The organism is Streptomyces sp. WG7, from assembly GCF_049975785.1.
Lineage (GTDB): Bacteria > Actinomycetota > Actinomycetes > Streptomycetales > Streptomycetaceae > Streptomyces.
The window spans coordinates 54,518-109,885 of sequence record NZ_JBNGGE010000026.1; the positions used below are offsets into that span (position 1 = coordinate 54,518).

Sequence of the window (55,368 nt, forward strand, 5' to 3'; positions counted from 1 at the left end):
GGGGCGAGGACAACAGGCGGCGAGCGCCGGGCCGCGCGGTGTTGACGCGGAAGCGGGAGAGGAACATCAGGCGCTCTCATTCTCCAGAACGTCGAGGGCTGCGAACGGATCGTGCGTGTTTTGAAAACTGCCGCCCTCCGCGGGGATCGGAGCGGGTACGACGGCGGTGACGACCGTGCGCAGCGCGTGCCGCCGGTGGGCGGCGTCGAAGCTGAGCGGCTGGTCGCGCAGGACGTCGGCCGTCTTGGCGGACTCGTCGTCGGCGTTGGCCTCGCGCAGTACGGTCAGGCTCTGTGGGGTCCGATGGCGTCTGCGGTACCAGGCGGAGGCCTGCCACGGCACACTCGCCAGTACGTCCTCGAGGTGCGCGTCCGAGTGCAGTCCGAGGCCGACCGGTTCCGCGGGCGGACACGAACGCCGGCCGAGGTACGGCGGATAGACGGGGACGCGAAGGGCGTCGTACAGGCCGGTGATCAGGGCGTCATCGCCCTCGACAGCGGCAACGAAGACGGCGTCGGCGAGGTAGAACCGCTCGGAGAGCGGCATGGACGCCCCGGTGACGCCGTGGTGGGCGGTGTGGAAGTCCCGGATACGGGTGCCTGGTTGGTCGATGCGGACGCCGAACCGCAACGCCGCCAAGGGGGCGAGGCCGGCGTCGTCGCCGCGTTCGATGCCGGCCGCCGCGGCGAGCAGGCCGATGACACCGCTCTTCGTCGGGGCCGATTCCGTGGTGCGGCGGGTGAAGCGGGAGGAGGCCCCCCAGGACTGCAGGGGGCCTGCCAGGCGAAGGACGAGCACGCTCGGGCGGCTCATGCGGGCTTCTCCAGGCGTTCGGTGACGGCCTGTCCGACGGCGGCTGCGAGTTCGCGCAGCGTGCCGGTCTCGGTGCCGAGATCCGCGAGCTTCTGTGTGGCGGGGCCGACGCGCAGGACCCAGGTGAGGGTGGTCTCGGGGTCGCCGTAGGCGCGCTCGACGTCGAAGGCGTAGGCGGCGAGCCGGTCGGAGGCCTCGCGCATGTGCCCGCCGCCGTCGCTGCGGACCGGGTCCTCGAAGGCGGCGACGTAACTGATGGGCCGGGTGGTGCGGAGTTTGACGACGACGGCGTCGGGCTCGGTGTGGTGGCCGAAGGTGTTGATCTTTCCGGTGGGCAGGGAGTCGACGAAGGCCTGTACGAACGCCTCGACGGCTCGGCGTACCGGCTCGGCGCGCGGTTCGTCGTCGCGCAGGCCCTGACCGAGGTTGTCGGCGAGAAGGTGCACGCCGAGGGCGGCGTAACGGTAGAGAGTAGCCGAGTTGAAGTCGACGGTGCCGATCATTCCGGCGCCGGTCTCCTCGTCGGTGTTCTCGTCGTCGACGGCCGTGTAGTAGTCGGACTCGTTGTCGACCCGGTGGACGCTGAGGGCGTGCGCGACCTGCACGGCGGCGTCGACGTTGATGTCGGCGACGTCGGCGACCATCCGGCCGAACAGGGCGATGTCCACGGAGTGACGGGTGTCCGCGAGCTCCTTGGCCCGGGCCTTGTTCTCCTTGGTCTTCAGGAACGCCGTGATGTCGGCGGCGCCTTCCAGCGCGAGGCGGGCCAGGCCGTCGAGCTGCCGGGAGCTGAGAAAGACCAGGTACTTGCTCTCCGGGGCGGGAGCGGAGCCGCCGTCCTTCTTCGCCTGGTCCGCCTTCCGCTTGGGGACCTCGGTCTTGAAGCCCGCGGCCCTGACCGTCTCGTCGGCAAGCTTCAGTGCCGTCTCCCGCTCGACAGCCGCGTCGAGCCCGGTGATCCGGTCGGCCAGGAGCTCCACGACCTTCTTCGTCCGCACGCCCAGCTCGGCGGGGTCGAGCAGGTGCTCGTCCTTGAAACAGGTGCGGATGGCCCGCTTCCACGCCTGGCTGGAGACACGAGCACGCGGGACTCCGCCGTAGACGGCCGTCTTGGGCGCGCCCGTGTCGTCCCGGTTGAGGTTGCTGGGCGGGACGGTCTGCAGAGCGTGCACGTCCAGGAAGATGCGGTTCACGAGGCGTCCTTGTCGATGTCCGGGGTGGTGTTCTCGGCGGAGGCCGGGGCGGTGGTCTGGTCGGAGGTCGGCCGGGCCCGCCACTGCTCGTGGAAGGAGCGGCCCCACCGGCGGCGCACCGCGGCGGGCCCGTCGGGCCACTGCCAGAGGTAGAGCTGGCCGGCGAGGAGCGCGTAGTCAAGCGGGACGTCGTCGCGGCGCAGCAGGGCGACGATGTCGCGCAGCCGCTGGGTGAGCGTGACCATGTCGGGGGCTGTGCCCGCGCGGACCAAGCGCTTGCGGACGGGAGCGTCGGTGCCGTCGGCCGGCATCACGCGCCGCACCGCCGCGCCCAGGCCGCCCGGCCGCTCACGGGTGTGCCGGCGGTGCATGGGGGCGCCGCGGGACTGCTGGTGGAACGCCCACAGGGTGAGGGCCGCGTGCAGTGCGTTCTCGGCACGCAGCAGCTCTTGCTCGCTCAGCGGCCCTGTTCCCGCGGCCGGAGTGTGAAGCGGATCGGTGTCGATCAGGCTCCACAGGTCGGGGGTCTCGCCCGCCTCACGGCCGGCACCGCGGCGCAGTCGGGCGAGAGCGCCGACGGCGTGGGACCTGTCCTTGAGGTATCCCTCCTGCCAGGAGCCGATGTGCGCGGCGGCGAGATCCGCGACCTGCTGCTGAACCGGGACTGCAGCGGGCGGGGCTGATGCGGATGCGGTCGTGGTCGTGGTCATACGTGCACCTCCGGGTCGGTCGCGGCCTGTTCGGTTCCCGTCGGGCCGGTGGGAACCGGGCCGGGCGGGCCGCCGTGGGCAGAGGCGGTGGAACTCCCGTCGGAGCCCGGGGGGCCGGGAGCGTCTGGGTTTCCCAGCGCCCTGGCCAGCCGCCCCCGGAACCACACGTCGGCCAGGCCCGCGTTCAGCCAGTGGGTGCCGCCCTTGTTGTCGGTGTGGATCCGCCCTTCCCAGGCCGCGTCACCCGCGGCGGCGATGAGACGGTCACCCAGACGGCCCGCCGTCTGCCGTACCCGGCGCTGCCACGTGTGCCGGTGCTCGAAGGGATCGGGAGCCTCCGCCATGGCGGACAGCCAGCCGCGGTACGGATGGTCCAACGCGTCGAATCCCTCGGCACGAGCGGCGGCCTTCGGTCCCTCCTGCTCGGATCCGGTCGCCCGGGCCAGATCGGCCGCGAGATCTCCCAGGACCCGCACCGCCCGGTCGGCGTCCTCGGCGGCGGCGATGGCCTGCCGGGCGTAGGCGGGATCCTGGCCGTGCAGCAGGACGACGGGCATCTCCAGGCGGTCGTCGATCACCTCGTCGACCACGGACTGCTGGGTCCCGTACCGGACACCCACCACCCGGGTGCGGACGAGAAAACGAGGGGAGAGGTGGCGCTCGGTCACCAGCCGCGCGACCCACTCGAGGATTCGCGGCCGCAGCCGTGAGGGTCCCTCGGTACCGCCGGCCTCCTCCAGCCGGTCGGCGAGGAGCGCGGCGATGCCCCGCCAGGCCGAGCGGGCCGGGTCGTGTTCCAGCGGCAGAAACACGGGGGACTGCCCCAGCTTCCTCTCCTGCGCGGGGCTGCGCCGCCACGCAGTCATCGGCTCGCTGCCGTGCTTGTTCCGGGAGACGAGCGGATCTCCGTAGCCGAGGACGACACCGTGCACGCCGTCCGCGTCGTGGTGCAGACGCACCCGGCGCGACTGCCAGGTGTACAGGTCGCGCAGACCGGCTGCGGATCGCTCGTCGGAGCCCGGCCCGCAGGGCTCACGGCGCCAGGCCGGCCGGTCGTCGGGGGCGAAGCCGAGGCCTTCGGTGTCCGCCGCCACGAGGTTGAGCAGCAGGGTTTCGCGCAGGGTGCTGCCCTCCACGAAGACGCCGCCCAGGCCTCCCGCCCAGCCTGTGCCGAGCGGGTACACCTTGCCGCCCTTGACCCGGTCGTCGCCGACCATGCCGGTCTTGATGCCGGAGGTGTCGTAGGCGTGGACGTGGACGACCCAACGGGCGGCCTCGGCGAAGGTCAGCCGTTTCACGTCCGGCATTCGTGCGCTGAAGAACGGCTCCCCGGCAGGCACGTCGGCCACGATGCGGTTGAGCGAGAACACCTCGTCCTTCGCCGTGCGCAGCCCGGCGGCCTGCAGGAACGGCGCGGCCGGGTGCAGAAGGTCGAACCGCTCGCGCTGCTCCTCGAGATACGCCTGGACCGGACCGAAGCAGTCCGGGTCCTCCCACAACTCCGCCCACTCATCGATGTCGCCGGGGCCGTCCAGAGCGTCATGCGCGACGGCCAGGAGGAGACGGACCAGGGAGAACTCCTGGGTGGCCAGTTCACCCACTACACACCGCAGATCACCAGCCTGGGCGAAGACCTGCCGGAGCGACAGCTCGTCCTGGGAGCCGTCGCACCGCAGCACGCCGATCCATGGCCGACTGGTCAGATCGAAGGACAACACATTCAGGTTGCCGGAAGTGGTTTCAGGCACGATTCCCCTCAAGACCGCTGCTCGACTCCAACGAGGACAACAGCTTGCCAGGCAGGACTGACAGTGCCTGCAAAGTGGCTGACGTAGACGGCCTGATGAGGCGGTGCGCGAAGGCGGCCCGATCCATGGCGAGTGGCTTCATGCCCATGGCCGCCACGGTGCGCAACCAGGACCATTCCGATGCCCCACGGCTCCGCGCGAACAGGGATGACGGAGCTACTTGCGGTAAGCGATGCGACATGGCCCTCCGATCCTCTAGAGTAGGCGAGTCATTCCAACAGCCTCAGGGGTGCAGTGAGTTGAACGGGTTGGTCCGTTGGGTCCTCGCTATCGGCGCGGTCATAGTCATCTTCTGGTTAGGTCTCTTATTGGGCCGCTGGCTGCCGTTGGGGGGCCCTGAGGATGAAGCCGCCAGGTGGGGCATCGCCACGGCTTTGGCCAGTGCGATCTCGGCTGTGGCTGGCCTGCCGCTGGTCCGGTGGGCAGAGGGAAGACATCAGCTGCTGAAGGAGCACTGAGAACCCTCTGCAACCGCGGTGGCGTCATCCTGTGTACGTTGGACCAACGACCAAAAGTTGATGGCATACGAGTCACTCGTGTCATACGTCCGCTGCTCCTCACTCACCTGGGGATGGCCCCAGCCTTAGGGGCGCATTTCACTGCTCCCCGCACTTAGCGGGGATTCCATGCGGTTGCTCAGACCGCTAGCTCTCCCTCTGCAGCCCGAGTCACCTCAAGGCCGTCGCTCGGGCTGTAGCGGAGTGCAAACCCTGCCAGGTGGGTCTGACAGTCCTCGTCGAGAGCGAGAATCAGCTGGTCGGAGAGCCAAGGGCTGTCCTTGCCCTGCCAGTTGGGCAGATACAGCCGCTCCAGCTCCTCAATGGCCCGGTCCATGGTCTCGCCAGAGAACTGCAGGGGAAGCCGCAGTCCGCAGCTCGCGGCCGTACGCGCCGCGAACCGTGTCGGCGTCGCGTCCTGCGGCAGCTCGAGGCCCGCGCGATGTCGTCCCTTGCCGTCCGGCTCGAGCCACGGCAGGGTGGCGAGACTCCCGTCACGGCGCCGCTGTACGACGACGACCTCCAGGCTGTCCCGGCTGTCGCGGACCTGGGCACGCCCTGCGGGGGAGTCGTCGGTGTCCCCGACGCCGGCGGTGACCCAGCCAAAGAGCGGCCGTCCCGGTTTGCCGACGTCTCCCAGACGGAACACGGCGGCGCGCTGGGCCTGGTCGTCGCGGTGCTCCTCGAACCGCTCGCCCGCCGCCTTCATGGCGTCCTGCCAGTGGTCCGGTCCGACCGGGTCTTCTCCGTACGCGTGCTGCACGAGCGTGCTGATGTCCGCCGGGAGCCGCACCGGTCGCCGGGGCCCGCCGTCCAGGTGGGGGAGGAGTACCGCGGCCGACCGCAGCAGGGCGTGCCTCCCGTACACCGCGACCGACCCCCGCACCGGGGCGGGCACCTCCGCGGCCCAGTCGGCCCCCGTCACCAGACAGCGCGCGGCGCGCAGGCGCTCGGGCCGCTCCCGCTGGTCCTGCCCGCGCTGGTGGCGGTGCAGGCGGCCCATGCGTTGCAGAAGCAGGTCGACCGGGCACAGGTCGCTGACCAGCAGGTCGAAGTCGACGTCCAGAGACTGCTCGGCGACCTGGCTGGCCACCACGACGTGCCGGCCCTGAGGCCGGCCGTCCGCCTTTTCCGGGGGCCCGAATAGGCGGAGCAGCGCCCTGTCCTTGTCCGCCCGGTCGAGGTCGACGAATCGGGAATGGGCGACCGTAACGCTCGTGGCACCGAACCTGTCACGCAGCGCCTGAGCCGTTTCCAGCACCCGTTTGACGGTGTTCCGGATCACCAGGGCGCACCCGCCGTCGGCCAGCTCGCGCTCCAGCAGGTCGGCGAGCACGTCCAGGCCGTCGGCCAGGCACTCCACCCTCACCTCCGTCGACCGGGCCGACGCCTCCGGGCGGCGGACCAGCGGAAGACCGCCCGGAGCGACGGTGGTCAGCAACGGGTACGCGTCCGACGCGACCATTTCCCCGGAGACGACCGAATCAGCACGGCCGGAGTACGACTCGACGAGCTCCCGCCTTCGTGAGGCCGGCAGAGTCGCGGACAGCACCACCACCGGAACCCGGTACGCACCCAGCCAGGACAGCACCCGGTCCAGATACACGCTCATGTACGTGTCGTAGGCGTGCGCCTCGTCGATGACGACGACCTTCCCCGCCACGGCGAGGTGACGCAGCGCCAGGTGCCGGCTCTTCAAACCGGCGAACAGCAACTGGTCGATGGTGCCCGCGACGAACGACGCCAGCATGGCCTTCTTACGGCCACGCAGCCAGGCATGCGCCACGAGCTCGGCCCCCGCGCGGTGCTGTTCGCCCAGCTTCTGCCGGGACGGGGGAGCCGCTTCGTCCACTTCGACGGCCGCGACCCCTCCCGTACGGGCCATCAGACCGGCGAAATCCTCATTGAGAGCTGCTTTGGAGTGAGTCAGGTGCACCGAGCGGCGTGAGCCAACCACCCCCGGCAACCGGTCCAGCCAGTCGAGCAGGCGAGGGAACATCGCGTTGCCGGTGGCCATGGTGGGCAGGGCGAAGAACACCCCGCCCGCCCCCGAGCGCGCCGCGAAGATCTCCGTTACGGCGAGTGCCGCTTCCGTCTTCCCCTCGCCCATCGGTGCCTCGACGATCATCAGACCGGGCGCCTCCATCTCCCGGGCGAGCTCCACGGCCGCTTCCTGCACAGGGCGTACCTCCGCTCCCGCAGGCAGGTCGAAGCGGGAGGCGAACAGCTCTTGAGTACTGCTGTCGGGTTCTTCGGCACGCCAGGGTTCCGGCAGGTCCAGTCCCTGCCAGGCCGCGGAAAGACGCTCGTGGTCGTTGCGGGACGCGTCGTCGGGGAAGTACGGGAAGAGGTCCGGGTTGCTGGCGATCCAGTCGGAGACGATCACCAGCGCGGTGAGCAGCACCTGCACCGGCTGCGGCAGCCTGACCCTCCGCCATTCCGCCAGTCGTTCGGCCACACAGAACTGCTCGGCACAGGCATCGAGCAGCTCGGTCTGCACCTGCCGCCAGAGACGGCTGCTCGCGCCAGGGGAGCGCAGCAACTCCTCACGCTCATACAGGGCCTTGATCTGACCATGCTCCGGCGGCACCCCGTGATGCCCGCCCACAGCAACCGTGAACTGCCCGGTCCGAGCGGGCACCCACCCGTGCCGTTCCTCCAGCCATTCCGCCAGCAGCACCTGCCCGGCCAGACCGTGCGGTGCGACCCGACGATCCGGCCCCAACGCCCTCACCGAACGCATCTCCAACCCCTGATCGCGCATCGCGTCGGCGAGCTGGTCGACCTGACACGCGAACGCCGGGGTGGCCTTGCCGACGTCGTGCACACCAGCGAGCCACACGGCAAGGGCGCGTGCGTCCGGCTCCCCCCGCGGCAACGTCTCGGCGACCAACTTCCGTACCCCTACGGGCAGCCACCGGTCCCACAACAGGCCGGCCACCGCGGCACTGTCCTCCATGTGCCGCCACAGCGGCAGCCAACCGTCACTGTCACGGTCATGCTTGGCCCACACCGACCGAGCCGGCTCCCCAAGCCGACGCAACAGGCCGGAACGGGCGTTCCCCCCAGCACTCATGAGTGATTGATACAGGGAAAAACTGTCTCCCCACACCAAAACGAGCAAACAAAAGAGTCCACCGAAAACCGGTACTTCCAAGACGTAGGATGATCGGCTAACCCTGGAAGCGCCTACGGAGCCACACGCCACCGATGTCTAAGTTGTCACATTTGCCGGAATCTGTAGAAGTTGCTGAAAGTACGCCTCTGCAGTCATAAACGCGCAGGTCAAACAGTCTGCTCCCCGCACCCGCGGGGATGGTCCCTCAGCATCAAAGCCACCGTTGCGTGCACCTCCCTGCTCCCCGCACCCGCGGGGATGGTCCCTTGCGGGCACGTTGGCGCCCGGGAAATGATCGCTGCTCCCCGCACCCGCGGGGATGGTCCCTCGGACCGCGGCGCGGGCGCCGGCGCGGGCTGCTGCTCCCCGCACCCGCGGGGATGGTCCCTTGTCGCGCTCGGTGCCGGGCATCTCCCGCACCTGCTCCCCGCACCCGCGGGGATGGTCCCGACTCCTGGCAGTGGTGGCAAACCCGCATGCGCTGCTCCCCGCACCCGCGGGGATGGTCCCGGCCGAACGTTTTCCATCCCTCCCCAGGTTCCCTGCTCCCCGCACCCGCGGGGATGGTCCCCCGGAATTCAGCGACGGCGCCGCCCCCGCGGACTGCTCCCCGCACCCGCGGGGATGGTCCCCACCAGAGCAACCGTCGCCGCCCGCTCCACGGCTGCTCCCCGCACCCGCGGGGATGGTCCCTGGGCGGCCATCAGCTAGCTCCCCGCCAGCGGCTGCTCCCCGCACCCGCGGGGATGGTCCCTCCGTCCCCGGCATCACCGGCCGGCCGACCGGCTGCTCCCCGCACCCGCGGGGATGGTCCCACGCGCGCGGCCGCCCGCCCCAACGACCGGTACTGCTCCCCGCACCCGCGGGGATGGTCCCTCGCTGCGGCTCTCAACTGCTCTCAGATATGCCTGCTCCCCGCACCCGCGGGGATGGTCCCGACCAAGCCCCGGACGCGACCACGGCCGGGGTCTGCTCCCCGCACCCGCGGGGATGGTCCCTGGCGGTGGGAGGGCAGCGCCGCCGCCGGCGTCTGCTCCCCGCACCCGCGGGGATGGTCCCGGCCGGCGGTCGCCGGGAAGGGCCGGACCGTGCTGCTCCCCGCACCCGCGGGGATGGTCCCTCCGGCGTCCCAGTGATCTCCTTCAGGGCGCCCTGCTCCCCGCACCCGCGGGGATGGTCCCTAACCATCAACCACTCGGCGACAGTGGAGGAACTGCTCCCCGCACCCGCGGGGATGGTCCCGGCAACGTCCAGGCCTACCTCGGAAGGAACCGCTGCTCCCCGCACCCGCGGGGATGGTCCCGAGCACGGCAGTCTGACGGTGCCGGCGTCGTGCTGCTCCCCGCACCCGCGGGGATGGTCCCAGTGGTTCGATCGCCACCCGCCCCGTTTTCACCTGCTCCCCGCACCCGCGGGGATGGTCCCGACGCGACGGTCTTGTTGTGGTGGTCCGCGATCTGCTCCCCGCACCCGCGGGGATGGTCCCCACGGCATCTGCTGACGGACGATCCGGCCGTCCTGCTCCCCGCACCCGCGGGGATGGTCCCATCGGCATGGACAAGTGGGGCGAGACCACCCGCTGCTCCCCGCACCCGCGGGGATGGTCCCCCCCCCCGCCCGGAAAGGCAAGATCATGGAAGGTCTACTCCCCGCATCCGCGGGGATGGTCCCCCGGTCTGGCTCGACATGGCCTACAGCCACACCTGCTCCCCGCACCCGCGGGGATGGTCCCATCACCCCCGGCGGGTTCCTGCGCGGGGTCCGCTGCTCCCCGCACCCGCGGGGATGGTCCCCGTCCCCCCGCTGCCCTCGGTTGTGGGACGCCCTGCTCCCCGCACCCGCGGGGATGGTCCCGACAACTACCGGCCGACGAAGCCGGACCGGAACTGCTCCCCGCACCCGCGGGGATGGTCCCGACGACGTGGCGATGGACAACGTGGCGTTGCTCTGCTCCCCGCACTCGCGGGGATGGTCCCTGACGACCTGTGACGAGCGCCCCGGGTAGCTAGTCTCCCGGCATGACTGAATATGTGCAGGTGTCGACTGCCACACCGGAGCGCGAGCAAGCTGTCACTCTCGCCCAAGGGGCCGTGAAAGGCCGCCTGGCCGCTGGGGCGCAGATCATCGGCCCCGTGATCTCGGTGTTCTGGCACTTGGGCGAGTTCGGTGAGGGCGAGGAGTGGAAGCTCCTCCTCACTACGACCCGTGACCGGTACCAGGAGCTGGAGAAGTACCTCCTCGACAATCACCCGTGGGACAGGCCGGAGCTGATCGCCGCGCCGATCGAGGGATCGGAAGGGTGCCTCCAGTGGATCGCGGAGTCTGTGGGTCCGGCCTAGGACAGGCCTAGGATCCGGCTGTCAGCTGTAGGACGTCCTGGACAGCGCTCACGTTCCGGTGCTGAGCCAGCTGGTTCAGCACCGGAACGAGCCGCTTCCGGGGGCGTACCGAGGCGACCCCGGCGGCCAGGCTCCAAGCTCGGCCTGTCACCGCGGCGGCCTCCTCGACCTCGCCGGCCGCGACGTAGGAGTCGGCCAGCCACGACAGATACAGGGCCTTGTCCCGGGCGTGATGGTCGTCGTACCGGTCCAGTGCCCGGACGAGCACGGGAACGGCTCGGAGGGGCCGGCAAAGCTCAGTCCAGCAACGGCCCGTCATGATGTCCAGCTCCGTCTCGTCGACCCATGCAGCCCAGTCCGGCTGGGGCTCGTCGGCAACCTGATTGTCCAGAGCAGCGCGTGCCGTTTCGAGGGCCTTCTCCGTGCGAGAGGGGTGCCCGGCGACCGCGCAGGCCCAAGCCAGACGCTCATGCAGTAGAGCGCGGACACCTGCCGGGGTGCCAGAGGTGATGGTGGAGCAGCTACTCGCGGCGATCTCGACGGCTACCTGCGGGTCGGGGGCTTGGTAGGCGAGAAAGGCGAGCGCATTGCCGAGCAGGTCGCCGTCCCGGGCCTCTCGGGCCGCGGCCCTGCTCTCCTCGTACAGGCCCTCGGCATCAGCTTGTCTGCCGCCGTCGAAGGCGGCCCATCCTGCCTGCTGCGCCTGTTCGGCGAGGAGAGCGACGAGGCGGCGCCGTGAGTCGGGGGTGAAAGTGGCGTCTCGTAACAGGGCTTTCGTGGTCTGGTACTCGCCCAGGTAGACCCTGAAGGTGTCGCCGCCGCCGATGACCTCGTCCAGGCGTCGCAGGCGTGCGGTGCGCCGGCGAAGCTGGCCGACGTATCCGGTTGTCACGTGGGTGGGTGTCGCCGGGCGGTGCAGAGCGGGCAGGGCGGCAGCCAGACCCGCGGTTGAAGCGGCTTGGAGGACAGTACGGCGGCGCATGGGAGGTCCGATCGCTGGGCTGTTCAGATTCCCGGGAAGCCTGCTGTCCTCCCACGGGCGGGGAGCGAGGCCGACCATGTGCCCGGGCACGCGTAATGCGTCGGAGATGGCAACGATCTTCGCGAACGTCGTGACCCGCCCTTCTCCTCGAGCAAGCTCGCCAACTCGCGCGGGTTTCAGGTCGCACGCCTCGGCGATGCGCGAGTACGGGATTCCGGCGCGGCTGCGCGCTAGTCGGAACACCGTCCCGAAGTCGTGCTCGGCGAGGACACGCTGCATCTCCTCATCGTTGAGAAGTTCCTGGGGCAGGGCGGTCGGCGGCTGGTAGGGCATGCGGCACTTCCTGCTGGCCTGAGTGTGCGCGACAGCTCATCAAGTCGTGTACCCATCATGGGTATACCCGTGGTGGGGATGTGCAGACTTCGGCGGAATTCCACCCTGTACGAGTGAGAACCCCAGGGGCCGTGGTGTCGGCCGATCCAGAGCCGGACGACTGTCGAGGAGCCGCCACCGTGGTGGAGCGTACCCAACCAGCCGCAGTAGCAGAGCCGGCGAACAGGCGGGCTGGCGCCGGCACGCCCGACGCCGAGGCGGTGAAGCGGCTCGTCATGTTCGCCCGGTACCGCGTCACCCAGCGCGGTGCGTGACGTGCTGGCCGGCCGACGGCTGCTGGCCGAGGACGGCGTGTCCGTCGTGACGAAGTGTTTCCGGCGCGAGGCGCAATCAGTGCCCGCAGTGCGCCGCTTCGTTCGGGCCGTCCTGGAGGACTGGGAACTGTCGGGCCTCGCAGACACCGCCGAAATGGTCACCTCCGAACTCGCTTCCAATGCGGTCCTCCACGCTCGTCATGCCGCGTTCCGGGTGACCCTGCGCCGTCTCGGCGACGAGCAGGTGCAGGTCGCGGTTATCGACCGCAGCCGGACCCTTCCCCAGCAGGTGGACCCGGGCGACGACGAGGACCACGGCCGGGGCCTGGCCATCGTCGAGGCGCTGTCGCAGAAGTGGGGTGCCGAGCCCATGTGGTGGGGAACGGCGAAGGGCAAGAAGGTGTGGGCGGACCTGGCGGCGCCTCGCCCCGTCGAGCTGCCCGTGAGTGACCCGCTGTACCCGAGCCATCGAGTCCAAGCCGTCTACGTCCTGGTCGTCGTAGCGGTTGCCGCCCTCGTCGTCGTAGCGGTTGCCGCCCTCGTCGTCCTGGGCGTGGCCGCCGGCGCCGACGCACCGCCCCTCACCCCCTGATCCCCGCCCCGGTCGCAGATGTCAATGGCTCTCCCTCCGGCCGGGGCGGATCAACCTTGCTTGCCGGAGGCACTCCAGCACCAGTTCGTCGTCAGTCCGTTCTGGCGGCGCTGCGTGAGTGCCCCTCACTACTCCCGCTCCCGGCCGTCGGCGGGGGAGCGGGCATGGCCCCGACGCATGCTGCGGGGCGGCACCGGGGCCGGCCTGGAGAGCGACCTGCCCTCCAGGCCGTGCTCACCCATCACCGAAAGGACCGTGAGGTTCATGTCCAAAGCGCAGGAAGCCGCGAAGAACACGGAGATCGCCGCAGATGTGAACGACGTCGAGGACCTGATCGACACCGCAGCCGTGACGCGTTCCGAGGACGTCGAACAGGAGGGCGGTTACACCTTCTGACCTGTTCTGCCCGAAGGCGTCCGGCTACAGCCGTGGCCGGGCGCCCGCCTCTCGTCCTTTCTCTGGAGACCTCGTGATCCATGTCTTCACCGGGCCCACGCTGAGCCCGGACGACCCCGCCCTGCAGGATCAGGCTCTACGTGTGCTCCCTCCGATCCGGCACGGCGACCTGTTCGATCCCCGGATCGCGGCCGGTGACACGGTCGTCATCATCGACGGTGTCTACCACCACGCGCCGGCCGTTCGGCACAAGGAGATCATTTGGACGCTCGCCCGGAGCGTCCGCGTCATCGGTGCCGCGAGCATCGGCGCACTTCGGGCTGCCGAATTGCGGGCGTGCGGCATGATCGGCCTGGGCGCGGTGTGGCAGGCCTACGCCGACGGAGTCCTGGAAGGGGACGACGAGGTCGCCGTCGCCCAGTCCGCCGTTGACGCGCGCGCCTGCACCTGGCCGCTGGTCCGGGTGCGGCAGGTTGTCGGCATGGCCCGCAGCCGGCACGTGATCGACGTCGAGCAGGCGGGCCGGCTCACCAGCGCACTGGCCGAGGTGTACTACGCGCACCGGTCGTTGGACGCGGTGAAGCGGATCACCCGGCGTCTGGCCCCGTCGTTCGACGCATGGCTGGACGACGCCCTGGCCACTGACCCTCACTTCGGTGACGTGAAGCGGACGGACGCCTTGACTGCTGTTCACGCGGCGCTCGAACTCGACGGGCCTCCGACCGTGCCCGTGCCGGGCCTGGCGTGGGCCACGCGCTGCTTCCGGCAGTGGGCCAATGCTTTCGCCGTCGAGATGACCGAGCACGGTCGGCTCCTCACCGTGCAACGGGTCGGCTTCCAGCAGATCTTCGACCGGCAGTTCAAGGACGTGTGGTGGGAGTTCCTTGCCGAGTACGGCGCGTCCGGTCTGCCGCCGACGCTGGCGTGCGCGGTGATCAACCCCTGTGCCGACCTGACCGACGAAGCCACGGCGGCCCGGCTCCTCGCGCGAGAAACGGGTGCCGACCGTGCCGACGCCGCCCGGTACGCGGCCGTCAACACCGAGGCGTGTCGGAGGCACGGCGGGTTCTTCCCCGAAGCGATCAAGGAGAGTGTGGTGCAGGAGATGCTCACCGCCGTGTGGGACGTCGGCTCGGCCGGTCTGGAAGAGGAGGCGTGGCTGCGAGGCTTCCAGGGCGTACGGGAAGCGGTCGACGCGGCAAGGCCGTTCGTGCTCGGTTTCCTGCGGGACCAGGAGGCGGTCCGGTGAAGGGCATCGGTCTGCCCGGCACCGTCCGCACTCGGGCGCCCGAGGACACGTGGCGTGCGCTGAGGCAGGAACTCGAACGGCTCGGGATCACGCGGGTGGCCAGGCTCACCGACCTCGATCATCTCGGCATTCCAGTGTGGACCGCCATCCGGCCAGCCGCGCACACCCTGACGACGTCGCAAGGCAAGGGCGCTACCGACACCCTCGCGAAGATCTCGGCCGTTCTGGAGGCCGCCGAGCTGTGGCACGCGGAGCAGCCGGTGCGGCTGGACACGCGAGCCGCACACAAGGAGCTGGATCTGCCGTACCCGATGGCCGCGCTCCCGGTGAAGGCGTACCATCCGGGCCTGGCTGACCTACCGCTGGACTGGACAACCGGCGTGGGCCTGAGCAGTTCGAACGAGCTTCTGGTGCCGGCGGACCTTGTCCGCCGCGAGCCGCGCCGCGACCGGTCCAAGCTGGAAGTGTTCGCCGTGACCAGCAACGGCCTGGCGTGTGGCAACGACTGTACGGAGGCGACGCTGCACGCGCTGCTGGAGGCTGTGGAGCGGGACGTCTTGCACTGCGACTACGTCGGCGGCGGCCGATCCCGGAACCTGGTCGCCCCGGACTCGGTGACGGACCCGTACTGCGCGGACCTGATCGGCCGGTTCGCCGACGCCGGGATGTGGCTGGAGATCGCCCATGTGAGGAGCGACTACGGCATTCCGGTGTTCGCCGCCTACATCTGGTCGGAGGACTACCCGGTGGTGTTCGCCGGGTCCGGCTGCCACTCCTTCCCTCAGATCGCCCTGTCCAGAGCGCTGACCGAGGCCGCTCAGTCGCGGCTGACCTGTATCGCGGGCACACGCGACGACCTCGCGTCCCACGAGGCGGCTTTCGCCGCGCACCCAGGCCGGCCCGCCCTGGCGGACCTGCCCACCAGTAGCTGGGAGCGGTGCGCCGGCCTCTATCCGGCCGCCCTCGAGCCGGATGTCGAGCAGCACCTGGCCGCGGCCGTCACGACGGTCACCAAGGTCACCGGACACGAGCCGATCGTGGTCACGCTGTACGACGGCGAGACGTACGGGGCGGTCAAGGTCGTCAGCCCCGGCATGGAGATGCGGGTCGCCCGCTCCATCCCCCGGATCCGGGAGCGTCGTGGATAGCCCGGCGCTGACCGAGCAGGAGCAGCGAACGGCGCAGGTGTACGACGCGATGTACGCCGCCAGGGAGGCCGGCACGATCACCGGCGAGCTGTATGCGCGGGCGATGGGCGGCCTCTACCCGCCCCAGGTCGACGCGTCGAGTTCCTGCGACTGGCCGCTGCTCGGCACGATGGTCGCCCACTTGCGGATGGAGCCCGGCCACCGGTTGGTGGACCTCGCGTGCGGAGCGGGCGGGGTCGGCCTGTGGCTGGCCCGTGCGCTGACCGTGTCCGTCACTGGTGTCGACGTCTCCGCGACAGCGGTCCGTCTGGCGGCCGGCCGTGTCCGGGAGTTCCGTCTGCCCGCCGAGCGCGCCCGGTTCGGGGTCGGCTCGCTGGTCGGCACAGGACTCCCCGACCAGTACGCGAACGGGTTGATCTGCGTGGACGCGCTGGGGTTCGAGCATGACCGCAGGAAGGTACTGGAGGAGATCCGACGCGTCCTCAAGCCCGGTGCCCGCGCGGTCGTCACCTCGGGCCGTTCCCGGGGCTGCCCGGTCATGCCGCCCTGGAGGGAACAGGCCGAGGGAGTGGGGCTGATCCTCGAAGCGGAGCAGGAGCGGCCTCACGAGCCGAAGATGTGGCAGCGGCTGTACGCATTGTGGATCGAACACGAGGCGGAGCTACGGGCGGAACTCGGTGACGACCAGGCGGACAACATGCTTCATGAGGCGCACACTCGGGGGCCGAAACTCCCCGAGCGCCAGGCGCTGGTCGTTACATTGAGCCGCCCCGAGAACTGAAGGAGATCACTGAATGACTCGTCGTGTTGCCGTCTACGGCGCGGGCTCCTGGGGGACGGCGTTCTCCCTCGTCCTGGCCGACGCCGGATGCGAGGTCACCCTGTGGGGGCGGCGGGCTGCGCTGGTGGAGGCGATCAACGAAACCTGCAGCAACCCGGACTACCTGCCCCAGGTCAAGCTGCCCCAGGGCGTCCGGGCCACGACCGACCCGGCCGATGCGGCCCGCGATGCCGATGTCGCCGTGCTGGCAGTCTCGGCGCAGCATGCCCGTGGGCTGCTTCAGGACTGGGCGGAGCAGTGGCAGCCCGACACCGTGTTCGTCTCGTTGATGAAGGGGGTGGAGTTGGGGTCCGGCAAGCTGATGAGCGAGGTCGTCGCTGAGACGACCGGAGCGCCGCCCCGAAGGGTCGCAGTCGTCTCGGGGCCCAACCTGGCCGCCGAGATCGTCGACCGCAAGCCTGCCGCAAGCGTCGTCGCCTGCGTCGACGAGAGCACGGCCGCAGCCATCCAGACGGCCTGTCACACGCCGTACTTCCGGCCGTACACGAACACCGACGTCGTCGGCTGCGAACTCGGCGGCTCGGTAAAGAACGTCATCGCCCTTGCCGTCGGGGTCACGGACGGCATGGGACTCGGTGACAACACCAAGGCCGCACTGGTCACCCGTGGGCTCGCCGAGGCGACCCGACTCGGCGTCGCCATGGGAGCGGACCCGCTCACCTTCGCCGGGCTGGCCGGCATGGGCGACCTGATTGCCACGTGCTCGTCCGCACTGTCCCGGAACCACACCTTCGGCGCCCACCTGGGCCGAGGACTGAGTGTCGAGGAGGCCCGAGCGGCGACCACCCAGACCGCGGAAGGCGTTGCCTCGTGCAAGGCGATCCAGGGCCTGGCCGAGCGCCACGGTGTTGACATGCCCATCACCCGAGCCGTGGTCGACATGATCCACAGCGGCCGGGCGGCAGAGCGCGCTGTGGAGGACCTGATGTCCCGCGCACCCACCTCCGAAGCACCACGGCCGAAGGACTGACGTCGCTTGTTGTCCAGCGGGATATGAGGGGGTCGAGGAAGAGCCACCCGGGTCGCCCTGGCCGCGAGGACATCGGTTCGCCGACCGCACCCGGGCCCGGCACGCAGCCGTCCACGCGCTGCTGAATGTCGGACACAGCCGCCGTTCGATCCAGCGCCAACTCGAGGGCCGCACCAACGCCTGGAAGCTGTGAGAGGAGATCGTGCCGCTTGGCTAAAGGGCAGCTACCAGCGCGTCCGCGCCTATCTGCACGACAAGCGCACTTCGCCACGGCCGGTGACCGCCCGGCCTCCTTCGCCCGAACGGTCGCCGGACGGATCCGCCGCCGCGGAAGCCCTCACCGAGCTCGAACAGCTCGGTCATGCCCCTTGTCTTGGTGTAGGCGATCAGTCGTCTGACGCGGCAGGCAGGGCGATCGTGTCGTCGGGGTAGAGGGCGTCCATGCTCTCGTTGGAGAGGTAGCGGCGGGGGAAGGCGATCCATTCGTCGTGGAGTTCGGCGAGGACGGCGGTGGCCAGGCGGAGGACTGCGGCCGGGTTCGGGAAAACCTGGACGACGTCGGTGCGGCGTTTGATCTCCCGGTTCAGCCGCTCCAGCGGGTTCGTGGACTGGATCTTCTTCCAGTGCTGGTGAGGGAAGTCCGCGAACGCGGTCAAGTCCTCCTTCGCCTCCAGCAGCATTTCTCTGACCTTGGGGAACTGCCGGCCGAGCATGTCGGCAACCGTGTCGAGCTGGGTGCGGACCGCGTCCGCGGTGGGCTGGGCGAAGACGGTCCGGATCGTGGCGGCGACCATCTCCGCCGACCCTTTCGGGATCACGGCGAAGACGTTGCGGACGAAGTGGACACGACAGCGCTGCCAGGCGGAGCCGAGCATGACCTTGCGGATCGCTTTGACCAGACCGCTGTGGCTGTCGGAAATGACCAGGCGGACGCCACTCAGGCCGCGTTCGCGCAGGTGACGCAGGAACTGGGCCCAGAAGACTTCGGTCTCGCTGTCGCCGACCATGACACCGACGACTTCCCGGCCGCCGTCCTGGGTGACACCGGTGGCGATCACAATCGCCTGCGAGACGATCCGGTGGTCGACACGGGCCTTGACGTAGGTGGCGTCGAGGAACAGGTAGGGGAACCGGATGTGGTCCAACGGCCGGGTCCGGAAGGCGTCCAGCTGTTCGTCCAACTCGGCGCAGATTCGGGAGACCTCACTCTTCGATATCCCGGTGTCCGAGCCGAGGGCTTTGACGAGGTCGTCGACCGAGCGGGTGGAGACGCCATGGACGTAGGCTTCCATGACGACTGCGTAGAGGGCCTGGTCGATGCGCCGCCGACGCTCGAGGAGGCTGGGGAAGAAGCTTCCGGCCCGCAGTTTCGGGATGGCGAGCTCGAGGTCGCCGGCCTGTGTGGTCACGGTCTTCTCGCGGTGGCCATTGCGCCAGGTGGTGCGGGTGTCGGTGTGTTCGCCCCACTCGGCGCCGATCTTTGTGGTGGCCTCGGCCTCGATCAGTTCCTGCAGCAGTCGCTCGGCGACCTCGCGGACGAGTTCAAGACCATCTGCCGAACGTAGTGACTCAAGCAGGCGAAGTAGGTCATGCTGGGACAAGGCCACCGTGCACCCCCTGGGGTCGAACTGCCCGTTCACTCCGGACAGTTGCACGGTGGCCTGCCAGTTGAGCAGGGAGCAGACACCGGCAGACGGTGCACCCAAGGGAGCAGAACCCGCGCACTCAACCGCGGAGATCCCCTACACCACACAGCGGGACGCCATCAACAGCTCCGGCTCAAGACCGTACGCACTCACTGCACCGAGCTCGACGCACTCACCCGGCACGTCCGCTCTTTCGCGACCAAGCTCGCTGAGCGCCAGGGCGAGTGCCTGCCGGACTGGCTCGACGCCGTCCGACAGGACGACTTGCCCAGCCTTCACACTCTCGCCGCAGTCGTTGCCGGCCTCAACCTGCCCTGGAACTCGGGTGTCGGCGAAGGCCACGTGAACCGGATCAACATGCTCAAAACGCCAGATGTTCGGCCGCGCCGGCTTCGAATTGCTGCGCAAGCGGGTCCTTCTAGCTTGCTGAGCTGCAGTCCCCACTAAAATGCGCTCGACGAAGAAGTAGCCGGATGGACCCTCGCATACCCCGCGTGCGACGCAAGCCGGCCGCCGCACCATTGGACGACCGGCCAACCCTGGAATCGACAACGGACTCACACCGCCCTATGTCCCATTTGCCGGAATCTGTAAAAGTCGCTGAAATCACGTCTCTGCGGCCATAGGCTCGCAGGTCAAACAGTCTGCTCCCCGCACCCGCGGGGATGGTCCCGAGCAGCGCGCCGAGTGGGGCCGACTCCGCACCTGCTCCCCGCACCCGCGGGGATGGTCCCGGCAAGGGCGGCGTGATCGAGGCCCGCGAGCTCTGCTCCCCGCACCCGCGGGGATGGTCCCGAAACCGACGCGAACACGCTGCTGACACCGCTCTGCTCCCCGCACCCGCGGGGATGGTCCCGATGCCGGGCCACCTGTTCCGCCTCGGGCGGCCTGCTCCCCGCACCCGCGGGGATGGTCCCCACACCTCGAACGCGAGGTGCTGAAGCTCTTCCTGCTCCCCGCACCCGCGGGGATGGTCCCGGATGGGCACCGGGCCGCCGACCGCGAGGGCACTGCTCCCCGCACCCGCGGGGATGGTCCCTCCTGGTTGGCGTACTGCGTGATCACGCCGCTCTGCTCCCCGCACCCGCGGGGATGGTCCCCCGTCCTCGTCCAGGCCGCAGCCCGCCCCATGCTGCTCCCCGCACCCGCGGGGATGGTCCCCGGGTGGACCGGGAACGGCTGCACCATCAGCACTGCTCCCCGCACCCGCGGGGATGGTCCCAGCCACCACATGATGGGACTCGTCCTCCGACTCTGCTCCCCGCACCCGCGGGGATGGTCCCTTCGAGCAGTGGTACGAAGGCCGCGCACGGTGCTGCTCCCCGCACCCGCGGGGATGGTCCCAGCCACCACATGATGGGACTCGTCCTCCGACTCTGCTCCCCGCACCCGCGGGGATGGTCCCTTCGAGCAGTGGTACGAAGGCCGCGCACGGTGCTGCTCCCCGCACCCGCGGGGATGGTCCCACCACATCGACCACCGCCCCCGACGGCCTCGCCTGCTCCCCGCACCCGCGGGGATGGTCCCCAGGACTTGGCGCCGCCCGTGTTGCGGAAGATCTGCTCCCCGCACCCGCGGGAATGGTCCCACACGATCGGGAGGGGGTTGATGAGGATTCAACTGCTCCCCGCACCCGCGGGGATGGTCCCATGGCCCGCTCCTCCTCGGTCGGCTCGATCGGCTGCTCCCCGCACCCGCGGGGATGGTCCGCTGGCCAAGGCGATCCTCAAGGGCGAGGTCGACTGCTCCCCGCACCCGCGGGGATGGTCCCGCCCCGGTGATGAGCATGGTGAGCCCGATTACCTGCTCCCCGCACCCGCGGGGATGGTCCCCCACCGGTCCTCGCGCTGGCGAGGAGCGGTCGCTGCTCCCCGCACCCGCGGGGATGGTCCCGATCGCCTGTACGGCATCGAGACGGAGAACCTCTGCTCCCCGCACCCGCGGGGATGGTCCCATCACGGGGATGCAGCTGTACCAGTACCAGTACCAGTACCAGTACCAGATCCGCTCCCCGCACCTGCGGGGATGATCTCGAGACAGCGACGCAGGCAAGGGCTGCAGCAGCCCTCTGTGCAATGAGGTGGGGCATGTCCCTGCGGGTGGTGCGGCCGGCCTCGGTTCTGCAGTGTGGCCGCGGCCGCCGGTCCGGTCACGGGATGGGGCGGACCATCACCGTGAGCAGAGGGGACGCCGGGGACGGTTGGCTGTGCCCGATGTCCTCGTATCCCCATGTCCTGTAGAGGGCGTGGACCTTCCCGTCCCCGGCCGCGGGGTTGACCATGAGCGTGACGTACTGCTCGCTGCGCGCGAGGAGCAGCGCGTCATGGATACGTTGGGCGATCCCCGTCCCGCGCCAGGCCGGGCTCACCCCGATCTCTTTCAGGGCGGCGGTCGGCTGCGCGGTGTACTCCTCGGCCGGCGGCGGGGTGGTCCGCTGCCAGTACCGGTCTCCGTGTTCGATCCTGTTCGCGTAGGCGTAGCCGACCGGCTGGTCGTCGGCGTACGCGAGGACTGCGAGGAACCCGGGCTCGCAGCCGTGTCGGTCCAGGCGCTCCCCGAACGCGGTCACCGCGTAGTTGGGCAGGTGGAGCAGCGGGGCGCGTACCTCGGCGTAGACGTCGAGGAGGTCGCCGCGGGCGGCGTCGAGGTCGGTGAACTGGCGAAGCTCGACGGTGGGAGCCGTGGTCATGCGCGGGTCCTCCAGGCGGCGGTGTGCTCGTTCCAGGTCTGCACGGCCGGGCTGCCGGGCGCGGTGGCGCGCAGGGCGGCTCCGAACTCCTGCAGCATGCGGGATACCCGGGCGTGTTGGGTAGCGGCACTGGCCGGGACCGTCATCGCCGCGGCGGTGGCGGCGTCGGCGTCGCCCTGGGCGAGTTGAGCGTGTGCGAGGCGGGTCGTGGTGATCGCCCGGGAGCGGACCATGTGGGGGCGCAGGCCGGCCAGGCAGCGGTGGGCGTGGAACTCGGCGGTCGGGTAGTCACCGAGTGCCAGGTGCGCGGACAGTGCGAGGGCATCCAGCTCGGCCTGGTCGTAGAAGGCGAGCATCCACACGGGCCGGTAGTCGGCCGGGTCCGCGCGTTCCATGGCGTCCTGTGCCTGCTCGAACGTCCGGCGGGTGCCGGTTGCGGTCCTGTGCCGTGCCATGGATGGCCGCCTGCCGGGCGAGTCCGAGGGAGGCGAACATGGGGTCCCGGCGGGTGATGTGGAGGTTGCGGGCGACGTCGTTGGCGGCCAGGGCGTCCGCTGGGCGTCCCATGTGCCGGTACATGCTGCCGGCGTGGCTCCAGATGCGGAACTTGATCGCGGGGTCACCGGACATCTCGGCGAGTGCCTGCGCCTCGCGCATGTGCTTCTGGGCGTCGGCGTAGCGGCGGCCGTCGATGGCCGCCCACATCGCGGAGGAGCGGAAGGAGGCCGCGCAGGCGTACAGGCTGTTGCGTACGCGCTGGGTGGCGCTGCCGGAGTTCTGGAGGTTCAGCGCCTCGTCGGCGAGGGCGGCGGCGCGCTGCTCGATGCCGAGTTGCCCGCCGTGGCGGTGGTCGCTGGCGATGATCTCGGAGAACCGCTGCTGCAGGCGGTCGACGTCGCCCATGCCGATACGGCGAGGAGACGGGCCGGGAGCGGCTGCGGCGGCAGCGATGCCGCCGACGAGGGTACGGCGCTTCATGTCGGGGTCCTCCTGCTGTGGGGCGGGCGAGGAAGGGGCCCGGCCCCGTGGCACGAACCCTAGAGCGGTGGCGGGAAGGCCGGTGACGACTTCAAGCGCCTTGCGGGTCACGGAGTTGGGCCATCGGACCCGCCCGGATTTCCAGCCGCGTACGGACGATCCGTCATGACCGCCGGGGCGTCCGGTCAGGCGCTCCACGGCCGTGTTGCGGCGCCGACTGGCCGGCTCCTGGGGGAGCTCGGCCAGTCGGCGCCGGGACCAGCCCTTGGCCGCCGCCGGCCCGTGCCGGTGACCAAGGGGCGACACCGATCCCACTGCCCGGGAGCGGCCGAAGAGCATGCTCAAGAGGAGGCGTTCGTTGTGACCAATGGCGTATATGCCGTTCCCACCCTGGCCCGGCCCACCGTGGCCGAGGTGTTCGTCCACGCCGCGGCGCTCATATACCAGGCCGCCGGCGAGATCTGGCCGGACGAGCGGGTCCTTCTGGAGGCGCATGTGCCCAGCGTCACCGGGTGCGTGCACCGTGCTCGGGTCGGGGACCGGGCCCTGTACGTCAAGACCTCGATGCTGGGCGTGTCCCTCGTTTCCCTGCTGCGCGGCAAGTGCGGGGGCTGGCCCGCCGTCCGGGAGGCGCAACGGGAGTACGTCAAAAGGTCGGACAGCCTCCTCGAGCGCGAGGCGGCGCAGCTCCGGGCCCTGGCGGGTCTGGACGGTCCCCGTGTGTGTGCGGTCGCCGGCGTGCGGGGCGGGGTCATCTTCACGGAGGCCGTCACCGGCCCGACCCTGGGGGACCTCCTGCTCATCCACCCCGGGGACACCAGTGCCCTGGTGGGGCGCTGCATCGCCGAGCTGCGCCCGCTGCACCGGCCGGGTGCCGCGCGCCGGCTGGGCACTGCCGGGGCCACCGGCGAGCGCAGCGTCGACGGCACGTTCTGCCGCAAGTTCAACGGCGAGGACGCCGCCGCATACGTCGTCCAGCGCGGCACCGAGCAGTGGCGTGGGGAAAGCGACATGGTCGCGGAACTCGTACGGATCAGCGTGCGCCGGCTGCTCGCGCTGCGGGAGACGCTGCCCGCGCCGGCCGGGACCAGCCTCGCCTACGGCGACCTGAAACCGGAGCACGTGCTGTTCCCGGACGGCCCGGACGGGCGGCCGGTGCTCCTGGACCCGGGCCTGCTGCGGGCGAGCCCGATGGTCGACGTGGCCAAGCTGCTGAGCCGTACCGTCCTGCTCCTCGCCGCGCGACGGCCGGACCAGGCGACCGCCCGCCTCGTCCTCGACGGCCTCGCCACGGTCGCCCGGTCCCACGTGGGCCGCCTGCCCCTGAAAGACCGTCGGGCGTGGCTGCGCCACCTGCTGGTGCTGTGGCTGATGGACACCCTGAACATCATGACGACGTACCTGTCCGCCCCGGCCGCCCTGCCTCTGCCCGGTCTGGGTGCGGCCCTCGTCGAGCGGGCCGTGCCCATGTGCTCGCTCGTGGACGCCGTGAGCGCCGACCTGATGGACCCCACCGGCAGGCGGGGCCGCGGGGACCGGACGCTCACCCGGATCCTGGAGGCGATCGCATGACCCCTCCGGCGCCGGCCGTCGGTGTCATCGGCACCGGAGCAGTCGGGCAAGCCGTCGGCGGGTCGCTGGTGGCATCAGGGGTGGCCGGACGACTCCTCGTCGCCTCGCGCACCGTCGGCCAGGCCGAGGCCCTGGCCGACGACCTGGAGGACATGCGGGCAGCTCTGGGCACCCCGGTCCGGCCGGGTGCGGCCCAGATCGAGGAACTGCGGGCGTGCGCCGCGGTGGTGGTCGCCGTCCGGGCTCGGTTCACGAACATGCGCAGCGCCGACGTCCGCATGGGCGGCATCCATGCGAACGCTCCCGTGATCCGGGACCTCGCGGCGTAGCTCCTCGGCTACCCGGGCACAGTGCTGGTGGTGACCAACCCGGTGGACCTCATGACGAGGTGGTTCGCCGAGGAGTCCCGCTGCCCACGGGTGTTCGGGATCGGCTCCAGCCTGGACAGCGCCCGCTACCGGCTCACCCTCGGCCGGCTGCTGAACGTCCCGGCCGACGCGGTGTCCGGGCACGTCATCGGCGAGCACGGGGACACATCCGTCGTCTGCGCCTCCTCGACCCTCGTCAACGACCACCCCGTGCCCGTCCCCGTCCAGCAGGTACGCGACGAACTGGCCCGGCGACCCGGCCGGATCAACGCCGGTATCGGCCGCACCCGGGGCGGGCCCGCCGGCGCGGTGGTGTCCGCGTTGCGCCTGGCCCTCGGCGCCGGGGACGGCACCACCGAGCTGTGCGCCCAGCATGCGGGTGACTGGTGCGGAATTCCCGTGCGCTTCACCGGGGGCGCCCCCGTAGCGTTCCTGCCCCCGCTGGACTCCGTCGAGGACCGGCAGTTGGAGGCATCCCGTTCCAAGCTGCGCGCTGCTTACCAGGCCGTGCGCGGTATTCCGTTGCAACCGTCTCCGTCCTGGAGGAACTGACCATGAGCACTCACGCCGTACGCCTGGAGAGCGCCGGCGCGGCCGTGACCGTCGTCTCCGCCGAGCAGGCAGTCACCGACTGGTCCGCCCGCTACTTCGGCACCTGGTGGAAGGCCGCCGAGGCCGACCCCGCGAGCGTCTGCGCCGGGGCCCTGGTCACCGGCAGCGTGGACAACCGCGAGTACGACGACATCGCCTTGGCCGTGACGCGGTCCCCGCACACGAGCACCACATACGCGCGGTCCCAACTGCTCCTTGCGGCGGACGCGTCCGGGGGAGTGGTCCGGGCTGTGTCGCCGGAGAGCGCGCTCGCCTACCGGTCGGAGCCGGGGGTGCCGCGGCTGGACGTCGTCGGCTGCCGCACCGAGGACGTCGCCACGGCGACCGCCCGCCTGGCCCGGGAGATGGTGCGGGGCCTGCTGCTGCGGGACGGCTGGGCCGTGCTGCACGCCTCCGCCGTCGCCCAGGGCGGGCACACGGTCCTCACCCTCGGCGGCAAGGGCGCGGGCAAGACGACGACCGCTCTCGCCCTGGCCTCCCGCCACGGCCTCGGCCTCCTCGCCAATGACCGCGTGTTCGTCCGGTCCAACGAGCGGGGTGGCGTGGACGTCCTGCCCTGGCCCTCGGCGGCGGCCGTCGGCCTCGGCCTGCTGGAGGCACTGGGCTGGTTCGAGACCGCCCGGGAGCGCATGGAGGCGGGCGAGGCGCTGCACCCGACACAGGACAAGCGGGTCACGGAAGCTTTGCTGGCCGGGGACCGCACGCCGTTGTGGGAGCGCGGCAAGGAATTGAAGGCGCAGGTGTTCCCGGACCAGTTCACCAGTTGGTTCGGCGTCCCCCTGGCGACCGGGGGCGAGGCCGCAGCGCTCGTGTTTCCCAGGATCGAGGCCGGCGCGGCCCCAGCAGTCGAGGAGACCGGTCGTGCGCTGGGCGGCGCGGACTTCATGAGCGGCAATACGGAGGACCGCTACCCGGACGTGTTCGCGCTCCTCGGGGTCGAAGGCGGCGGCACCGTGGCCGCCCGCGAGAACGTCGCCCAGCGCCTGGCGGAGCTGCCGCACCACTCGGTCGTCCTCGGTCACGACGTGGCCGCGAACGCCGACTTCCTGGCCAAGGTCACCGGGCTCGCAGGTAGCCGGCTCCCGCCTTCCAGGCCTTGGTTTCCGTACGGGCTTCTGGAACTTCGGGGCCGGTGAGGGCCGCAATGTCGGCGTGAGCCTGCTCGACGGCTTCGGGGTACGCCTCGCGCTTGGCGTGCTCGGCGAGCGCCCGGTCGAGTGCTGGCCACCGAGGGGTTCTGTCCCTTGCGCTTGCCGGTGGGGGTGATCAGGTCGGGCTGGATCTGCTCGACGGACTCGCTGCCCGCGCGGCGGTGGAGCACGGTGTGGAGCATGTCGTCGGTGATGACGGGCGGCCGGTCGCCGTGCTTGGTCTTGCGTGCTGCGGTGTCGAGCCCTTCGAGCGTGGACTCGCGGGTGTTCTCCCGCTCGTTCTCCGCCATCGCGGCGAAGAACGTGAACAGCAGCTTGCCGGGCCCGGTGGGTCGTAGGTGCCGGGCAGGGGCCTGGCGAGCATCTCCAGGATGAGGCCGTGGGCGGCGAGGGGGTCGGCGAGCGCGGTCCGGGGCGTGCGCTTTGATCTCCCGTGCGGTCCTCAGTGCCTCCTCGAACTTCGGCCGTACGCGGACCCGGGTGCTGATCTTCTGGCTGAAGATCTTGTCCCTGGGGATGCCGTGTCCCGCGAGCGCGTCGAGTTGGGTGTCGAGTTCCTGCCCGAGGGTCGAGCGGCGGGCGTAGCTGATGCGGATGTCCGCGCTCGGCAGGTCCGGGTCGACCGGCGCCGGCGGCGGGGTGCCCGGCGGCCACGGCCGGCCCGGGCCACGGTCGGCCGGGGCGGGAACCCGCAGTGCCTTCTTCAGGCGGGGCACGATGGTGAAGCGGCGGGTGTGGTAGGCGGAGGCGACCGCGCTGCCGCGCGAGCGGCACGGCGAGCCGGGCAGGGCGCCGTACTTCGGACAGGCGTGCTGTTCGACGTCGTCGGCGTCCGGCCGTTCGGCCGGGGAGGGCTGCTGAGGATCCGTCGTGGCCCCGGATTTTCGCTGCAAGTCTCAAAAGGGGGTCGACCCGCTACTGAGCGAGAACGGGTTCTGAGAGTGAATCCGGGATCCGTGCGGGTCCGGCGACTCGTGATTGATCCTGCTCGGGCAAACGATCGTTTGTGCGAAGCGGAAGAAGATGCCGTGGTGAGGCAACGGTCTCGGCTTCGTATGGACTCTTTTGAACATCTAGGAGGGAGGTGCTCATGGGGGTTCGAAAGCAGGTCGGGGACCGAGAGTTCCACGATTTCGTCGTCGGTAGCTGGCCGCGCCTGATGCGCACGGCATTTCTGCTCACGGGTGAGCAGCACGCTGCGGAGGATCTGGTCCAGTCGACGCTGGAGCAGGTCTATGTGGCCTGGCAAAGGGTCGCCTTGGCCGACGCCCCTGAGGCGTATGTGCGACGAGTGATGATCAACGCGCATGCCCGCAGATATCGAAGGAAGCTGCGGGAGTTCCTGGTGCCCAGGAGCGGGGACGCGGGCCTGACACACGAGGTGGCCGACACCGGTGACCGGATCGCCCAGGCCGACGACCGTCACACGCTGCTGAAGGCGCTGGCCCAATTGCCGGCACGGCAGCGGGAAGCAGTGGTCCTACGTTACTGGGAGGACCTCACTGAGACACAGACGGCCGAGGCGATGGGCTGTTCGGTCGGCACGGTGAAGAGCAACGCAGCCAAGGGGATCGCGAAGCTGCGCGCCGTTTCGGGACTGGCGGAGAAAGTGACGCAGGGAGGACGAACGTGAAGAGCGCGGACTGGGAGACGAGCCACAACATGACACAGCACGACATCGCCTTCCTGCTGGCCGAAGCCGCCGACGAGGTGAGGATCGGCACAGCCCCCGCCCAGGCGCTGATTCGCGGCGGCCGCCGCCGCAGGGCCCGTCGCTGGGCGGTCGTGGCGACCACCACCCTGGTCGTGGCCGGCTCCACGGGGGCTCTGGCACTGAACGGGCTGTCCGGTGACGGGGAACGGGGCGTGTCGTCGGCGAGCCAGCCGGTCGCCAGCGCGGAGGCACCCGAGCCGCACATGCGGACGACCCTGGCGAGCGGCACCGACGCGGGAGTGCCGTGGAGGGTGTACATCGACGTGTGGAAGGCTCCGGCGGACACGGCGGAGGCCCAGGCCACCCTGGCGGCCATGGCGAAGTTCGGCGAGCACCCGGACGTCTCCACAGCCTCCGAACTGGTGGGCAAGGTCGCGCACTTCGTGCACCGGGTCACCGGTGAAGAGGCGAAGACCACTCAGATCGGGAACTTGGTGCTACCCGAGGACGACGTCCTGACCGGCGGCGAGCACGGGACCGTCTCGCTCCCGCTGCTCCCAGGGAACGGCACGGCCACCGCGCGCCTGGTGTTTGGCCAGGTCGCCAAGACCGCCCGGGAGGTCACCTGCACCTGGAAGGACGGCACGTCTACCAAGGTCGGCCGTACGTCCGCGGACACCGAGGCGAACGCCGACGTTCCGGTCATCCACAGCCTCAAGCACTCCCCCTACGACTGGTTCGCCATCCTGGCGCCGAAGTCCACCGAGTTGGAGGGGATCAAGGTCACGAAGTAGATCAAGCGGGAGACTAACGCTCCGAGGGGCGGAAAAACCACGGCAACAACCCCGACGGGCACCACGTTACGAAGTGCGTCGTTCATATGCACCAGGACATCGAGAAGGGCACGCGAGGTTCCAGCCGGCACCGGCACCTGCGGGTACGCCTGTCCACGAACTCGATGCTGAGGAACGGCAGCTGTTCGCCGCTCAGGAGAACTCACGGGATGTCGCACCCGCGCAGAAGTGCCGCAGGACGTGCGGCGTGAGCGCGTCGGCCCAGGCGGGAAGGTGTGCCTTCGCTGCGGCGGCCAGGCCGTTGCGTAAGGCGTCGTCGCCGACGCGGCGCGATGAGCCGTCGGTGTCCTTGCGCTCGGAGGGGAACAGCGGGGCACCGGGACGGGTGTGGTCGTCGTCGAACTGGCCCCAGACGTCCTCGATGAACCACCGAATTGTGCGGTCGGTGCCGTTGATCAGCGGCACCATCCGCTCGCGCGGGCCCGAGCCGCGGGCGCCCTTGCCGTGGCGCACGTGGAGCTTGCCGAAGCGGCCCAGCTCCCACTTGATGTCGGCCAGGTCGAGCTTGCATGCCTCGCTCACCCTGAGTCCGACCTGCGACATCAGTTTCGATGCGGTGTAGTTCCGTGCGGTCGGGGCGAACTTGCGGCAGGTCGCCAGCTCGCCGCCCCAGCCGGTGAACAGTGTCTTGACCTCCGGCTCTGTCGGCGGGATCCGCAGATCCGCGTCGGTCACGTCCGCTGGAGTGGTGTATCGACGGCCACTCGGTGATCTCGTTTTGAGGCTATGCGGTGAGTTCGGTGGGCAGGACGGTCTCGTCGGTTTCTGACTCGATCGGGTGGAGGCGGGCCTTGGCGAGGAGTTCGCGGCCCATGTAGCGGCGGGCCTCGGTCCACTCGTCGTTCTGCTCGGCCAGGACCGCGCCGACGAGCCGGATGACGGCGGTGCGGTCGGGGAAGATGCCGACCACGTCGGTGCGGCGGCGGATCTCCTTGTTCAGCCGCTCTTGCGGGTTGTTCGACCAGATCTGCCGCCAGATTTCGCGCGGGAAGGCGGTGAAGGCCAGCAGGTCGTGCTGTGCGGCGTCCAAGTGGGCTGCGGCCTTGGGGAACTTGGCCTCCAGCGCTTCCAGGACATGCCGCATCTGGGCCTTCACGGCGTCGGTGTCGGGCTGTTCGAAGACGGTCCGCAGCAGGGTCGCCACCCAGGGCTGGGCCGATTTGGGGACCTGGCTCAGCAGGTTTCTGGCGTAGTGGGTCCGGCATCGCTGCCACGACGAGCCGGGCAGAACGGCACCGATCGCGTCGACGAGACCGGCGTGGGCGTCGGAGATGACGAGCTGGACGCCGGACAGGCCGCGGGCGATCAGCGAGCGCAGGAAGGCGAGCCAGCCGGCTCCGTCCTCGGCGGTGGCGACGTCAATGCCGAGGATCTCGCGGTGCCCGTCGGCGTTGACACCGACCGCGATCAGCGCGTGGACGTTGATGATGCGGCCGCCTTCCCGGACCTTCTGGGTCAGTGCGTCGACCCAGACGAACGAGTACGGCCCGGCGTCCAGGGGACGGTTGCGGAACGCGGCGACCTGTTCGTCCAGGTGCTTGGCCATCGCGCTGACCTGGGACTTCGACAGCTGGGTGACGCCAAGGGACTCGGCGAGCTTTTCGACCCGACGGGTGCTGACACCGAGCAGGTAGGCGGTGGCGACCACCGAGATGAGGGCCTGCTCGGCCCGGCGACGGCGTTCGAGGAGCCAGTGCGGGAAGTAGCTGCCCTGCCTCAGCTTGGGGACGGCCAGTTCGACGGTGCCGGCCCTGGTGTCCCACTCGCGCGGGCGGTAGCCGTTTCGGTGGTTGACTCGTTCGTCGCTGACCTGCCCGTATTCCGCGTTGCAGAGGGCATCGGCCTCCGCGGACATGAGCGCGTCGGCGAGGGTCTTGACCATCGCGCGCAGCAGATCGGGACTCGCCGCGGCGAGGTTGTCCTCGGCGAGGGCGTGCAGGGGCAGACTGTCTGGTGCGGTCATCGTGCTGATCTCCTTCGAGCTTCGACATCTCGAAGATCAGCCGGTGGCCGTTCAACTATGCGGGCACCATCCCGATGCCGGAGCAAACCCCCGGATCAGGTCGAACCCGTACACCACTTCCCAGGACGCAACCTCCGCGTCCTTGGATCCCCGCGGCCGGTTCATGTCGTCGATCGGGCACTCGACGACCCGCCCGGTCATGCGGTGGATCTCGACCTTGTGCCGCAGTTCCAGGAACAGGAAGTACGTGGTGAGCGCCTGTGCGCGGGCCAACTCGCGTAGGTCGCGTACGGCTGCCAGCGCCAACCCGAGCCTCCTCACCTTCACCCCGATCACGGATCGATCGGACGAAGTGAGAACACTTCAAGAATCCTGAAGTTACGTCACCAGCTTGAAGAGCACCCGAAGGAGAGACAGAACCCCCTGGCCACAGGGACAAGGGCTCAGCGGAGCTCAGGGGAACTCGCGGGATGTCGCACACCTGAACGATCGGTGGGCCGAGGGCTGCACGAACGCCTGGACGCTCTGGGAAGAGATCAAGGCCCACGGTTACCGTGGCGGCTACGGAGCCGCTCGTGGCTGCCTCCAGCCGTTTCGCATCACTCCGACCGTACCGGCAGCCCGACCACCGTCGCCGCGGGCCGTCGCCGGGCGGATCCCGATCCACCCCGACGCCCTGCCGGGGGACGACCGGCTCAAGCTGAAGTCAGTGCTCGCGTACCGCCCTGAACTGGACGCGCCCACCGGTCACGTCCGCGCGTTCGGCATGATGATCACCGAGCTCCAAGGTGACCGGCTTCCTCAGTGGATCGAGGCGGTTCGTGCCGACGACCTGCCGAGTCTCCACACCTTCGTCAACGGCCCGGAACGAGGCCTTGCCGCGGTCACCGCCGGGCTGACCCCGCCCTGGAGCTCGGGGCGTCGTCGAGGGCCGCGTCCACCGGATCAGGATGCCGAAGCGACAGATGTATGGACGTACCGGCTTCGCGCTCCCGAGGAGACGAGTTCTCCTCTCGTCGTCAGCCTGAGCCTGAGCCTGAGCCGGTTGGTGACTACTCCTCGAGCCCGAAGCCGTCCGGGAACGCTGCCAGGAATTCACGGCGGCTCGGATCGGTCTCGGCCTCGGTCATCGCCTCGATCACCTGCTGGAACTCTGCACGCTGGGAGCTCGACAGGCGATTCACCATCGCGGCGACACCCTCCAGTGCCTTCACCGCATCGTCCTGATCCATGTACTCGTCATCCGCGCCCTCGACGAACCAGACGAGGTCCACGAGCGCCTCCCCCAGGGCGTGGGTCAGAGACGGGTACTGCGGCATGGACGATCCCTCCGAAGCGACGACGGCACAACTCTCCCCGCACCCAATCACACCCGCCCGACAACACTCACCGCCACCTCGCCACAGAAGTTGGACCAGAACCTGAGTCCTGACACCACTTGGGCTCTTGTGGTGAGGGGCGCCGGTGCCACCGCTCCTGTCGCCGACCGGTGACAAACCCTTCGCCCGGCGGGACGAGGCCGCGCTCCGCGGCCGTCTCACGCGTGACCGCGTCGGCGCCCCGGCCGCGAAGGACACCTCTTCCGAGGTTTCTATACGCCGTTGCTCCCGGGTCCGGGCCGCTTGTGGAATTGAGGCTCCGTCCAGACACAGGGAGTGAACATGGGCAAATCGAGCAGGAGACTCCGTGGCGCCGGCGTCGGTGCCGCACTGGCCGTGGCCGCCGGCGCGCTCGCGCTCGGCGGAGCCGCTCAGCCGGCCTCGGCCGCGACCGACCCGGTGCCGGACTGCGTGAAGACCGTGACCGTGAACGAGGTGTTCGGGTACTTCGGCGTCTTCATGACGAACAACTGCGACACCGAGCAGCGGGTGCTGCCCACGTTCCTGCGCCAGTCGGCGGACACCCCGGTGAAGTGCCACACGCTGCAGCCCGGGCAGGAGGCCACCCAGTGGGTCCACCCGTCCTACCTCCTGGGACAGAGGTTCCTCGGCCTGGTGCGGTGCTGAACCGGCGCCGCTGACCCGCAGCGGGGTGGCCGCGACCCTCGGGGCGCGGCCACCCCGTCCTCCGCCCTCTGTCCGCCGAGCAGCGGGACGATTGCCCCAGCTCCGCCTCGCCCTACTCGCCCCCGGCAGCACCTCACCGTCCACCGCGTCACCGGGGCCGACAAGTCGACCCCGGCCGGAACACCACAGACGTGCCGGCCCGGGAGCACCTGGCGGGCACGTCCTGACCGGCCTGTGCCGCCCTGCCGTCCCTCCGCTCCGTCCGTCTCGGCCCGTCTGTCTCGTCCTGTCCGGAGAGGCGGGTGGGGTGGGCGGGGAGGGCGGCCTGATACGGGGTGCCCGGCGGGAGTTGCGGCACGGGTCACAGCGGCTTTGCCAGGCAGCGGCTCTGGTCGCAGAGGCGGCAGTGGCTGAACTGGGACACCGCGCCGGATCCCGCGCTTCCGTAAAGATGCGCGGGTCTTGCGGTTTGCGCGGGTCTTGCGGGGTGCTGTACGTCTTGTCGACGGCAACGCTGTTCGCTGTTCGTTGTTCCGTGTGCGTCGCGGACGCCCGAGCCCCAGCCGGGGGACACGGATCCTGTCACGGATCTTGCCCATCGGGGAGACAGGCTCAGGGCGTGTACCGAATGCCGGCGGCTGCCCCGGTCACGCTGCGATCGCGTCCTCACCGGCCAGGAACGGATGGAACAGCGTGAGCAGGGCGTTCGGCCGGTGCAGTGGGACGATGTGGCCACAGTCCTCTTGACGTGTCCGGTGAGGTCGTCGGTGACGGGGCGGAGCTGGCGTTCCAGTGCGGCGCCGACAGGGTGGGCGCCCAGCGCCATGGTCGGCACCGTCAGGCGGGCGGTGGTGACGGCCTGCGAGATCTGTCGTGCGCTTTCGGGCAGGGCCCGGTAGTACGAGAACGCGCGGCCCAACGCGCGGCTGCCCGTGTACGCGCGGACGAAGGCGTCCCGGACGGCAGGGGGCACTCCGTCGCCGAGCGTGCCGGCGTGCAGGTGGAAGGCACCTCGCTCCACGGACGTGTGGTGCCGATGAGTCTGCAAGGCGCTGGGTCTCCTGCCGGGGCAGAGTCGGGACGCTCCTGGTGAAACATGCTGGTCGCGGGAACATGCGGCAAACGGGCACCGCAGTCATCCGCAGGTCGCACCACGTCGTCGGCCGTCGGACGGAGCCGAGTCAGCTCTCGGAGTGACGCTCCGGGCCCCCGTGACTGGGATCTTCATTACTGAACGGGCCGAACAACAGTTCACCGAAGCCGAGGACCAGCCGAGCCGAGGACCAGCCGAGGACCGCCCATGCAGCAGCTCCTGCACACCAAAGAACCCACCCCCACCCCCACCCCCATCCGCCCCGGACGACTACGCGCCGCATGGCGGGCGGCCCACGAGCCCGTTGCCGGAGTGTCACAACGGATGCGGCTGGTGGCCTACGCCGTTCCGCTGACCGTCCTTCCTTCCAGCATCTGGCGGCTCCCGGCCGCGTCCGGCGACGGTCTCGGACTCGGCGAACGGGCGTACGTCGTCTCCCTGTCGGTCCTTTCCGAAGCCTTCGCGTTCACCGCGATCGGTCTGGTCGCCCGCTGGGGCGAGGTGTTCCCACGTTGGGTCCCGTTCCTCCGCGGCCGCCGGGTCCCGCGAAGGGCAGCCGTTCTCCCGGCGGCCATCGGGGCCGCAGGCCTCACTCTCCTGTTCACCCTGCTGTTCATCGCCTCCGAGATCAGGGGCACCACCATCCGAGGCAGTGACCTGCCGGCCGACTACCCCAGCCGAGCCGGCGGCTGGGAAGCCGCCTGGTTCTACTTCTGCTACGCGCCGCTGATCCTGTGGGGGCCGCTGCTGGGCGTGCTGACCGTCGCGTACTGGAAACGCCGTTCCGCGGCCGAGAGGGCACCTGCGGCGGCGTGAGACCGCCGTCGGCTTCCGACGCTCTGTCAGCCGTCGGACACCGACTGAGCCGTCGTACCCGTACGACGGCTGTACGACGGCTGTACGACGGCTGTACGACGGCTCAGAAGCCGTACTCCGCTCTGACGCTGACGTGTCGACCGCGTGGAAGGCCGGGCCCGCCCTTGTCAGTGGCCACCTGTTTACTTGGCCTATGACCGACAAGTTGAGTCACGGCGATGTCCACGGAACCACGGCTCGCACTCCCGGCGCCGAGATGGTCGAGCCCTACGGGGGCGGGACGGGATTTCGGTTCAAGATCCGCAACGTGAAGATCGATGGCCAGGCCGACGTGGTACACGTCCGCGAAGGAGGCTCGCACAAGGTCAGTTTCGACGTGCTGCATGATTGCTCGGAGTGTGGCAACGCCGTCAACCAGGTGATCGTCGGTCTGGCCGGCCAGGATCGAGCCCAGACGTCGGTATGGAACGGCAAGCAGCGCAGCGGGGGCGGCTTGAAGGTCGTCAATGCCGGCACGCACGTCGAGGCGCTGGCGGAGGACAACCCAGGTCCGGCGGAGTGGGTGAATGTGACGTGCGACCTCGTTGTTCCCGACGAGCCAGGCGTCTACTCGGTTCGAGCACGTTACGCCCAGGCGTATCAGGGACGCCTGATGACCGCCGAAGGACGTGCGGTCTCACAGCCGGAGTACGAGGACGTGCTGGGCTGGTGGAAGATCGACCGTCCGGAGGGGCCCGGACCGGAATCGACCATAGGCACCATCATCGTCGAGGCGTGAAGCTGCTGGTCAGCCTCTTCGGCAACCCATGACCTCGACCGAGCTCGGCACGGTCTCACCGCCGACGCCGATCGCGGCCCGGCGGGCCCGCCCCACCCGCCAGGGTCGGGTCTCGACCGATCAGCAGTCGTCGACCGCCCGGCAGAACCTCGTCCCCAGCCGACGGCGAGGGCACAGCCGGCCAGGGTCACGGACACGGTGGTGCGGCGACGCATGCGGGAACCTCCGAGGAATCGGACAGCAACGGACAGCACGTGCTCCCCATGCCGCCACGGCCGATAGGGGGGACGTATCACGCGGTTGTCACCGGTCACGCGAACGACGTCGGCCGCCGGACCATTGAACGGGTCAGGCAGCCGACGTCGGGGGTACCGCGGGCCGGTCGGCGGGGGGTGGCCTCCGGCCCGGGGAGCGGTCAGGCGTCGCGGCGGCGCAGCACGGCGTAGCCGCCCACGACCGCGGCGAGCGCCCACAGGATCAGCACCACGAGCGCGGTGCCGCCGCTGTAGGGGTCGGTCTCCTGCGTCATCAGCACGGTGCCCGCCTCGCTGGGCATGTAGTCGCCGGCGGTCTCCAGCCACTTGGCGCCGACGACACCCATGAGCTGAGGCAGCGCCAGCAGCATCATGATGAGCGTGGTGATGGTGCCGGCGGCGCTGCGCAGCACCGTGCCCACGCCGATGCACAGGGTCGCGAGCAGGGCGAGATAGGCGCTCGTGCCGAAGGCGGTGCCGATCAGCTCACCGCCGGTGTACGCGCCGTGCTCCCCCATGAAGGAGGCGGCTGCCAGGCTGGCCAGCACGCTGAGGACGAAGCCCGTCACGGCCACGACCGAGGTGACGACGAGCGTCTTGGACAGCAGCATCCGACTCCGCCGGGGCACGCTCTGGAGCGTGGTGCGGATCGAGCCGCTGGAGTACTCGCTGGTCAGCGCGAGCGTGGCGAGCACCACCACGGTCAGCTGGGAGATCAGGAACGCCTGGGAGGCGTGGTGCGGGGCGGGCATGGTGACGTCCACGCCCTTCTTGGCGCTCGCGTCGGCGGACATGCCGACGATCACTGCGAATCCCACGGTGAGCACCAGCCCGACGAGCAGGTTCCACCACGTCGCGCGCACGCTCCACAGCTTCGTCCACTCGAAGGCGAGGGCGCCTTTGAATCCACCGCCGGAGACGGGTCCGACGAGCCTGTGGGCCGTTGTCGCTGTCATGTCTGCTTACGCTTCCTGGTGATCCGGGGCTTGGTGTACGGGTGCTTCGGCGGCGGGGGAGAGGGAGGGCGAGCCGTACTCCACGCTGTCGGCGGTGAGTTCCATGTACGCCTGCTCAAGGCTGGCCTTGCGCAGGCTCAGTTCGTGGACCGGGACGCGGTGCTGGAAGGCCAGGTCGCCGATCTCCTCCAGGGTGCCGCCGACGACCATGAGTTCCCCGGGGGCGCTGTCGGCGCCGCGCTCCACGCTCATGCCGAGCCGGAGCAGTTCGCGCCGCAGCACGTCCGGCTGGGGGGTGCGCACCCGGACGGCGTTCAGTGAACTGCCCGCGATGACCTCCTCGACCGGGGCGTCGGCGATGACCTTGCCGCGGCCGATGACCACCACGTGGTCGGCGGTCTCCTGCATCTCGCTCATCAGATGGCTGGAGACGAAGACCGTGCGGCCCTCCGCGGCCAGCTCCCGCATCAGCTCCCGCACCCAGCGCACCCCGTCGGGGTCCAGGCCGTTGACGGGCTCGTCGAACAGCAGCACCTTGGGGTCGCCGAGCAGCGCGGCGGCGATGCCGAGCCGCTGGCCCATGCCGAGCGAGAACGAGCCGATCCGCTTCTCGGCGACCTCGGCGAGGCCGACGGTCTCCAGCACCTGCTTCACCCGGGAGGCCGGGATGCCGTTGCTGCGCGCCATGCCGAGCAGATGGTGGTGGGCGGAGCGGCCCGGATGCCCGGCCCGTGCGTCGAGCAGGGCGCCCACCTCCCGCAAGGGGTGCTTCAGCCGCGCATACGGCTTGCCATGGACGAGTGCGCGGCCCGCCGTCGGCTCGTCGAGACCGACGATCATGCGCATGGTCGTCGACTTGCCCGCCCCGTTCGGTCCGAGGAAACCCGTCACCGTTCCCGGATTGATCCCGAACGAGAGGTCGGACACAGCCGTCTTGTCCCCATACCTCTTGGTCAGTCGGTCCACAGTGATCATTTCCTGCCTGCTCCTTCCGCAGTCACAGCACGAAACTAGGAGCGGCGGCCCCCGGGAACATCTGGCGTTCGGCAACGATGTGACTGGACTTTCGGCAGGTCCGTGTCCCGCGCCCGCTCTTGTAGCGTGCGGGAATGCACCTGATACAGGCCCTCCGACGGCGAGCGGACCATGTGATCCACCGGCTCGGCGTCGAGCGGCCGTTCACCCGGCGCGGCGACCTGCTGCTGCTCCTGGTGCTGCCGGCCCCTTCCGCGATCAACCTCGAAGGGCTCGCCGCCTCACCGGTCGGCTGGACGGCCGTCGCCCTGCTGATCACGGCGGCGGTCGCGGTGCGCCGGGCCCTGCCCCTGCTGTCGCTGGCGCTGGCCGGATCGATCGTGCTGTTCTACGTCGTCCTCGGCTCCAACCTGTGGACGGCGGGGGCGACGGTGGTGCTGAGCTTCCTGGCGGGCCGCCGGGTCACCCGGCTCTGGCAGGCGCACGCGGTGTTCCTCGGGGTGGCGGCCGCCGGGTTGCTCCTGGTGAATCTGTTCGCCCAGCCCAAGGACTGGCTGAGCCTCCTCCTCACCGAGTTCTTCACCTGTGTCCTGCCCTGGTGGGCGGGCGACTGGTGGCGCCAGCGCTCCGATCTGACCCGGGCCGGCTGGGAACGCGCCGAACAACTGGAGTGGAAGGGCCGCTTCGTGGCCGAACAGGCCCGGCTCAAGGAGCGGGCCCGGATCGCCCAGGACATCCATGACTCGCTGGGCCATGAGCTGAGCGTGATGGCCCTGCTGTCCGGCGGGCTCGAGCTGGCCCGGGGCCTGACGGACGAGCAGCGGCAGACCATGACGCAGCTGCGGGAGCGGTGCACCATGGCCACCGAGCGGCTGCACGAGGTCATCGGGCTGCTGCGGGAGGACTCCACGCCCTCGCTGCGGCCCGCCCACGAGTCGATCGCCGACCTGGTGCGGCGCTTCGCGCGGCCCGGGATGCCGGTGCGGTTCCGGGAGGACGGCGGGGACCTGTGGCGGCCACCGCTGCTGACCGAACTCGCCGCGTACCGCGTGGTGCAGGAGGCGCTGACCAACGCGACCAAGCATGCGGCGGGCGCGCCGATCACCGTACGGCTGAGCCACCGGGCGGACGACACCGTGGTGTCCGTGTTCAACGAACTGCCGTCCGGCGGGGGCGAGCCCGCGGCGCCCGGCAGCCGGATGGGCCTGATCGGCCTCGACGAACGCGTCCGGCTGGCCGGCGGCACCCTGCGGGCGGGCCCCCGCAGGGGCGGCTTCGAGGTCCGCGCGGAACTCCCGCACGAGCCGTCCGCTCGCGCGCTGCCGGTGGAGGACACCCGCGGCGAGGACCCGGAAGGGCCCGGCCCGAACGCGACAGGGCCCGGCCCGAACGCGACAGGGCCCGGCCCGAACGCGACAGGGCCCGACATGAACGCGACAAGGACTGGCGCGAACGCGACAGGGCCGGGTGCCGACCGCACGCGGGACGACCCGGACGTCCTCGGGCCGGTGGCGGAGGAGCTCCTCGACTCGACCGCCGAGGGTGCGCGGTCGCGGCGCAGTCCCTCCCGGACGGCGCTGGCGCGAGCCAGGGCGCGGGTGCGGCGCAACGCGCGGCGGGCCGCGCTGCTGCCGGTGCTGCTCGGTGCGGCGCTGGTGCTGGCGCTGGCCGGCCTCTACGTCTTCACCTCGGCGATGACCGCGCTCTCCCCCGAGGACTACGGCCGGATGCGGCTGGGCGAGTCACGACAGGAGCTGGCCTCGGTCCTGCCCGAGCGGCGCATCCGCAAGCCGCCACCGGTCGTCGCCGAGCCCCCCGCTCCCCAGGGGGCCGCGTGTGAGTACTACCGGGCGGCCGACAGCGTCCTGAGCTTCACGGACACGCTGTACCGCCTGTGCTTCAAGGATGACGCGCTGGTGGCCAAGGACACCCTGTGACAACGGAGTTGGAATGATTCGCGTACTGCTCGCCGACGACGAGGCCATTATCAGGGCCGGGGTCCGCTCCATCCTGACCACCGAACCGGACATCGAGGTCGTGGCCGAGGCCGGGGACGGCCGTGAGGCGGTGGAGCTGTCCCGCAGGCACCGGCCGGACGTGATCCTGCTCGACATCCGCATGCCGGAGATGGACGGCCTGGCCGCCGCCGGGGAGCTGAGGGCCACCAACCCGGACAGCGCCGTGGTCGTCCTGACCACCTTCGGCGAGGACAAGTACATCGAGCGCGCCCTCGACCAGGGCGTGGCCGGCTTTCTGCTGAAGGCCTCCGACCCGCGTGACCTGATCTCCGGGGTGCGGGCCGTGGCGTCCGGCGGTGCCTGTCTCTCCCCGCTGGTGGCACGGCGGCTGATGACGGAGCTGCGCCGGGCCCCCGCGCCGCGCGCGGAGGCCTCCGGGGACCGCACCGCGCTGCTGACCAAGCGGGAGCAGGAAGTGCTGGGGATGCTCGGCGCCGGTCTGTCCAACGCGCAGATCGCCGAGCGGCTGCATCTGGTCGAGGGCACGATCAAGGCGTACGTCAGCGCCATCCTCAGCCGGCTCGGCGTCCGCAACCGGGTGCAGGCGGCGATCATCGCCTACGAGGCGGGGCTGGTGAACAAGGACGACCTGGGGTAGCCGGTACGGCCGGCCGGCGCACCGTCAACTGCGGTGCACGGGCTCGCAGTTCAGCTCCGGCCCTGTCCCCGCGTCCGCTCCCTCACGAAGCGGGCGAGCCGGGTCGCGCCCTCGGCGGCCTGCTCGACGGTGACGCCACATTGGCGGGATTCACACGAGAGCCCACCTGTACCCACGCCGGCGACCGCACCGGGCCCGCCGTCTCCGCCTCCGTGGTGACGTCCTACGATGCGTCAGTCCTCCGGCGGATCCGGATCATCGTGCGGCAAGGGGAGTCCATGCGCCTGTCCAGCTACCTCAGGAAGGCTGCCATGGGCGCGGTGGCGATATCCCTCCTCGCCGGGTGCGCGGGGGAACAGGGCGCGGGGGAACAGGCCGCGGGCGGGGCCGTGGAGCGAGCCGCGGAGAGGCCTGCCTCCTGGACGGACCTGCCGGTGCGGACCGGCGCACGGGACGTCGTCCACACGGACACCGACCACCGGTCGTACAAGGTCAGGATTGCGGTCAAGAGCCTGGTCCGGGGTTCGAAGGAGGACATGCGGGGGGCGCGCGTGGACGAGGAACTGAAGGGCATGGTTCCCCACTACCTCGCCTTCGAGGTCACCAACACCGGCCGGAAGGAAATCCCCGCCGCCTACATGGTGGACAGCGACTTCGCCCTGAACGGCACCGACTGGGCGCGTGGGGAGAAGGTCTACGTCAGCGGCGGCAGGCCGGGCGGGGGCGACCTGCCCTGCGCGGACACCGCGCCGAAGACGCTGGCGCCCGGCGACTCGTACAACACCTGCGTGACCTACGCGTTGCCCGAAGGCGTCGGCGTGCTGTCGCTGACGTACAACGCCGACGGCTACCTCGACGAGGGCGGGGCGGTCGACACCTGGCCCGTCGAGGGCGGCATCGAGGCGGCGTCCGCAGAGCTGGCGGAGCCGGGCGACATCGTCCGCGTCCGGTGGGACGCCCGCGAGGACGGCGTCCTCGAACTGCCCGCCACGCTGGCTTCCGTACGCCGGGGCAGCGCGGCCGACCTGGCGGGCCTGGACCTCGGCCTCAACGAGAACGAGCGACGCGGCGTCCCGTACTACGTGTCGGTCACCTACACCAACACCGGACCGAAAGACCTCTACGCCGACCAGGCCGACCACGTCCGCCTGCTCACCGAGGGCGGTCGGCAGATACAGGGGAAGACCCCCTTCGTCCTGGACACGAAGATCCCCGGCTGTCCCTCCGACTGGGTCGCCCGGATGATCCCGCCGGGCGACAGCGTGACGGAGTGCAGCATCCACCTGGTGACGGACGACGACGACAAGCCGTTCGCGGTGGGTTTCGCGGAGGCGGGCCGGCCGGGACTGGTGGCTTGGCGGGCTCCCCTCCACTGAGGCGGCCGGGCCGGCCGGCCGACCTGCCGCCCGTCTTCGCGAGCGGCGCCACATCCCCGACCTGCAGGGGCTGCGAGTCGGCCGACAGCGGGGTCAGGCCGTCGGCAGGCGCAGTGAGCGCAGCCGTTCGGCGACGGCGAAGGAGTCGAGGCGCAGGGCGGCGATGTCGGCGATCAGGTCCCGCCAGGCCTCGAACTTGGTGTTCACCCGCTCCCCGTGGATGCCGAGGTAGGCCACGGCCACGCCGAAGCCGTACAGCTCGTTGCGCGCGGGCAGCGGCCGGAGTACGACGCACTCCTCCAGCATCACGGCCGCACGCCAGAAGGCGTCCGGGTGGTGCTGGTCGTGGCGGGGCGGGTCGACCTTGTGCCGGGCGGCCAGGCCGGCGAACACGGAGTAGTCGTTGACCGCGAGATCGTCCAGCAGCTCGGCCTGGCGTTCCAGGAACCACCGGTAGTCGACGTAGTACTCGGCAGGCACAGGTCAGGCCGCCCGCGGGGCGTGCCGGGCCGGCGCCGGGCCACCGTATTCGGCGTCGAACGCGGCGACCGTCTCCGGGTCGCCGGTGACCCGCCGGAAGATCTCCGCGCCCTCGGCCAGCGCCCGCTCGCGCCGCTTCTCCTCGGCCACCTGCGCGAGGTAGGCGTCCAGCGGCAGCCCCGCGGCGTCGGCCAGGGCCCGCAGCGCGTCCGCGGTGGTGTCGTCGATCTCGATGCCAGCCATGCGTCGAGTATGCCGCGCGAGACCATGTCCAGGCCAGCCACCTGGGAATACTGTCCTGACTTGGGCGAGCCGGCAACGGGAGGACCACCATCACCTGCCGGCCGACGTCACGGCAGCCGCGCCGCGGCCGACCCGTCAGGGACCGACGACGTTGATCGTATGGTTGATCGAGGTCACCGGCACGATTACCTTTTTCATGCCGAGCAGCCGGGAGTCGCTGCTCCCCGTGGTCCAGCACCAGTCGAATGCCCGGTCCGGAAGTTGGGTGAGGAAGTCGCCACCCCAGCTCAGAGTTCTGTCCTGATTCTCCGCGAAGAAGAAGTACTTCGCCCCGTTGACCGGGCCGGAACGCACCCTCAGATCCGTGTGCGGAGTGACCATGAACCATCCGGTCTTCGACCACGGGTCGCCCTCCGACGCGCAGTCGCTGTCCGAATAGGCGTAAGCGAACCAGACAGTCTTCGACGTGCTGTTCTGGAAATAGAGTCCCACGGTCATCCCTCCTGCGGCGTGGGGTCGTCACCGCGGCCGTCGTCGCCGGGGCCCGAAGCTGCAACCGTTGCTGCTGTCTGAGGACGAGCGGGCGGTGTTGGAGCGGTGGACACGTCGGGTGACACCCACTCAGGCTCTGGCCCTGCGGACGCGAATCGTGTTGGCTTGCGCGGGGGCCGGAGGTGCCGCCGATCGTCGCGGTCGCCCGGGACCTGCGGGTGACCGCGGACACGGTCCGCAAGTGGCGGCGGCGCTTCCTCGCCGAACGGCTGGCCGGGCCGGCCGACGAGCCCCGGCCGGGCCGGCCACCGAATGTCAGCATCGACCAGGTGGAAGCGGTGGTGGTCACCACGCTGGAACAACTGCCGAAGAATGCCACCCACCGGTCACGCACGTGGATGGCCCAGCACAGCGGCCTCTCGAGTGGACGCGGCCGGGTCTGGCGGCAGTTCCAGCTCAAGCCGCATCTGGCCGACACCTTCAAGCTGTCGACGGACCCGTTGTTCGTGGAGAAGGTCTACGACGTCGTGGGTCTGTACTTCAACCCGCCCGAGGGCGCGGTGGTGCTCTCGGTGGACGAGAAGTCGCAGATCCAGGCCCTGGACCGGTCCCGGGGTGAAGCGGACCAGCGCGGCGGCCAGGCGGGACGGTTCAGACGGCGCCTCGATCCTGTCGAGGTAGACGTCGCGGTGAACCGCTCGGCCGGGGCCTGCATGGTGGGAGTCTCGGTGACATGTTTCATGGCACCTGTCCTTGATCCGTGCTCGGGTAAGGGCCGTCCGGCGCCTCCGCGGTCACACGCTGGTGGGCTGCCGCTCAGGCAGCGTCGTCGTGGCCGAGGTTGCCGCCCAGCTCACGAGAGGCTTCGACCTGTGCGAGAAGCTCCTGGGCCTTGGCGGTGACGCCCTCGATGGCGTCGGCGCCGGCGACGAAGCGCAGCGGCGGCTGGTCCTGGTCGGCGAGGGTCAGCAGGGCGTGGGCGAGCTTGGCGGGGTCTCCGGGCTGCTGCCCGTTGATGCTCTTCCAGGATTCGACCGTGGCGGTGGTGCGCTCGGCGTAGTCGTCGATGGTCGGCTCGGGCCAGGTGGTGGAGGCGTCGACGAGCAGCTCGGTGCGGAAGTAGCCGGGCTCCACGATCGTGGTGCGGATGCCGTACGGCTCGATGTCGTGGTGCAGTGCTTCCATCCAGCCCTCGACGGCGAACTTGGAGGCCGCGTAGGCGGAGGTGAACTCCGTGCCGACCTGACCGGCGAGCGAGGAGGTCGTGATGACGTGGCCGTCGCGCTGAGCGCGCATGACGGGCAGGACGGCGCGGGTGACGTTCATCGGGCCGAAGAGGTTGGTCTCGATCTGCCGGCGCATGTGCTCCGGGGGGACCTCCTCGAAGTAGCCGGCGAAGAAGTTCCCGGCGTTGTTGATCAGGACGTCGATGCGGCCGAAGCGGTCGACCGCGGCCTGGGCGGCCGTGTGCGCGTCGTCCAGTCTGGTGACGTCCAGCTTGGTGACCAGGAGGTTGTCCTGCGAGCCGCCCAGGGTTTTCTCGACCTCCTCGGGGCGGCGGCCGGTGGCGACGACCTGATGCCCGGCTGCGAGGGCCTGGCGGACGATGTCCGTGCCCAGACCGCGTCCGGCACCGGTGACGAAGATGACCTTGCTCATGAGGGATTCCTTTCGGGTTCCGTAGGCGGGGACCCGGTGGGTTGGGGGGAGTCGGTGAGTTGTGCTGGCCAGGCTGTGCGGCAGTGGAGGGGCTCATGCCTGTTCGGTGGGCATGAGCCACAGTTCGCCGATGGCGGCGTGGCGGGGACGGGTGACCATGTAGGCGACGGCGTCGGCGATGTCGTCGGCGGCCAGGACCTCGGTCGCCTCGAAGTAGGGGTCGATCAGTTCGCTGCGGATCTCGGGCTTGTTGTGCGTGCCCAGTTCGCTCTCCACGGCGCCCGGCTCAAGGACACCGACGCGCACATGGCGCTGGGTGACTTCCTGGCGCAGGGACTCGGTGAAGGCGTGCACACCGAACTTGGTGACGTTGTAGACGCCGAAGCCCTTGCTCGCCACGCGGCCGGCGACAGAGCCGATGTTGACGATGTCGGCGACCTGGCGCGGGTCCTGTTCGGCGGCCTTGAGCAGGTGCGGCAGGGCGGCGCGAGTGGTGTAGAGCAGGCCTTGGACGTTGACGGCGATCATGCGGTCCCACTCCTCGGCGTCCGCGCCGACGACGGGGCCCAGGAGCATCAGGCCAGCGTTGTTGACCAGGGTGTCCAGCCGTCCGAACCGCTCGACGACCTGCTGTACCGCGCCCTCGGCCTGGATGCGGTCGGTGATGTCCGTTTCCACCACCGTGGCGGTGCCTCCCGTCTGCTCGATCTCAGCGGCAAGAGCCTCCAGGCGGACCTTGCGGCGGGCCACGAGCGCCACCGAGGCGCCCTGCTCGGCGAGCCGACGGGCGGTGGCGGCGCCGATACCGCTGCTCGCGCCGGTGACGAGCGCGACGGTGCCGGTCAGTATCGAAGCCATCGGGGGTGTCCTCTCTCCAGACGTACGGCGTGAAGGGCAGACGGCGGGCAGCGGCAGCGACGATCTCCTACGTGCCGTCACGGCGCGTACTCTTCGAATGATCAGTGCCGTTCACCGGGCCCGCTGTCCAGACAACCACCCGCGAAGGTCCCGTGGACCGCTCAAGAGGGCACCGCTCTTCCGGGGGTCTGCCAGTACCCCCTTCAGCACGCTGACCTGCCGGGTACCGCCGTACCGTGGGACCCATGGACCGCAGCAGCGAGATCCGCGAGTTCCTGCGCACCCGCCGGGCCCGGATCACCCCCGAACAGGCCGGCCTCGCCCCGTACGGCGGCTCCCGCCGCGTGCCGGGGCTGCGCCGCGAGGAGGTCGCCCAGCTCGCCGGGGTCAGCGTTGACTACTACATCCGCCTGGAGCGGGGCCGCACCCAGGGCGTCTCCGAAACCGTCCTGGAGGCCGTCGCCCGCGCCCTGCACCTGGATGACGCCGAACGCGCCCACCTCTTCGACCTCGCCCAGCCCACCGCCACCACTCGGGCCCGCCGCAAGCGCCCCCTCGCCCCCCAGCGGGTCCACCCGGTCCTCTATCGCACCCTGGACTCACTCGACGTCCCCGCGGTGGTCCAGGGACGACGCACGGACGTCCTGGCCGCCAACCGGCTGGCCCACGCCCTGTACACCGACTTCGAAGCCCGGCCCCGCCGCGAGCGCAACTTCGCCCGCTTCGTCTTCCTCGACCAGGCCGCCCGCGCGTTGTACGCCGACTGGGAGCGGGTCGCCGGCGACTGCCTGGCCATGCTGCGCCTGTACGCCGGACGCCACCCCGACGACCCGCAGCTCACCGAGCTGATCGGAGAGCTGTCCCTGCACAGCGACATCTTCCGCCGCATGTGGGCCGACCACGACGTCCAAGCCCACACCAGCGGCACCAAACGCCTCCACCACCCGCTCGTCGGCGACCTCACCCTCGACTACCTGGTCCTGGCCGTCGAAGGCGACCCCGAACAGACCCTCACCATCTACACCCCCGAACCCGCCTCCCCCTCCGCCGAAGCCCTCAGCCTCCTCGCCAGCTGGACCGGTACTTCGGCCACCGGGCCACACACCCGTGAAGAGAAGACCAAGGGACTGTAAATCGTTCGGTGTAACTCCCGATCAAGGAGGTCTGCGGTTGCGGGACGAAGCCTTTGCCCTGGTCGGCCGGGTTGGGCAGACGACTTCGACGTCGGTGTCCAGCAGGGCTCCGTGGAGGAGGACCTCGTCCGTGAATGCGCTGGTTTCCCGTTTGCCGGGCGTGCCAGATCCGTCGAGGCGGTCTTTCGCAGAGCCGGATGCCGCATCTCCTCCGCTCGACGGTCAGAAATGGTCGAGGGGCTCGGCTGCGTACGTTCCGTCCTCCAGCTGTACGTCTGTCAGTTCGTAGAGGCGCTGGCGGCCGCCGACCCAAGAAGTGATCTTGGTTCCGGATCTTGGTTCCGGTCGGCCGGGTGGTCTCGTACCGTACGGGCGCGCCGTCGGCGCCCTCCGTGCGCAGGAGGGTGAAGTGGCGGACGCGGGGCGGCTCGGGCGCCGTGGCCCGGCTCCGTCGGTACAGCCAGGTACCGCCGGCGGCAGCGACCAGAAGCATGACGGTCAGCCACTGGCCCAGGGCCGTCCCGAGAAGATCCAGGCTCTGGTCGAGGGCGAGGGAGACGAGGGCGGGCATGGCGGCATCACTCCTGCGAGGTGGTGGTCAGGGCCCGCCGGGTGACGGACCGCGCCGACTTTCCCGGAGCGGGTGGTTAGCCGCGCAACCCCGCTTTGACCTGCCTCATCCCTCCTGCTCACGCTCGCTTCTGGGTGTCGGTCCCCGCGTCGACGCCGCCCTCGAACAGCGTCTTCGGAGCGTCGTCGGCGGCGTCCCGGCCGGGCGGCACGGCGAAGGCGGACGGTGCCTCTTCGCTCCAGGGGGCGGGCGGCTCCGGTGATTGGGGGTCCCTTCGCCGGTGGCCAGGGCGGCGATGGCGGCCCGGAAGACGGGCACGTTCTCGCTGGTCATCTCGTAGGCGATGTTCTTGTGCCAGCTGGGGTTGTCCGGGTCCCACACCGGCGTGATGGGCGCGCTGATCCCTTCGGGCCACCAGCCCTCGCGCACGCCGCGCGGGATGGCGCGGGACAGGGCGACGGTCGGGCCGTTGAGTTTCCCGAGGGCGGCGCGCAGTCGGTCCGCGCCGATGTAGCCGTCGCCGTCGACGATGACCATCTCGGCGAACCTGCGGGCGCCGGCGGTCAGCGAGCGCAGGTAGCGCGTGGCGCGCTCGACGGTCCAGTCGGTGTCGACGGTCGTGACGGTCAGCTCCGCGTGGTGCGCTGCGGCAAGCGTGACGAGCTTCTCGGCGAACTCCTTGTCCGCGCCCTCGATCGTGATCCTCACGAGATCCCTTCCGTCAGATTCTTACCCAGTTCTCCGGGTTCTCCATGGAGTATGGCCACCGCACGCCGGAAACCGTATGGAGAAGTTCTGCGGAGCGCAGGAGTTCCCCGAACTGGAGGCCACGCGCGGCGCGTTGGTGGCGTTCGTCGTGTGGCTGCTGGACCGGGGCCGGGTGGACGGGAAGGGCTACGCCGCGTCGTCGGCGAGCACGATCCTCGCCGGGGCCGTCGTGGAGCTGCGCCGCCGTGGTGCGGAGGTGAGCCGGGACGACCAGGGGCAGGCCCGGGCGACGCTGGAGGCGGCAGCCGTGGAACTGCTGAAGGCGGGGGAGCGGCGCGGCCGGGGCCAGGCGGTCGCGGCCGAGGTCCCCGACCTGTACCGGGTGGCGAGGGCCCGCCCCGACACCCTGGCCGGGGCCCGGGACAAGGCGCTCGTCCTGACCGGCTTCCACTACGCCTCGCGTGCCCAGGACCCCGCCGTCCTCCTCGCCGGGGACGTCGCCCACACCCCGCGCGGGCTGGTCGTGTCGGTACTCACCGGCAAGACCAGGCACAGCGTGCGTGACGCGAAGATCAACTACCAGCAGGACCCGGAATCTGCCCGGTGGAGGCGTGGAAGGCGTACCGGACCCGCCTCGCCGCCGAGGCCGCGCCGCGCTGGTCGGAGCCGGAGGCCTCCGCGTTCGTCGGCGTCGACCGGCACGGCAACGTCACGGGCGGCATGGTCCCCGACTCCGTCACCCGGGCCGTGAAGCGGATCAGCGTCCGCGCCGGCATCCCGCTTGCCTGGACCGGCCACTCCCTCCGCATCGGCCTGGCCACGACAGCCCGCAGGCGCGGGAAGGACGCCGTGGCGATCGCCGACCAGGGCGGATGGGCCCGGCACTCCCGCTCCATGAACGGATACTTCCAGCGGGTCGACGGCTGGGAGGACAACGCCACCGCCGGCCTCACCTGACCACCGGACGGCGACCAGGAGACACCCACGGGCAAGACCAGGCCCCTGCCCCGCCGGGCCCGGGCCCGGGCCGCAGAACTCGTTCTCACTCATTCACCGAGATCTCGAGTTGCAAGCTGGTGGAATGGCTCCTCGGCCCTGTTCTCGTATAGCTACGGCGAACGGACATGTAGCGCTGTGTGATTGCCCTGGTGCTCGTTTCTCCTGGCCCGGCGCCTCGTTGAGCTGAACGAGTGATCTCGGTCGTGGGGTGCCTGTTCGCGGACGTGTCGGAGAAGCTGGTGGACGCCTGGCGGGCGCGGGCATCGAAGGAATACCCGGCGAACCTGGAGCGGATGAAGCTGCCGCGGCGCCTGACACTGCTGGCCACGCTGTGCCACGTGCGGCAGACGGAGATCACCGACTCGCTGGTGGACTTGTTCATCCAGCTCGTACTGAAGATCAACACGCGTGCGGAGCGGCGGGTCGAGAAGGAGCTGGGGGCGGAGCTGAAGAAGGTCCGCGGCAAGGAGGCGATGCTGCTGCGGGTCGCGGAGGCGGCCCTGTCGGAGCCGTCCGGCACCGTGCGGCGGGTGATCTTCCCGGTGGTCGGCGGAGAGAAGACCCTCAAGGCGTTGGCAGCGGAGGTCGCGGCGAACGAGGCCCGCTACAAGGCCCGGGTCCGCACCGTGCTGCGGTCGTCGTACTCGGCGTTTCGCTCCAGGCGCGCGCCGTCGGTGGGCGGCGGTGGAGGGGCGCAGGGCGTGGCCCTGTCGAGGCCCGTGCCGTCAGGCGGCGGAGCCGGCCGTGAGCTGGTCCATGATGTCGGCCAAGTTGTAGTGGGCCCGCTTCTCGATGATCTTCCCGTCCTTGAACGTGAACAGGTTGAACATGGAAAAACGTACGTGCGCTCCGCGTGGGGGGATGCCGTAGTAGTCGCCGCCCTGGTCCCCTTCGACCACGACGTAGGCGCCGACCTTGTCGGCTTCGGCGACGGTGTCGAGGACCGTCAGGCGGATGCCGGGGAAGGCGTCGACGTGCTTCTTCTCCGCGTCGACGAACCCTGCAGCGCCGGGCCGGGGGTTGTCGATCTGGGGGTAGAAGACGAAGTCCGGGTGGAACATGCCGGTGAGCGTGTCGTAGTCGCCCTGCTGAAGGGCCTGGTAGAAGCGGTGCACGAGGCCGGCGTTGGTTCCGGTGGACATGTGATCGGGTCCTTCTCTGTCGTTCTGGCACGGCGCAGGGGACGCCGCGAGGATTGCTCCCGGGGTCGGGGCTCGGTGTGTGGGGAGCCCCGACCCCGGCACGAGGTCTCGGTTCCTGAGCTGCGGTCCGGGCTCAGGCGCGCTGCGTCCAGTCCCGGTCCAGGCGGTCGGTCAGGCCCGCGGCGGCGAAGGCTGCCTCCAGCTCGTCGCGGCCCTCGGTGAAGTGGGCCCAGCTGTCGTGGTGGACGGGGACGACGCGGCGGGCGTCCAGAATCCGGGTGGCCTCGGCGGCCTGGGCGCTGTCCAGGACGATCAGGTTGCCGTCGAAGAGCATGGGGAAGCGGGGGGCGCCGGCGAACAGGAGGGCGGTGTCGATCGGGGCGAAGCGGTCGGCGATCTCCCTGACCGCGTCGAGCGAGGCGTTGTCGCCGCTGACGTAGACCGTGGGCAGGCCCTCGCCCGTCAGGACGAAGCCGACGACCTGGCCGGCGAAGGGCTCGATCTCCTCGCGCGCGCCGGGGCCGTGGATGGCCGGGACCCCGGTCACAGTGATGGTGCCGCCGCCCGGGCGCTCCAGCTCGGTCGACTCCCAGTCGGCCAGGCCCTTGGCCTTCGCCCCGAGGCGCTCGCCGCCGCCGGGGGTGGTGAGGGTGAGGGGGACGTCGGCGAGCAGGGCGCGGCCGGAGGTGTCGAGGTTGTCGGCGTGCTCGTCGTGGGAGAGCAGGACCACGTCGATGGGGCCGAGCTCGGCGGGTGTGGTGGTGGAGGGGGCGGTCTTGGTCAGGGTGGGGCCACCGGGCGAGGCGTAGTCGCCGGGGCCGTCGAAGGTCGGGTCGGTCAGGAAGCGCAGGCCGCCGTACTCGAACAGGGCGGTCGGACCGCCGAACGTGCGGACCGGGAACTGGTTGGCGTTGAGCTGGGACATCACGTCTCCATTTCTCACGAAAAAAATCTGTGTTTAACGTGATTCCAGGCTAGGCAGGTATCACGGAAAAATGCAAGCGCTACCATGAGGGGCGTGGATGACACCCTGGCCACCGACGTGGCACCGACCGCTCTGCCCCCGGCACCGGGTGCCGACCGGTACCGCTCCCTGGACTTCGCCGACACCGCCGCCACCCTGCCCGCCAGCCAGAGCTACGACCTGCTCGCCGCCCCGGAATCCGCCATGCGCTGGCTCGCCGCCCACGACCTGACCACCCCGGACGTACAGCTGTACGAGGTGTGCGCACAGCGGATGCGCACGCTGCGCGCCCACATCCGCGCCCTGTTCGCCGCCCGCGTCGACACCACCACCCCGCCCGAGGAATCCCTGCGCGCGGTGAACGAGGCCCTCACGGCCGTGCCCACCGCCCCCCTCCTCGCCTGGGACGGGGCCCGGGGGCTGCGCCGCGTCCAGGCGCACCCCACCGACCAGGCCGTCAACCACGCACTGGCGACCCTCGCCGCCGACGCCGCCGACCTGCTCACCGGTCCCGACGCCGACATCCTCGCCGCCTGCGGATCAGCCCCCTGCGACCGGTTCCTCCTGCGCACCCACGGCCGGCGCCACTGGTGCTCCACACGCTGCGGCGACCGTGCCCGCGCCGCCCGCGCCTACGCCCGGCGCAGCGGCGCCTCGGACTGACGCACCACCCCCGGGCCCTCCGGCGGACCGCCCGGTGGCCACGCGAAACACCTTCAGCAGGCTGCTTCCGGTTGCCAACCGACAGCCGGGCAAGCACGCCTGTCCGAAGTGCGGCGGCATGACGACGGGGCGGCGGCATGGCGGTGAAGCCGACGGACGACAAGCCCAGTCGGCTGTACGCCGTCTCGCTGCCCGAGCAGTGTCCTGCCCTCGCTCGGCATCGCCCTCAGCGGACGCTGCCGGGGCCATTGCCCGCTGTATGACCCGGACGGTCGTAGCGATGACGGCAGCGAACAGGACGTGCTAGAGGCCATTGACACAGCGCTGGACTCTCCCACGGTGGGAGAGTCCACCATGGTGGCGTGCAAGACGAACTTCTCACCATCGGGCGCTTCGCCCGCATGTGCCGCCTCAGCGTCAAGCAGCTACGGCACTACGACGAAATGGGGCTGCTGGCTCCGGTCCGCGTGGACGCCGGCTCGGGCTACCGCTATTACGCACCCGAACAGGCGCGTGATGCCCTGACCATCGCGCTGCTGCGCGAGATGGATCTTCCCCTGGCCGTGATCGCCCAGGCGCTGGCTGCCGAGCCTGAGCGCAGGGCACGGATCCTGCGCGCCGAGCGGGACCGGCTGGCCGAGCGGATCCGCAGGGACCAGGCCCGGCTGGAGATGCTGGAGCGGCTGGCGGAGGGCGGTCTGCCCGGCTATGAGGTGACGATGAGCCGGGAGCCGGAGCGACGGCTGGCGGTGGTGCGAGCGGTCTGCACCCCTGTGGACATCGGAGACGAGGTCGAGGGGTGCGTAGGGCGACTGCTGCCCGTGCTCGGTAGGACGGGAATCGTGTGGGAGCCGCCGCTGTGGGGGCTGTACCCGCTGGATCTGGAAGAGGGGATGGAGATCGCCGTCGGAGCGCAGACCCCGCAGCAGGAAGGCCTGCCCGGCCTGGAATTCGAGGTGCTGCCCGCCGGGCTCGTTGCCGAGACCCTGCACGTCGGGTCCTACGCCCAACTGCCCTTGGCCTACAACGCGCTCTTCGCCACCCTCCACGAGCGCGGCCTGCGCCCGCGAGCACCCGTACGCGAGGCCTATCTCGTCGGACCGGCAGAGGCACCACAAGAAGAACTGATGACCCGACTGACGATCCCCGTCCACATGACCAAGCAGGAGAGCATGGCATGACCAAGGTGATGGACATCGATGCCCGCGGCACGCAGCACTGCGAGACGACAGCCCTGGGGGTGTTACTGCGGCACCAAGGACTCGATCTGTCCGAGCCCATGCTCTTCGGCCTCGGCTCCGGTCTGTCCTTCGTCTACTGGGACAGCAAGAACATGGGCTTCCCCTTCCTCGGGGGACGGAGCAAGCCTTTCGACCTCACCAAGAACCTGGCCGACAGACTCCAGCTGGAGCTCCTGGCCCAGGAGACCACATCCCCGCGCAAGGCATGGCTCAACGTCTTGGCCTCCCTCGACGCCGGCCACCCCGTCGGACTACAGCTCGACAGCTACTACCTGGACTACTTCGGCTCGAAGGTCCACTTCGGCGGTCACATCGTGGCCATGTACGGCTACGACGGCCACAAGGCCTACCTGGTGGACACCGACCAGCAAGGCGGAGCGGTGTCCACCAGCCTGACCAGCCTCGCCCAGGCCAGAGCCGCACGCGGCCCGATGGCCGCCAAACACCGCTCCTTCACACTCACCGCACCGGCGAACCTGCCTTCCCCACAGGGCCAGATCGTCCCCGCCATCACCGCCTGCGCCGACGCCTTCCTCCACCCGCCCATCGCCAACCTCGGCCACCGAGGCATCGAGAAGGCCGGCAAGCTGGTACGCACATGGCTCCAGCGCGCCGATGTCCCGCAGCGAGACCTGCCACAGGCCGCCCTCCTGATGGAGAAGGCCGGCACCGGCGGCGCCCTGTTCCGCAACCTCTACCGTGACTTCCTCGCCGAATGCACCGGCCTGCTCGACAGCAGCCACCTGCGCACCGGCCACACGCTGTACACCGAGGCAGCCGCCCTGTGGCCGGAAGTAGCAGCACTGATCAAGAAGGCCGGCGAATCGGGCGAGACGCAGCTTCTCGTACAGGCCGGTACGATCCTCGGCGATCTTTCGCGCATGGAGCGCGAGGCCATGCAAGCGCTGAGCCGCATCGAGGCGTGAGGCATCAAGCACGCCCCAGCGCCGATGACCTCCAAACGCTTTCTGAAGATCACCGGACGATGGCTCCCGGCGCCCCCGCAGGGCCCTCAAACCAAGCTGCTGGGCGTCTCTCCGGGCACCCTCCACCACCCTCTACCACCACATCCCCGACCTGAGCGAACTGCGTGCCGGCGCCGTCCCGCACCAGCTCGATGCCACGGAGCAGCGGTGACCCGTCAAGCTCGTCGAGTCCGCCCAGCAGCGGTGGCGGGCCGCGAACGCATCCCGTCCCGTCGCCCCCGTCCGCGCCGGGGCCCGCTTCGAACGCGGCCGACGCTCGTTGAACGGCCACGGACGACTGCGGCACGAAAAGGGTGGCGGACCTTCGCCGAAGTCCGAGATCATCCGACCATGTCGGACGACGCACCAGGACAAACCCTTCCGGTCGGCTTCGAGTTCCGGCCGTATCGCGGCGACGAAGACCACGGCCCCATGGCCGCGGTGCGGCTGGGGTGTGCTGAACGGGACCGGATCGACGCCCATTCGGTTGTGGAAGGGCTCCCGACCGCGGCCGAGATCGCCGAAGCCTCCGCCAAGCTGGAGGAGCCGTCCAAGAACCAGATCCTGGTGGTACACGACGGGAGCGTCGTCGGCTACTCGACGATCCGGTGGTGGCAGGAGCGGGACGACACGTGGCTGTACCTGCACCGCGGCCACCTCTTGCCCGAACATCGCCGTCAGGGCATCGGCTCAGCCATGCTGAGCTGGGCCGAAGAGCGGATCCGCCGGCTCGTCGAACAGCATGGAACGGCCCGCACGGCAGTGATCGGCGCGAACGCCGCGGCCTCCGAACAGGACGCCACCGCGCTACTGCTCGCAGCCGACTACCGACGTGTCTTCAGCCTGGTCGAGCTGAAGCTGGGCGATCTTTGGCAGGTGCCCGAACTGCTGGGCAGCGAACTGCCGGCCGGGATACGGACGGGGCCGATCGGGACAAGCCACTACCGCGCAGCCTGGAGGACGGTCGTCGATTCGTATGCGGACACCGGGTTCACCCAGAAATGGACTTTCCAGGACTTCGTCGACACCGCTGACCCGGCATGCTGGAGAGCCGCCTGGAACGGGCAGGACATGGTCGGCGTCGCCCTCTGCTCCCTCCGCCGTCACCACCACACGGTGGGCGAGGTCGAAGAGCTGAGTGTCCGGACGGACCAACGACGCCTGGGAATCGGCCGGGTCCTGCTGCTGGACGGGCTGCGGACTCTTCGCGAGCGGGGTGCAACGACTGCGCGGCTGTTCACGGGCACGGCAAATCCGCACCGGTCCTACGATCTCTACGAGAGCGTGGGGTTCCGGCGGCAGAACGAGTACGTCCGTTACCGCAAGCCGCTTGCTTGACCAACCGGTCATACGCCTGTCCGGCCAGTCCACGTGACTCGATGACCACCGTCCATCCTCACCGGCATGGCCGGCCGTCCCGCCGGTCGTTCCCGCCGGCCGAAGCCGCGCAGGCCCGGAGGCGGCGAGGACCCGTGTCGGGGTGCCGGTAAGAACGCCGTCACCGATCCTGCTGGCTTACTGTCCCTAACAAAGCCGTTGAACGTGGCGGTAGGTGATCACGCAGACCGCCAGCCCGAGGAATGCTTCGTG

The 55,368-nt window shown here is 70.2% G+C and carries 53 protein-coding genes, 3 pseudogenes and 2 CRISPR repeat arrays (1 of these 58 running past the window's edge); of the genes and pseudogenes, 28 read left to right on the forward strand and 28 right to left on the reverse strand.

What is annotated here, in order from left to right; translation table 11 throughout:
• The 6 genes from cas6e to cas3 form a co-directional block, all read right to left on the reverse strand.
• Positions 1-67, reverse strand: partial view of a type I-E CRISPR-associated protein Cas6/Cse3/CasE gene (gene cas6e, locus ACP4J0_RS23880; protein ID WP_426600712.1) — the 5' portion only. The gene continues 716 nt to the left of window position 1, outside the view; 67 of the gene's 783 nt are visible here — the first part of the coding sequence; it begins with the start codon at positions 65-67; its stop codon lies off the left edge, out of view.
• Positions 67-813, reverse strand: a complete 747-nt coding sequence (gene cas5e, locus ACP4J0_RS23885; RefSeq protein ID WP_426600713.1) for a type I-E CRISPR-associated protein Cas5/CasD — start codon at positions 811-813, stop codon at positions 67-69. The genes cas6e and cas5e overlap by 1 nt, the downstream gene beginning before the upstream one ends.
• Positions 810-2,006, reverse strand: coding sequence for a type I-E CRISPR-associated protein Cas7/Cse4/CasC (gene cas7e / locus ACP4J0_RS23890; protein ID WP_426600714.1), 1,197 nt, complete (start codon positions 2,004-2,006; stop codon positions 810-812). Before cas7e ends, cas5e begins: the two co-directional genes overlap by 4 nt.
• Positions 2,003-2,716: a type I-E CRISPR-associated protein Cse2/CasB gene (gene casB, locus ACP4J0_RS23895; RefSeq protein ID WP_426600715.1), complete on the reverse strand. Its 714-nt coding sequence runs from the start codon at positions 2,714-2,716 to the stop codon at positions 2,003-2,005. Before casB ends, cas7e begins: the two co-directional genes overlap by 4 nt.
• The gene (casA, locus tag ACP4J0_RS23900; RefSeq protein WP_426600716.1) at positions 2,713-4,464 is read right to left on the reverse strand and encodes a type I-E CRISPR-associated protein Cse1/CasA; all 1,752 of its coding nucleotides are present in this window, start codon (positions 4,462-4,464) and stop codon (positions 2,713-2,715) included. The genes casB and casA overlap by 4 nt, the downstream gene beginning before the upstream one ends.
• Positions 4,465-5,160: 696 nt before the next feature.
• Positions 5,161-8,097, reverse strand: a complete 2,937-nt coding sequence (cas3, locus tag ACP4J0_RS23905) for a CRISPR-associated helicase Cas3' (RefSeq protein WP_426600764.1) — start codon at positions 8,095-8,097, stop codon at positions 5,161-5,163.
• A gap of 218 nt (positions 8,098-8,315) precedes the next feature.
• Positions 8,316-10,115: direct repeats of the CRISPR family, unit length 29 nt; unit sequence CTGCTCCCCGCACCCGCGGGGATGGTCCC.
• A gap of 42 nt (positions 10,116-10,157) precedes the next feature.
• Here cas3 and cutA point away from each other — a divergent pair.
• The gene (gene cutA / locus ACP4J0_RS23910) at positions 10,158-10,478 is read left to right on the forward strand and encodes a divalent-cation tolerance protein CutA (RefSeq protein ID WP_426600717.1); all 321 of its coding nucleotides are present in this window, start codon (positions 10,158-10,160) and stop codon (positions 10,476-10,478) included.
• A 7-nt stretch (positions 10,479-10,485) separates the two neighbouring features.
• On the opposite strand, the gene ACP4J0_RS23915 is transcribed toward cutA, so the two are convergent.
• Positions 10,486-11,793 carry an XRE family transcriptional regulator gene (locus tag ACP4J0_RS23915; protein WP_426600718.1) on the reverse strand — a complete coding sequence of 436 codons (1,308 nt, stop codon included), beginning with the start codon at positions 11,791-11,793 and terminating at the stop codon, positions 10,486-10,488.
• Positions 11,794-12,099: 306 nt separating this feature from the next.
• Between ACP4J0_RS23915 and ACP4J0_RS23920 the strand changes: the two genes are divergently transcribed.
• Entirely contained in the window at positions 12,100-12,699 is a 600-nt protein-coding gene (locus tag ACP4J0_RS23920; protein WP_426600719.1) for an ATP-binding protein, read from the forward strand.
• Positions 12,700-12,827: 128 nt separating this feature from the next.
• On the opposite strand, the gene ACP4J0_RS23925 is transcribed toward ACP4J0_RS23920, so the two are convergent.
• A complete protein-coding gene (locus ACP4J0_RS23925) occupies positions 12,828-12,965 on the reverse strand; it encodes a hypothetical protein (RefSeq protein ID WP_426600720.1) in 138 nt (45 codons plus the stop codon).
• On the opposite strand from ACP4J0_RS23925, the gene ACP4J0_RS23930 reads away from it, so the two are divergent.
• The 5 genes from ACP4J0_RS23930 (at position 12,964) to ACP4J0_RS23950 (ending at position 17,303) form a co-directional block, all read left to right on the forward strand.
• Positions 12,964-13,095 (forward strand): hypothetical protein, encoded by a 132-nt coding sequence (locus tag ACP4J0_RS23930; protein WP_426600721.1) that lies wholly within the window; start codon positions 12,964-12,966, stop codon positions 13,093-13,095. The two genes, ACP4J0_RS23925 and ACP4J0_RS23930, sit on opposite strands and share 2 nt — an antisense overlap.
• A gap of 142 nt (positions 13,096-13,237) precedes the next feature.
• Entirely contained in the window at positions 13,238-14,344 is a 1,107-nt protein-coding gene (locus tag ACP4J0_RS23935) for a TfuA-like protein (protein ID WP_426600722.1), read from the forward strand.
• Positions 14,341-15,492 carry a YcaO-like family protein gene (locus tag ACP4J0_RS23940; protein WP_426600723.1) on the forward strand — a complete coding sequence of 384 codons (1,152 nt, stop codon included), beginning with the start codon at positions 14,341-14,343 and terminating at the stop codon, positions 15,490-15,492. The genes ACP4J0_RS23935 and ACP4J0_RS23940 overlap by 4 nt, the downstream gene beginning before the upstream one ends.
• The gene (locus ACP4J0_RS23945) at positions 15,485-16,273 is read left to right on the forward strand and encodes a class I SAM-dependent methyltransferase (protein WP_426600724.1); all 789 of its coding nucleotides are present in this window, start codon (positions 15,485-15,487) and stop codon (positions 16,271-16,273) included. Before ACP4J0_RS23940 ends, ACP4J0_RS23945 begins: the two co-directional genes overlap by 8 nt.
• 13 nt (positions 16,274-16,286) lie before the next feature.
• Entirely contained in the window at positions 16,287-17,303 is a 1,017-nt protein-coding gene (locus tag ACP4J0_RS23950; protein WP_426600725.1) for an NAD(P)H-dependent glycerol-3-phosphate dehydrogenase, read from the forward strand.
• A gap of 386 nt (positions 17,304-17,689) precedes the next feature.
• Here ACP4J0_RS23950 and ACP4J0_RS23955 read toward each other — a convergent pair whose 3' ends face one another.
• The 4 genes and pseudogenes from ACP4J0_RS23955 to ACP4J0_RS23970 form a co-directional block, all read right to left on the reverse strand.
• Positions 17,690-18,910, reverse strand: a complete 1,221-nt coding sequence (locus ACP4J0_RS23955) for an IS256 family transposase (protein ID WP_426600765.1) — start codon at positions 18,908-18,910, stop codon at positions 17,690-17,692.
• Between the two features lie 135 nt (positions 18,911-19,045).
• On the reverse strand, positions 19,046-19,357 hold the full coding sequence (locus ACP4J0_RS23960; RefSeq protein WP_426600766.1) for a hypothetical protein: 312 nt from the start codon (positions 19,355-19,357) through the stop codon (positions 19,046-19,048).
• A 236-nt stretch (positions 19,358-19,593) separates the two neighbouring features.
• A CRISPR array of direct repeats spans positions 19,594-20,982; the repeat unit is 29 nt; unit sequence CTGCTCCCCGCACCCGCGGGGATGGTCCC.
• A gap of 116 nt (positions 20,983-21,098) precedes the next feature.
• Positions 21,099-21,638 (reverse strand): N-acetyltransferase family protein, encoded by a 540-nt coding sequence (locus ACP4J0_RS23965; protein ID WP_426600726.1) that lies wholly within the window; start codon positions 21,636-21,638, stop codon positions 21,099-21,101.
• Positions 21,635-22,541 (reverse strand): annotated as a pseudogene (locus ACP4J0_RS23970) (hypothetical protein). Before ACP4J0_RS23970 ends, ACP4J0_RS23965 begins: the two are co-directional and overlap by 4 nt.
• Before the next feature lie 435 nt (positions 22,542-22,976).
• Between ACP4J0_RS23970 and ACP4J0_RS23975 the strand changes: the two are divergent.
• From ACP4J0_RS23975 to ACP4J0_RS23990, 4 genes are read left to right on the forward strand one after another with little or no spacing between them, the layout of a single operon-like run.
• The gene (locus ACP4J0_RS23975; RefSeq protein ID WP_426600727.1) at positions 22,977-24,188 is read left to right on the forward strand and encodes a phosphotransferase; all 1,212 of its coding nucleotides are present in this window, start codon (positions 22,977-22,979) and stop codon (positions 24,186-24,188) included.
• Complete coding sequence (locus ACP4J0_RS23980) at positions 24,185-24,517, forward strand: NAD(P)-binding domain-containing protein (protein ID WP_426600728.1); 333 nt, start codon at positions 24,185-24,187, stop codon at positions 24,515-24,517. The genes ACP4J0_RS23975 and ACP4J0_RS23980 overlap by 4 nt, the downstream gene beginning before the upstream one ends.
• Before the next feature lie 30 nt (positions 24,518-24,547).
• Complete coding sequence (locus tag ACP4J0_RS23985; protein ID WP_426600729.1) at positions 24,548-25,108, forward strand: hypothetical protein; 561 nt, start codon at positions 24,548-24,550, stop codon at positions 25,106-25,108.
• Positions 25,109-25,110: 2 nt separating this feature from the next.
• Positions 25,111-26,304, forward strand: a complete 1,194-nt coding sequence (locus ACP4J0_RS23990) for a hypothetical protein (RefSeq protein WP_426600730.1) — start codon at positions 25,111-25,113, stop codon at positions 26,302-26,304.
• Here the strand turns inward: ACP4J0_RS23990 and ACP4J0_RS23995 are convergent.
• Positions 26,187-27,212 carry a recombinase family protein gene (locus tag ACP4J0_RS23995; protein ID WP_426600731.1) on the reverse strand — a complete coding sequence of 342 codons (1,026 nt, stop codon included), beginning with the start codon at positions 27,210-27,212 and terminating at the stop codon, positions 26,187-26,189. The genes ACP4J0_RS23990 and ACP4J0_RS23995 overlap by 118 nt on opposite strands.
• 197 nt (positions 27,213-27,409) lie before the next feature.
• Here ACP4J0_RS23995 and ACP4J0_RS24000 point away from each other — a divergent pair, with 197 nt between their 5' ends.
• The gene (locus tag ACP4J0_RS24000; RefSeq protein WP_426600732.1) at positions 27,410-27,952 is read left to right on the forward strand and encodes a SigE family RNA polymerase sigma factor; all 543 of its coding nucleotides are present in this window, start codon (positions 27,410-27,412) and stop codon (positions 27,950-27,952) included.
• Entirely contained in the window at positions 27,949-28,767 is an 819-nt protein-coding gene (locus ACP4J0_RS24005) for a hypothetical protein (RefSeq protein WP_426600733.1), read from the forward strand. Before ACP4J0_RS24000 ends, ACP4J0_RS24005 begins: the two co-directional genes overlap by 4 nt.
• Before the next feature lie 192 nt (positions 28,768-28,959).
• On the opposite strand, the gene ACP4J0_RS24010 is transcribed toward ACP4J0_RS24005, so the two are convergent.
• The 4 genes from ACP4J0_RS24010 to ACP4J0_RS24025 form a co-directional block, all read right to left on the reverse strand.
• A complete protein-coding gene (locus ACP4J0_RS24010) occupies positions 28,960-29,502 on the reverse strand; it encodes a tyrosine-type recombinase/integrase (protein ID WP_426600734.1) in 543 nt (180 codons plus the stop codon).
• Between the two features lie 49 nt (positions 29,503-29,551).
• The gene (locus ACP4J0_RS24015) at positions 29,552-30,790 is read right to left on the reverse strand and encodes an IS256 family transposase (protein ID WP_426600735.1); all 1,239 of its coding nucleotides are present in this window, start codon (positions 30,788-30,790) and stop codon (positions 29,552-29,554) included.
• Between the two features lie 51 nt (positions 30,791-30,841).
• Entirely contained in the window at positions 30,842-31,096 is a 255-nt protein-coding gene (locus ACP4J0_RS24020; RefSeq protein ID WP_426600736.1) for a hypothetical protein, read from the reverse strand.
• A 746-nt stretch (positions 31,097-31,842) separates the two neighbouring features.
• Complete coding sequence (locus tag ACP4J0_RS24025) at positions 31,843-32,109, reverse strand: hypothetical protein (RefSeq protein WP_426600737.1); 267 nt, start codon at positions 32,107-32,109, stop codon at positions 31,843-31,845.
• Between the two features lie 342 nt (positions 32,110-32,451).
• Between ACP4J0_RS24025 and ACP4J0_RS24030 the strand changes: the two genes are divergently transcribed.
• Entirely contained in the window at positions 32,452-32,796 is a 345-nt protein-coding gene (locus ACP4J0_RS24030) for a hypothetical protein (protein WP_426600738.1), read from the forward strand.
• A gap of 647 nt (positions 32,797-33,443) precedes the next feature.
• Here the strand turns inward: ACP4J0_RS24030 and ACP4J0_RS24035 are convergent.
• Positions 33,444-33,796: pseudogene (locus ACP4J0_RS24035) on the reverse strand (alpha/beta hydrolase); the annotation flags it as partial.
• 300 nt (positions 33,797-34,096) lie between these two features.
• Between ACP4J0_RS24035 and ACP4J0_RS24040 the strand changes: the two are divergent.
• Positions 34,097-34,705 carry a hypothetical protein gene (locus ACP4J0_RS24040; RefSeq protein WP_426600739.1) on the forward strand — a complete coding sequence of 203 codons (609 nt, stop codon included), beginning with the start codon at positions 34,097-34,099 and terminating at the stop codon, positions 34,703-34,705.
• 193 nt (positions 34,706-34,898) lie between these two features.
• Positions 34,899-35,483 carry a hypothetical protein gene (locus tag ACP4J0_RS24045; RefSeq protein ID WP_426600740.1) on the forward strand — a complete coding sequence of 195 codons (585 nt, stop codon included), beginning with the start codon at positions 34,899-34,901 and terminating at the stop codon, positions 35,481-35,483.
• Between the two features lie 415 nt (positions 35,484-35,898).
• Here the strand turns inward: ACP4J0_RS24045 and ACP4J0_RS24050 are convergent, their stop codons facing one another.
• Both ACP4J0_RS24050 and ACP4J0_RS24055 read right to left on the reverse strand, forming a co-directional pair.
• Positions 35,899-36,693, reverse strand: a complete 795-nt coding sequence (locus ACP4J0_RS24050; protein WP_426600741.1) for an ABC transporter — start codon at positions 36,691-36,693, stop codon at positions 35,899-35,901.
• A 6-nt stretch (positions 36,694-36,699) separates the two neighbouring features.
• Complete coding sequence (locus ACP4J0_RS24055; RefSeq protein WP_426600742.1) at positions 36,700-37,668, reverse strand: ABC transporter ATP-binding protein; 969 nt, start codon at positions 37,666-37,668, stop codon at positions 36,700-36,702.
• 134 nt (positions 37,669-37,802) lie between these two features.
• Between ACP4J0_RS24055 and ACP4J0_RS24060 the strand changes: the two genes are divergently transcribed.
• The 3 genes from ACP4J0_RS24060 (at position 37,803) to ACP4J0_RS24070 (ending at position 41,660) form a co-directional block, all read left to right on the forward strand.
• Positions 37,803-39,605, forward strand: coding sequence for a histidine kinase (locus ACP4J0_RS24060; RefSeq protein ID WP_426600743.1), 1,803 nt, complete (start codon positions 37,803-37,805; stop codon positions 39,603-39,605).
• A gap of 13 nt (positions 39,606-39,618) precedes the next feature.
• Positions 39,619-40,284 carry a response regulator gene (locus tag ACP4J0_RS24065; protein WP_426600744.1) on the forward strand — a complete coding sequence of 222 codons (666 nt, stop codon included), beginning with the start codon at positions 39,619-39,621 and terminating at the stop codon, positions 40,282-40,284.
• A gap of 278 nt (positions 40,285-40,562) precedes the next feature.
• A complete protein-coding gene (locus ACP4J0_RS24070) occupies positions 40,563-41,660 on the forward strand; it encodes a hypothetical protein (RefSeq protein WP_426600745.1) in 1,098 nt (365 codons plus the stop codon).
• Between the two features lie 93 nt (positions 41,661-41,753).
• On the opposite strand, the gene ACP4J0_RS24075 is transcribed toward ACP4J0_RS24070, so the two are convergent.
• The 3 genes from ACP4J0_RS24075 to ACP4J0_RS24085 all read right to left on the reverse strand — a co-directional run bounded on the left by ACP4J0_RS24075 (position 41,754) and on the right by ACP4J0_RS24085 (position 42,875).
• Positions 41,754-42,140, reverse strand: a complete 387-nt coding sequence (locus ACP4J0_RS24075; protein WP_426600746.1) for a toxin Doc — start codon at positions 42,138-42,140, stop codon at positions 41,754-41,756.
• A gap of 3 nt (positions 42,141-42,143) precedes the next feature.
• Positions 42,144-42,383, reverse strand: a complete 240-nt coding sequence (locus tag ACP4J0_RS24080) for an antitoxin MazE7 (protein WP_426600747.1) — start codon at positions 42,381-42,383, stop codon at positions 42,144-42,146.
• Positions 42,384-42,518: 135 nt separating this feature from the next.
• Positions 42,519-42,875 carry a DUF1036 domain-containing protein gene (locus ACP4J0_RS24085; protein WP_426600748.1) on the reverse strand — a complete coding sequence of 119 codons (357 nt, stop codon included), beginning with the start codon at positions 42,873-42,875 and terminating at the stop codon, positions 42,519-42,521.
• 182 nt (positions 42,876-43,057) lie between these two features.
• On the opposite strand from ACP4J0_RS24085, the gene ACP4J0_RS24090 reads away from it, so the two are divergent.
• Positions 43,058-43,777 (forward strand): helix-turn-helix domain-containing protein, encoded by a 720-nt coding sequence (locus tag ACP4J0_RS24090; protein WP_426600749.1) that lies wholly within the window; start codon positions 43,058-43,060, stop codon positions 43,775-43,777.
• On the opposite strand, the gene ACP4J0_RS24095 is transcribed toward ACP4J0_RS24090, so the two are convergent.
• The gene (locus ACP4J0_RS24095; RefSeq protein WP_426600750.1) at positions 43,692-44,534 is read right to left on the reverse strand and encodes an SDR family oxidoreductase; all 843 of its coding nucleotides are present in this window, start codon (positions 44,532-44,534) and stop codon (positions 43,692-43,694) included. The genes ACP4J0_RS24090 and ACP4J0_RS24095 overlap by 86 nt on opposite strands.
• A gap of 93 nt (positions 44,535-44,627) precedes the next feature.
• Positions 44,628-45,392, reverse strand: a complete 765-nt coding sequence (locus ACP4J0_RS24100) for an SDR family NAD(P)-dependent oxidoreductase (protein ID WP_426600751.1) — start codon at positions 45,390-45,392, stop codon at positions 44,628-44,630.
• Between the two features lie 245 nt (positions 45,393-45,637).
• On the opposite strand from ACP4J0_RS24100, the gene ACP4J0_RS24105 reads away from it, so the two are divergent.
• Positions 45,638-46,525, forward strand: coding sequence for a helix-turn-helix transcriptional regulator (locus ACP4J0_RS24105; protein ID WP_426600752.1), 888 nt, complete (start codon positions 45,638-45,640; stop codon positions 46,523-46,525).
• Between the two features lie 676 nt (positions 46,526-47,201).
• On the opposite strand, the gene ACP4J0_RS24110 is transcribed toward ACP4J0_RS24105, so the two are convergent.
• A complete protein-coding gene (locus ACP4J0_RS24110) occupies positions 47,202-47,804 on the reverse strand; it encodes a hypothetical protein (RefSeq protein ID WP_426600753.1) in 603 nt (200 codons plus the stop codon).
• A gap of 76 nt (positions 47,805-47,880) precedes the next feature.
• Between ACP4J0_RS24110 and ACP4J0_RS24115 the strand changes: the two genes are divergently transcribed.
• Both ACP4J0_RS24115 and ACP4J0_RS24120 read left to right on the forward strand, forming a co-directional pair.
• On the forward strand, positions 47,881-48,555 hold the full coding sequence (locus ACP4J0_RS24115; RefSeq protein WP_426600754.1) for a hypothetical protein: 675 nt from the start codon (positions 47,881-47,883) through the stop codon (positions 48,553-48,555).
• The gene (locus ACP4J0_RS24120) at positions 48,525-48,761 is read left to right on the forward strand and encodes a hypothetical protein (RefSeq protein WP_426600755.1); all 237 of its coding nucleotides are present in this window, start codon (positions 48,525-48,527) and stop codon (positions 48,759-48,761) included. Before ACP4J0_RS24115 ends, ACP4J0_RS24120 begins: the two co-directional genes overlap by 31 nt.
• 767 nt (positions 48,762-49,528) lie before the next feature.
• Here the strand turns inward: ACP4J0_RS24120 and ACP4J0_RS24125 are convergent.
• Together ACP4J0_RS24125 and ACP4J0_RS24130 are read right to left on the reverse strand one after the other, a co-directional pair.
• Positions 49,529-49,945 carry an ester cyclase gene (locus ACP4J0_RS24125; protein ID WP_426600756.1) on the reverse strand — a complete coding sequence of 139 codons (417 nt, stop codon included), beginning with the start codon at positions 49,943-49,945 and terminating at the stop codon, positions 49,529-49,531.
• A gap of 133 nt (positions 49,946-50,078) precedes the next feature.
• Complete coding sequence (locus tag ACP4J0_RS24130; protein WP_426600757.1) at positions 50,079-50,870, reverse strand: MBL fold metallo-hydrolase; 792 nt, start codon at positions 50,868-50,870, stop codon at positions 50,079-50,081.
• Positions 50,871-50,954: 84 nt separating this feature from the next.
• Between ACP4J0_RS24130 and ACP4J0_RS24135 the strand changes: the two genes are divergently transcribed.
• From ACP4J0_RS24135 to ACP4J0_RS24155, 5 genes and pseudogenes are all read left to right on the forward strand, one after another.
• On the forward strand, positions 50,955-51,572 hold the full coding sequence (locus ACP4J0_RS24135) for an ABATE domain-containing protein (RefSeq protein ID WP_426600758.1): 618 nt from the start codon (positions 50,955-50,957) through the stop codon (positions 51,570-51,572).
• A gap of 362 nt (positions 51,573-51,934) precedes the next feature.
• Positions 51,935-52,753 carry a MerR family transcriptional regulator gene (locus ACP4J0_RS24140; protein WP_426600760.1) on the forward strand — a complete coding sequence of 273 codons (819 nt, stop codon included), beginning with the start codon at positions 51,935-51,937 and terminating at the stop codon, positions 52,751-52,753.
• Positions 52,750-53,739 (forward strand): BtrH N-terminal domain-containing protein, encoded by a 990-nt coding sequence (locus ACP4J0_RS24145; protein WP_426600761.1) that lies wholly within the window; start codon positions 52,750-52,752, stop codon positions 53,737-53,739. Before ACP4J0_RS24140 ends, ACP4J0_RS24145 begins: the two co-directional genes overlap by 4 nt.
• 217 nt (positions 53,740-53,956) lie before the next feature.
• Positions 53,957-54,084, forward strand: a pseudogene (locus ACP4J0_RS24150) (IS256 family transposase); the annotation flags it as partial.
• 45 nt (positions 54,085-54,129) lie between these two features.
• Positions 54,130-55,116: a GNAT family N-acetyltransferase gene (locus ACP4J0_RS24155; RefSeq protein WP_426600762.1), complete on the forward strand. Its 987-nt coding sequence runs from the start codon at positions 54,130-54,132 to the stop codon at positions 55,114-55,116.
• Positions 55,117-55,368: the final 252 nt, after the last annotated feature.

Excerpts from the sequence above, each read along its gene's own strand:
- ACP4J0_RS23950 (WP_426600725.1), top strand. The coding sequence starts at position 16,287 with ATGACTCGTCGTGTTGCCGTCTACGGCGCGGGCTCCTGGGGGACGGCG.
- ACP4J0_RS23965 (WP_426600726.1), bottom strand. The coding sequence starts at position 21,638 with ATGACCACGGCTCCCACCGTCGAGCTTCGCCAGTTCACCGACCTCGAC.
- ACP4J0_RS24000 (WP_426600732.1), top strand. The coding sequence starts at position 27,410 with ATGGGGGTTCGAAAGCAGGTCGGGGACCGAGAGTTCCACGATTTCGTC.
- ACP4J0_RS24130 (WP_426600757.1), bottom strand. The coding sequence starts at position 50,870 with ATGTCCCAGCTCAACGCCAACCAGTTCCCGGTCCGCACGTTCGGCGGT.
- ACP4J0_RS24155 (WP_426600762.1), top strand. The coding sequence starts at position 54,130 with ATGTCGGACGACGCACCAGGACAAACCCTTCCGGTCGGCTTCGAGTTC.
- ACP4J0_RS24120 (WP_426600755.1), top strand. The coding sequence starts at position 48,525 with ATGGTCCCCGACTCCGTCACCCGGGCCGTGAAGCGGATCAGCGTCCGC.
- ACP4J0_RS23915 (WP_426600718.1), bottom strand. The coding sequence starts at position 11,793 with ATGCCCTACCAGCCGCCGACCGCCCTGCCCCAGGAACTTCTCAACGAT.
- ACP4J0_RS24095 (WP_426600750.1), bottom strand. The coding sequence starts at position 44,534 with ATGAGCAAGGTCATCTTCGTCACCGGTGCCGGACGCGGTCTGGGCACG.
- ACP4J0_RS24145 (WP_426600761.1), top strand. The coding sequence starts at position 52,750 with ATGACCAAGGTGATGGACATCGATGCCCGCGGCACGCAGCACTGCGAG.
- ACP4J0_RS24115 (WP_426600754.1), top strand. The coding sequence starts at position 47,881 with ATGGAGAAGTTCTGCGGAGCGCAGGAGTTCCCCGAACTGGAGGCCACG.
- cas3 (WP_426600764.1), bottom strand. The coding sequence starts at position 8,097 with ATGAGTGCTGGGGGGAACGCCCGTTCCGGCCTGTTGCGTCGGCTTGGG.
- ACP4J0_RS24080 (WP_426600747.1), bottom strand. The coding sequence starts at position 42,383 with ATGGCTGGCATCGAGATCGACGACACCACCGCGGACGCGCTGCGGGCC.
- casB (WP_426600715.1), bottom strand. The coding sequence starts at position 2,716 with ATGACCACGACCACGACCGCATCCGCATCAGCCCCGCCCGCTGCAGTC.
- ACP4J0_RS24025 (WP_426600737.1), bottom strand. The coding sequence starts at position 32,109 with ATGCCGCAGTACCCGTCTCTGACCCACGCCCTGGGGGAGGCGCTCGTG.
- ACP4J0_RS24015 (WP_426600735.1), bottom strand. The coding sequence starts at position 30,790 with ATGACCGCACCAGACAGTCTGCCCCTGCACGCCCTCGCCGAGGACAAC.
- ACP4J0_RS24050 (WP_426600741.1), bottom strand. The coding sequence starts at position 36,693 with ATGACAGCGACAACGGCCCACAGGCTCGTCGGACCCGTCTCCGGCGGT.
- ACP4J0_RS23930 (WP_426600721.1), top strand. The coding sequence starts at position 12,964 with ATGTCCAAAGCGCAGGAAGCCGCGAAGAACACGGAGATCGCCGCAGAT.
- cutA (WP_426600717.1), top strand. The coding sequence starts at position 10,158 with ATGACTGAATATGTGCAGGTGTCGACTGCCACACCGGAGCGCGAGCAA.
- ACP4J0_RS23925 (WP_426600720.1), bottom strand. The coding sequence starts at position 12,965 with ATGAACCTCACGGTCCTTTCGGTGATGGGTGAGCACGGCCTGGAGGGC.
- ACP4J0_RS23990 (WP_426600730.1), top strand. The coding sequence starts at position 25,111 with ATGAGCACTCACGCCGTACGCCTGGAGAGCGCCGGCGCGGCCGTGACC.
- cas5e (WP_426600713.1), bottom strand. The coding sequence starts at position 813 with ATGAGCCGCCCGAGCGTGCTCGTCCTTCGCCTGGCAGGCCCCCTGCAG.
- ACP4J0_RS24105 (WP_426600752.1), top strand. The coding sequence starts at position 45,638 with ATGGACCGCAGCAGCGAGATCCGCGAGTTCCTGCGCACCCGCCGGGCC.
- ACP4J0_RS24070 (WP_426600745.1), top strand. The coding sequence starts at position 40,563 with ATGCGCCTGTCCAGCTACCTCAGGAAGGCTGCCATGGGCGCGGTGGCG.
- ACP4J0_RS24055 (WP_426600742.1), bottom strand. The coding sequence starts at position 37,668 with ATGATCACTGTGGACCGACTGACCAAGAGGTATGGGGACAAGACGGCT.
- ACP4J0_RS24060 (WP_426600743.1), top strand. The coding sequence starts at position 37,803 with ATGCACCTGATACAGGCCCTCCGACGGCGAGCGGACCATGTGATCCAC.
- ACP4J0_RS24125 (WP_426600756.1), bottom strand. The coding sequence starts at position 49,945 with ATGTCCACCGGAACCAACGCCGGCCTCGTGCACCGCTTCTACCAGGCC.
- ACP4J0_RS24040 (WP_426600739.1), top strand. The coding sequence starts at position 34,097 with ATGCAGCAGCTCCTGCACACCAAAGAACCCACCCCCACCCCCACCCCC.
- ACP4J0_RS24065 (WP_426600744.1), top strand. The coding sequence starts at position 39,619 with ATGATTCGCGTACTGCTCGCCGACGACGAGGCCATTATCAGGGCCGGG.
- ACP4J0_RS24135 (WP_426600758.1), top strand. The coding sequence starts at position 50,955 with ATGAGGGGCGTGGATGACACCCTGGCCACCGACGTGGCACCGACCGCT.
- ACP4J0_RS24045 (WP_426600740.1), top strand. The coding sequence starts at position 34,899 with ATGACCGACAAGTTGAGTCACGGCGATGTCCACGGAACCACGGCTCGC.
- ACP4J0_RS24100 (WP_426600751.1), bottom strand. The coding sequence starts at position 45,392 with ATGGCTTCGATACTGACCGGCACCGTCGCGCTCGTCACCGGCGCGAGC.
- ACP4J0_RS23980 (WP_426600728.1), top strand. The coding sequence starts at position 24,185 with ATGACCCCTCCGGCGCCGGCCGTCGGTGTCATCGGCACCGGAGCAGTC.
- ACP4J0_RS24030 (WP_426600738.1), top strand. The coding sequence starts at position 32,452 with ATGGGCAAATCGAGCAGGAGACTCCGTGGCGCCGGCGTCGGTGCCGCA.